Annotated in this window: 50 protein-coding genes (1 of these 50 running past the window's edge); 32 read left to right on the forward strand and 18 right to left on the reverse strand. The window is 61.8% G+C overall.

Annotation, left to right across the window (positions count from 1 at the left end; genetic code table 11):
* Window positions 1-249 carry the beginning of a 2-dehydropantoate 2-reductase gene (locus tag I6F35_RS00755; RefSeq protein WP_225115720.1) on the reverse strand. Its footprint begins 816 nt before the window's first position, so 249 of the gene's 1,065 nt are visible here — the first part of the coding sequence; its start codon is at window positions 247-249; its stop codon lies off the left edge, out of view.
* A gap of 156 nt (window positions 250-405) precedes the next feature.
* A complete protein-coding gene (locus I6F35_RS00760) occupies window positions 406-708 on the reverse strand; it encodes a BA14K family protein (RefSeq protein WP_225115721.1) in 303 nt (100 codons plus the stop codon).
* Window positions 709-1,112: 404 nt separating this feature from the next.
* Here I6F35_RS00760 and I6F35_RS00765 point away from each other — a divergent pair, with 404 nt between their 5' ends.
* Window positions 1,113-1,358 (forward strand): hypothetical protein, encoded by a 246-nt coding sequence (locus I6F35_RS00765; RefSeq protein ID WP_225115722.1) that lies wholly within the window; start codon window positions 1,113-1,115, stop codon window positions 1,356-1,358.
* A 365-nt stretch (window positions 1,359-1,723) separates the two neighbouring features.
* Here the strand turns inward: I6F35_RS00765 and I6F35_RS00770 are convergent, their stop codons facing one another.
* From I6F35_RS00770 to I6F35_RS00780, 3 genes are all read right to left on the reverse strand, one after another.
* Window positions 1,724-1,879 (reverse strand): hypothetical protein, encoded by a 156-nt coding sequence (locus I6F35_RS00770; protein ID WP_225115723.1) that lies wholly within the window; start codon window positions 1,877-1,879, stop codon window positions 1,724-1,726.
* A 167-nt stretch (window positions 1,880-2,046) separates the two neighbouring features.
* The gene (locus I6F35_RS00775) at window positions 2,047-5,160 is read right to left on the reverse strand and encodes an efflux RND transporter permease subunit (protein ID WP_225115724.1); all 3,114 of its coding nucleotides are present in this window, start codon (window positions 5,158-5,160) and stop codon (window positions 2,047-2,049) included.
* Complete coding sequence (locus I6F35_RS00780; protein WP_225115725.1) at window positions 5,157-6,341, reverse strand: efflux RND transporter periplasmic adaptor subunit; 1,185 nt, start codon at window positions 6,339-6,341, stop codon at window positions 5,157-5,159. The genes I6F35_RS00775 and I6F35_RS00780 overlap by 4 nt, the downstream gene beginning before the upstream one ends.
* Before the next feature lie 38 nt (window positions 6,342-6,379).
* Between I6F35_RS00780 and I6F35_RS00785 the strand changes: the two genes are divergently transcribed.
* Window positions 6,380-7,297 (forward strand): hypothetical protein, encoded by a 918-nt coding sequence (locus I6F35_RS00785; protein WP_225115726.1) that lies wholly within the window; start codon window positions 6,380-6,382, stop codon window positions 7,295-7,297.
* Between the two features lie 237 nt (window positions 7,298-7,534).
* Here I6F35_RS00785 and I6F35_RS00790 read toward each other — a convergent pair whose 3' ends face one another.
* On the reverse strand, window positions 7,535-7,792 hold the full coding sequence (locus I6F35_RS00790) for a hypothetical protein (protein WP_225115727.1): 258 nt from the start codon (window positions 7,790-7,792) through the stop codon (window positions 7,535-7,537).
* 163 nt (window positions 7,793-7,955) lie between these two features.
* Window positions 7,956-9,065 (reverse strand): HD domain-containing phosphohydrolase, encoded by a 1,110-nt coding sequence (locus I6F35_RS00795; RefSeq protein ID WP_225115728.1) that lies wholly within the window; start codon window positions 9,063-9,065, stop codon window positions 7,956-7,958.
* A gap of 298 nt (window positions 9,066-9,363) precedes the next feature.
* Here I6F35_RS00795 and I6F35_RS00800 point away from each other — a divergent pair, with 298 nt between their 5' ends.
* The 10 genes from I6F35_RS00800 (at window position 9,364) to I6F35_RS00845 (ending at window position 20,497) form a co-directional block, all read left to right on the forward strand.
* The gene (locus I6F35_RS00800; protein WP_225115729.1) at window positions 9,364-9,681 is read left to right on the forward strand and encodes an STAS domain-containing protein; all 318 of its coding nucleotides are present in this window, start codon (window positions 9,364-9,366) and stop codon (window positions 9,679-9,681) included.
* Window positions 9,681-10,046: a response regulator gene (locus I6F35_RS00805; RefSeq protein WP_225115730.1), complete on the forward strand. Its 366-nt coding sequence runs from the start codon at window positions 9,681-9,683 to the stop codon at window positions 10,044-10,046. Before I6F35_RS00800 ends, I6F35_RS00805 begins: the two co-directional genes overlap by 1 nt.
* Window positions 10,043-12,085: a chemotaxis protein CheA gene (locus I6F35_RS00810; protein WP_225115731.1), complete on the forward strand. Its 2,043-nt coding sequence runs from the start codon at window positions 10,043-10,045 to the stop codon at window positions 12,083-12,085. The genes I6F35_RS00805 and I6F35_RS00810 overlap by 4 nt, the downstream gene beginning before the upstream one ends.
* Complete coding sequence (locus I6F35_RS00815) at window positions 12,086-12,556, forward strand: chemotaxis protein CheW (protein ID WP_225115732.1); 471 nt, start codon at window positions 12,086-12,088, stop codon at window positions 12,554-12,556.
* 34 nt (window positions 12,557-12,590) lie between these two features.
* Window positions 12,591-14,288, forward strand: coding sequence for a methyl-accepting chemotaxis protein (locus I6F35_RS00820; RefSeq protein ID WP_225115733.1), 1,698 nt, complete (start codon window positions 12,591-12,593; stop codon window positions 14,286-14,288).
* A gap of 84 nt (window positions 14,289-14,372) precedes the next feature.
* Entirely contained in the window at window positions 14,373-16,184 is a 1,812-nt protein-coding gene (locus I6F35_RS00825; RefSeq protein WP_225115734.1) for a methyl-accepting chemotaxis protein, read from the forward strand.
* 116 nt (window positions 16,185-16,300) lie between these two features.
* On the forward strand, window positions 16,301-16,786 hold the full coding sequence (locus tag I6F35_RS00830; protein WP_225115735.1) for a chemotaxis protein CheW: 486 nt from the start codon (window positions 16,301-16,303) through the stop codon (window positions 16,784-16,786).
* 16 nt (window positions 16,787-16,802) lie between these two features.
* Entirely contained in the window at window positions 16,803-17,645 is an 843-nt protein-coding gene (locus I6F35_RS00835) for a CheR family methyltransferase (RefSeq protein ID WP_225115736.1), read from the forward strand.
* 19 nt (window positions 17,646-17,664) lie between these two features.
* The gene (locus I6F35_RS00840) at window positions 17,665-18,756 is read left to right on the forward strand and encodes a chemotaxis response regulator protein-glutamate methylesterase (protein ID WP_225115737.1); all 1,092 of its coding nucleotides are present in this window, start codon (window positions 17,665-17,667) and stop codon (window positions 18,754-18,756) included.
* A gap of 4 nt (window positions 18,757-18,760) precedes the next feature.
* The gene (locus I6F35_RS00845; RefSeq protein ID WP_225115738.1) at window positions 18,761-20,497 is read left to right on the forward strand and encodes a chemotaxis protein; all 1,737 of its coding nucleotides are present in this window, start codon (window positions 18,761-18,763) and stop codon (window positions 20,495-20,497) included.
* Window positions 20,498-20,516: 19 nt separating this feature from the next.
* On the opposite strand, the gene I6F35_RS00850 is transcribed toward I6F35_RS00845, so the two are convergent.
* Genes I6F35_RS00850 through I6F35_RS00860 form a run of 3 tightly spaced genes read right to left on the reverse strand, consistent with a single transcriptional unit; the run spans window position 20,517 to window position 23,887 of the window.
* Entirely contained in the window at window positions 20,517-21,980 is a 1,464-nt protein-coding gene (locus tag I6F35_RS00850) for a hypothetical protein (RefSeq protein ID WP_225115739.1), read from the reverse strand.
* Between the two features lie 55 nt (window positions 21,981-22,035).
* On the reverse strand, window positions 22,036-22,677 hold the full coding sequence (locus I6F35_RS00855) for an acetyltransferase (RefSeq protein ID WP_225115740.1): 642 nt from the start codon (window positions 22,675-22,677) through the stop codon (window positions 22,036-22,038).
* Window positions 22,667-23,887, reverse strand: coding sequence for a DegT/DnrJ/EryC1/StrS aminotransferase family protein (locus I6F35_RS00860; protein WP_225115741.1), 1,221 nt, complete (start codon window positions 23,885-23,887; stop codon window positions 22,667-22,669). Before I6F35_RS00860 ends, I6F35_RS00855 begins: the two co-directional genes overlap by 11 nt.
* Window positions 23,888-24,036: 149 nt before the next feature.
* On the opposite strand from I6F35_RS00860, the gene gmd reads away from it, so the two are divergent.
* The 5 genes from gmd to I6F35_RS00885 all read left to right on the forward strand — a co-directional run bounded on the left by gmd (window position 24,037) and on the right by I6F35_RS00885 (window position 31,034).
* Window positions 24,037-25,107: a GDP-mannose 4,6-dehydratase gene (gene gmd, locus I6F35_RS00865; RefSeq protein ID WP_225115742.1), complete on the forward strand. Its 1,071-nt coding sequence runs from the start codon at window positions 24,037-24,039 to the stop codon at window positions 25,105-25,107.
* A gap of 481 nt (window positions 25,108-25,588) precedes the next feature.
* Window positions 25,589-26,326 (forward strand): ABC transporter permease, encoded by a 738-nt coding sequence (locus tag I6F35_RS00870; protein ID WP_346283132.1) that lies wholly within the window; start codon window positions 25,589-25,591, stop codon window positions 26,324-26,326.
* A complete protein-coding gene (locus tag I6F35_RS00875; RefSeq protein ID WP_225116021.1) occupies window positions 26,323-27,072 on the forward strand; it encodes an ABC transporter ATP-binding protein in 750 nt (249 codons plus the stop codon). The genes I6F35_RS00870 and I6F35_RS00875 overlap by 4 nt, the downstream gene beginning before the upstream one ends.
* A 93-nt stretch (window positions 27,073-27,165) precedes the next feature.
* Window positions 27,166-29,376: a glycosyltransferase gene (locus I6F35_RS00880; RefSeq protein WP_225115744.1), complete on the forward strand. Its 2,211-nt coding sequence runs from the start codon at window positions 27,166-27,168 to the stop codon at window positions 29,374-29,376.
* Complete coding sequence (locus I6F35_RS00885) at window positions 29,373-31,034, forward strand: glycosyltransferase (protein ID WP_225115745.1); 1,662 nt, start codon at window positions 29,373-29,375, stop codon at window positions 31,032-31,034. Before I6F35_RS00880 ends, I6F35_RS00885 begins: the two co-directional genes overlap by 4 nt.
* Window positions 31,035-31,088: 54 nt before the next feature.
* On the opposite strand, the gene I6F35_RS00890 is transcribed toward I6F35_RS00885, so the two are convergent.
* From I6F35_RS00890 to I6F35_RS00900, 3 genes are all read right to left on the reverse strand, one after another.
* Window positions 31,089-32,216 carry a glycosyltransferase family 4 protein gene (locus tag I6F35_RS00890; protein WP_225116022.1) on the reverse strand — a complete coding sequence of 376 codons (1,128 nt, stop codon included), beginning with the start codon at window positions 32,214-32,216 and terminating at the stop codon, window positions 31,089-31,091.
* 19 nt (window positions 32,217-32,235) lie between these two features.
* Complete coding sequence (locus I6F35_RS40420) at window positions 32,236-32,748, reverse strand: hypothetical protein (protein WP_346283129.1); 513 nt, start codon at window positions 32,746-32,748, stop codon at window positions 32,236-32,238.
* Between the two features lie 98 nt (window positions 32,749-32,846).
* Window positions 32,847-33,284 (reverse strand): helix-turn-helix domain-containing protein, encoded by a 438-nt coding sequence (locus I6F35_RS00900; RefSeq protein WP_225115746.1) that lies wholly within the window; start codon window positions 33,282-33,284, stop codon window positions 32,847-32,849.
* Between the two features lie 77 nt (window positions 33,285-33,361).
* Between I6F35_RS00900 and I6F35_RS00905 the strand changes: the two genes are divergently transcribed.
* The 6 genes from I6F35_RS00905 to I6F35_RS00930 all read left to right on the forward strand — a co-directional run bounded on the left by I6F35_RS00905 (window position 33,362) and on the right by I6F35_RS00930 (window position 40,545).
* Complete coding sequence (locus tag I6F35_RS00905; RefSeq protein WP_225115747.1) at window positions 33,362-34,234, forward strand: NmrA family NAD(P)-binding protein; 873 nt, start codon at window positions 33,362-33,364, stop codon at window positions 34,232-34,234.
* Between the two features lie 308 nt (window positions 34,235-34,542).
* Window positions 34,543-35,733 carry an HlyD family secretion protein gene (locus tag I6F35_RS00910; protein WP_225115748.1) on the forward strand — a complete coding sequence of 397 codons (1,191 nt, stop codon included), beginning with the start codon at window positions 34,543-34,545 and terminating at the stop codon, window positions 35,731-35,733.
* Window positions 35,730-37,313, forward strand: a complete 1,584-nt coding sequence (locus I6F35_RS00915) for a DHA2 family efflux MFS transporter permease subunit (protein ID WP_225115749.1) — start codon at window positions 35,730-35,732, stop codon at window positions 37,311-37,313. Before I6F35_RS00910 ends, I6F35_RS00915 begins: the two co-directional genes overlap by 4 nt.
* Before the next feature lie 262 nt (window positions 37,314-37,575).
* On the forward strand, window positions 37,576-38,697 hold the full coding sequence (locus I6F35_RS00920) for an ABC transporter permease (protein ID WP_225115750.1): 1,122 nt from the start codon (window positions 37,576-37,578) through the stop codon (window positions 38,695-38,697).
* Window positions 38,698-38,699: 2 nt separating this feature from the next.
* Complete coding sequence (locus I6F35_RS00925; RefSeq protein WP_225115751.1) at window positions 38,700-39,431, forward strand: ATP-binding cassette domain-containing protein; 732 nt, start codon at window positions 38,700-38,702, stop codon at window positions 39,429-39,431.
* Between the two features lie 13 nt (window positions 39,432-39,444).
* Window positions 39,445-40,545, forward strand: a complete 1,101-nt coding sequence (locus I6F35_RS00930; RefSeq protein ID WP_225115752.1) for an MlaD family protein — start codon at window positions 39,445-39,447, stop codon at window positions 40,543-40,545.
* A gap of 30 nt (window positions 40,546-40,575) precedes the next feature.
* On the opposite strand, the gene I6F35_RS00935 is transcribed toward I6F35_RS00930, so the two are convergent.
* Together I6F35_RS00935 and I6F35_RS00940 are read right to left on the reverse strand one after the other, a co-directional pair.
* On the reverse strand, window positions 40,576-41,442 hold the full coding sequence (locus tag I6F35_RS00935; RefSeq protein ID WP_225115753.1) for a hypothetical protein: 867 nt from the start codon (window positions 41,440-41,442) through the stop codon (window positions 40,576-40,578).
* Window positions 41,443-41,507: 65 nt separating this feature from the next.
* Complete coding sequence (locus I6F35_RS00940) at window positions 41,508-42,737, reverse strand: AraC family transcriptional regulator (RefSeq protein WP_225115754.1); 1,230 nt, start codon at window positions 42,735-42,737, stop codon at window positions 41,508-41,510.
* A 46-nt stretch (window positions 42,738-42,783) separates the two neighbouring features.
* On the opposite strand from I6F35_RS00940, the gene I6F35_RS40090 reads away from it, so the two are divergent.
* From I6F35_RS40090 to I6F35_RS00960, 4 genes are all read left to right on the forward strand, one after another.
* Complete coding sequence (locus I6F35_RS40090; protein ID WP_225116023.1) at window positions 42,784-43,170, forward strand: AraC family transcriptional regulator; 387 nt, start codon at window positions 42,784-42,786, stop codon at window positions 43,168-43,170.
* 174 nt (window positions 43,171-43,344) lie between these two features.
* Window positions 43,345-44,013 carry a hypothetical protein gene (locus tag I6F35_RS00950; protein ID WP_225115755.1) on the forward strand — a complete coding sequence of 223 codons (669 nt, stop codon included), beginning with the start codon at window positions 43,345-43,347 and terminating at the stop codon, window positions 44,011-44,013.
* A 150-nt stretch (window positions 44,014-44,163) separates the two neighbouring features.
* A complete protein-coding gene (locus I6F35_RS00955) occupies window positions 44,164-45,594 on the forward strand; it encodes a DUF1254 domain-containing protein (protein WP_225115756.1) in 1,431 nt (476 codons plus the stop codon).
* Window positions 45,595-45,823: 229 nt separating this feature from the next.
* Window positions 45,824-46,834 carry a transporter gene (locus tag I6F35_RS00960; protein WP_225115757.1) on the forward strand — a complete coding sequence of 337 codons (1,011 nt, stop codon included), beginning with the start codon at window positions 45,824-45,826 and terminating at the stop codon, window positions 46,832-46,834.
* A gap of 170 nt (window positions 46,835-47,004) precedes the next feature.
* Here I6F35_RS00960 and I6F35_RS00965 read toward each other — a convergent pair whose 3' ends face one another.
* Window positions 47,005-48,144: a helix-turn-helix transcriptional regulator gene (locus I6F35_RS00965; protein WP_225115758.1), complete on the reverse strand. Its 1,140-nt coding sequence runs from the start codon at window positions 48,142-48,144 to the stop codon at window positions 47,005-47,007.
* A gap of 286 nt (window positions 48,145-48,430) precedes the next feature.
* On the opposite strand from I6F35_RS00965, the gene I6F35_RS00970 reads away from it, so the two are divergent.
* The 4 genes from I6F35_RS00970 to I6F35_RS00985 all read left to right on the forward strand — a co-directional run bounded on the left by I6F35_RS00970 (window position 48,431) and on the right by I6F35_RS00985 (window position 54,491).
* Window positions 48,431-51,250: a cation-translocating P-type ATPase gene (locus I6F35_RS00970; RefSeq protein WP_225115759.1), complete on the forward strand. Its 2,820-nt coding sequence runs from the start codon at window positions 48,431-48,433 to the stop codon at window positions 51,248-51,250.
* 85 nt (window positions 51,251-51,335) lie between these two features.
* Window positions 51,336-52,010 (forward strand): response regulator transcription factor, encoded by a 675-nt coding sequence (locus I6F35_RS00975; RefSeq protein ID WP_225115760.1) that lies wholly within the window; start codon window positions 51,336-51,338, stop codon window positions 52,008-52,010.
* Window positions 52,007-53,392: a HAMP domain-containing sensor histidine kinase gene (locus I6F35_RS00980; protein WP_225115761.1), complete on the forward strand. Its 1,386-nt coding sequence runs from the start codon at window positions 52,007-52,009 to the stop codon at window positions 53,390-53,392. Before I6F35_RS00975 ends, I6F35_RS00980 begins: the two co-directional genes overlap by 4 nt.
* Window positions 53,393-53,813: 421 nt before the next feature.
* A complete protein-coding gene (locus I6F35_RS00985; protein WP_225115762.1) occupies window positions 53,814-54,491 on the forward strand; it encodes a methyltransferase domain-containing protein in 678 nt (225 codons plus the stop codon).
* A gap of 3 nt (window positions 54,492-54,494) precedes the next feature.
* On the opposite strand, the gene I6F35_RS00990 is transcribed toward I6F35_RS00985, so the two are convergent.
* Window positions 54,495-56,171 (reverse strand): methyl-accepting chemotaxis protein, encoded by a 1,677-nt coding sequence (locus I6F35_RS00990; protein WP_225115763.1) that lies wholly within the window; start codon window positions 56,169-56,171, stop codon window positions 54,495-54,497.
* 55 nt (window positions 56,172-56,226) lie between these two features.
* Window positions 56,227-56,493: a hypothetical protein gene (locus I6F35_RS00995; RefSeq protein ID WP_225115764.1), complete on the reverse strand. Its 267-nt coding sequence runs from the start codon at window positions 56,491-56,493 to the stop codon at window positions 56,227-56,229.
* An 856-nt stretch (window positions 56,494-57,349) separates the two neighbouring features.
* Between I6F35_RS00995 and I6F35_RS01000 the strand changes: the two genes are divergently transcribed.
* Window positions 57,350-57,490 carry a hypothetical protein gene (locus I6F35_RS01000; RefSeq protein WP_225115765.1) on the forward strand — a complete coding sequence of 47 codons (141 nt, stop codon included), beginning with the start codon at window positions 57,350-57,352 and terminating at the stop codon, window positions 57,488-57,490.
* The last annotated feature ends 181 nt before the right edge of the window (window positions 57,491-57,671 follow it).

The following is a 57,671-nucleotide window of genomic DNA, read 5'->3' on the forward strand; positions in this document are numbered from 1 at the left end:
CAGATCGTAACGGGAAAGGTCGACGTCCGCGGGCGGTGTCGCGTCCAGGGTCCCGGGCAGATCGCGCGAAAAGATCGCCCGATGCGTCGGCTCGTCACGGAGCTTGATGCGAACTTCGGTGCCGTCGCGATTGATGAGCTCTGCCGTTTTCTTTCGACAAACCAGCGTCACGTTGTGACCGGCCATCAGCAGCTTCGTCGCAAGCAAAGAGCCGTACGAGGCTCCGAGGATCAGAATGTTGCGCGCCATGCTCTCTCTTCTACAGATGTGTGCCAGCGTATCTATCTACCGCCAATTGATAGCCATTACAATCACGCAGCGGCTCCAGCTTTGATCTGCGTGCGGCCCGGCAAGGCGTCAAAGCGTCTCACCGGGCCGCAGAAGAAGTCCATCCTTCAGCTCGCGTCACTCGCAGCGATAGCGGTGACCGTCACGGCCAAGGAATGTGGCAGTCGCGGGATTGTATGAGCGGTGGCGCTGCGCGCAGGTGCCGATGCCGCTGGCCTCTTCGTTATAGGTTTGCAGGACAGACGGCGGCTCTGCTGCCAGCCTGGCTGCGGGCGTGGGCGCGCCGCCGTTCAGGATATCCGCATTGGGATGATAGAACGCGTACAGTCCGGGCTCCTGGATGGCGGCCTGAGCGAATACCGGGGTTGCGGCTGTCGCCGATAGCAGCGCGGCGGCCGCGAGGATCTTGAGTGAGGTCATCGAAATTCTCCATCGATCGATACGAAAGCTCGATCGGCGCGCGACTCCGCACGACGCACCGTCGGGAGGTGCACGCCGTCGAACGCGAGTTTTTCGTGTTGGGGGTGTCCGAATGCTCGGACCTTTCGATTCAAGATCTAAGCGGCCTGCGAGCGCATCCCATTAAATTCTGCTTTACGATTCTCAACTCGAGTTGACGGCGTAGCGCGAGCGAGCGTCAGCAGAATTCGTGGCGTGACACCATCGTCACGAAGCGCAGACATGTGCGGAGCATGCAGAGCGTTTTCGTGCGCCATGCCAGTGGCCGGCGACTCTCTAAACGCGAATTTAGTGGGGTTGGCGAGAAAGCAGCCCACCTTGTTCTTTGTCTAACGTTCCTTGTAAGCACCCGAAAGGATAAAGCCATGAAAGTCTCAATGATAGCGTTGGTCGCTGCGTCCATGCTCTCGAGCACATATGCGTTTGCCAATACGCCGCGACATGAGCCGATGGTCAGGAGCTATTCCATGTACAGGGATGCTGCTCCGCCGGTCGTCTTGCATCCGAACTACGGCAATCCGAATGGAGATCCGGATGGTCCGACCACGCTGAGCGGTACCGGTGATTCCCAGTTCGGCGGCTCGTCGCCGGGCACCAGCGGCTACAACTAAGTGAAAGCCGCATCTGATCGGGCTTTACTTGAAAGTCGTGACACGAATGCAATGTAGCGTCGCACGAATCTCGTGCGACGCTGCATTGCATTGATAGGTTAAACGATTTCCTTTTCCGCTTTCGCGGATACCTTCCACCGTTTGCTTCAAGAGAAACTAGAATAAGCAGCCGTCACGTTCTTGCTGCCCTGGCTTCCGCTGCCATCTCCTCTTTCCTTCAGCTTTGCCGTTCCAAGCGACCGTAAGTGGCCCAAACGCGGACGTGGGCCGCGTGTCACCACCGGCCTGCTTCTTCAGATAGCCCATTGGCATTCGCGGGCGCGCCTGATCGCTCCTCGGGCTCGGCAGCAATCGGCGATCTCACCCTAATCCTTGGCGGACTCAGGGTGAGACGCTATTTCAGCCCGCCGCTCATAACTCTCGGCGAGAACCTTGAGACGATCGGCGATCGCCGGATCACTCATGCTTTGGGCGACCCGGCGCAAGGTCTGCGCTGTGCTCGAATATTCCTTGCTCAGCATTTCTCTGCTCCGCAACTCGTAGTTTCAAACAGCTATGTAGGTGCGCGGCGCACGATCGCGAGTTCACAAGGTCGGGAGCGGACCGTCTGTACTGGAACGATACGCTTTCCGCTTGCTCGGTCGTTCGTTTTGGAACTCGTCGTGCCGACGGGAAATATGCCGTTTCCTCATTCCGCCGGCGTTGCCTGGGGATGGACGGAGGACGTTGCCGCCTCCCTCTCCCCGAACAGCCAGATCTGCAGCCGATCGAGATAGAGATAGACCACTGGCGTCGTGTACAGCGTAAGGATCTGCGACAGCGCGAGGCCGCCGACAATGGCATAGCCGAGCGGCTGCCTGATCTCCGAGCCTGCGCCCGTGCCCACCATCATCGGCACGGCGCCGAGCATTGCCGCCATCGTCGTCATCATGATCGGCCTGAACCGCTTGATGCAGGCCTGATAGATCGCTTCTTCGGTGCTGAGTCCTTCATTCTGTTCGGCATGTATCGCGAAGTCGACCAGCATGATGCCGTTCTTCTTGACGATGCCGATGAGCAGGATGAGACCGACGATTGCGATCACAGTGAGATCGAGATGCGCCGCCATCAGCAAGAGCAGCGCGCCGACACCGGCCGATGGCAGGGTCGAGATGATCGTGATCGGATGGATCGTGCTTTCATAGAGAATGCCGAGGATCAGGTAGATCACGAACAGCGAGGCGAGGATCAGGATCGGCGTGCTTGACAGCGAGGCGCCGAAGGCCTGGGCGTTGCCCTGGAAGCTGGTCTGCAGCGAGAGCGGCGGATGCAGCTCCTTCTCGACCGCCTGGATGGCGCTGACGGCTTGGCCGATCGCGGCACCCGGCGCAAGGTTGAACGAGATCGTCACTGAGGGGAACTGCCCCTGGTGGTTGACGACGAGTGGCGAGACCTTCACGACCGAATCGACCAATGTCGACAACGGCACCTGCTGCCCGCTCGAGGATTTCACATAGATGCCGTTGAGCGCATCAGGCGAATACTGGAACTTCGGGTTGACCTCCATGACCACATGATATTGCTGCAGCGTGGTGTAGATCGTCGAGACGATGCGCTGACCGAAAGCATCGTCGAGCGTGTTGTCGATGGTGAAGGGCAGGATGCCGTAGCTCGAGGCGACTTCGCGCTTGATGGTGATGTCGAGCAGCGGACCGGCATTGAGCTGATCGGTGGTGACATCGGTGATCGACGGGATCGTCCTGATCTTGTCGAGGAACAGCGCCGCCCAGCGGGTCAGCTCGCCCGGATCGGCGTCGTTCATCGTGTACTGAAATTGAGTCTTGTTCAGCCGGGCCCCGACCGTGATGTCCTGGGCAGGTTGCATGTACAGCGTGACGCCCTGGACCCTGGCGAGGCTGGTCCGCAACCGCGCGATCACCTTGTCGATCGGATCACGCTGATCGGCAGGCTTGAGCTGGATGTAGACGCGTCCGTCATTGACGGTGTAGACGCCGCCGCCGGCGCCGACCGCCGCCCCGACTGCGCTGACGGCCGGATCTCGCATGACGACGTCAAGCAGGGCCTGCTGGCGCTGAGCCATCGCCTGGAAGGAAATGTCCTGCGACGCTTCCGATTGACCGAGGATCAGCCCGGTGTCCTGCTCCGGAAAGAAGCCCTTGGGAATGATGACGTAGAGATAGGCGGTCAGTACGATGGTGCCGAGCATCACCATCAGCGTGATGAAGCGGTGACGCAGCACGATCTTGAGACCGGCCTCATAGAGGCCAAGCAAGCCGTCGAAGCCGCGCTCGGACAATCGGTAGAGCCGGCCGTGCGACTTGGCCTCGGGCTTGAGCAGGTAGGCGCACATCATCGGCGTGAGCGTGCGCGAGATCACCAGCGAGAGAACGAGCGCCACGCTCACCGTTATCGCGAACTCGCGGAACAGCAGCCCGACATAGCCGCTCATCAGGAACAGGGGAATGAACACGGCGATCAGTGAGAACGTGATCGCCATGACGGTGAAGCCGATCTCGCCGGATCCCTTCATCGCCGCGTCATAGGGCGAGAGGCCTTCCTCGATATGCCGCGTGATATTCTCGATTTCGACCACGGCGTCGTCCACGACGAACCCGACCGCGATTGACAGGGCCATCAGCGACAAATTGTCGAGGCTGTAGCCCATTTCGTACAGGATCGCGAAAGTGCCGATCAGCGACAGCGGCACAGTGACGGCGGGAATGATGGTCGCCCAGAAGCTGCGCAGGAAGATGAAGATCACCATGACGACGAGCCCGACCGTCAACAGCAGCGTGAACTGCACGTCCGATATCGATGCGCGGATGGTATCGGTGCGGTCGGAAATGACGTTGATCTTGATGCCGGCGGGAATCGAAGCCTGCAGTACCGGCATCATCGCCTTGATGCGTGCGACCGTATCGATGACATTGGCGCCAGGCTGGCGCTGGATCGCCAGGATGATCGCCCGCTGGTTGTTGTACCAGCCGGCGATCAGATCGTTTTCCGGCGCGCTGATCGCCCGTCCGATGTCGCGGATACGGACCGGCGATCCATTGCGATAGGCGACGACGAGGTCGGCATATTGGTCGGGCTTGAACAGTTGATCGTTGGTGTTGAGCGTATAGGTCTGGCGCGGGCTGTTGAGCGTGCCTTTTGCCAGATCGACATTGGCCTGGCCCAGCACGGTTCGAAGATCCTCGAGATTGATGCCGCGTGCGGCCAAGGCCTCAGGGTCGACCTGTATGCGGACGGAAGCCTTCTGCTGGCCGCCGACGCCGACGAGGCCGACGCCGGAAATCTGTGAGATCTTCTGCAGCAGGATGTTCTCGGCATAGGCGTCGACGGTGGTCAGCGGCAGGCTGTCCGAAGTGATGCCGAGCACCAGGATCGGCGTGTCGGCGGGATTGACCTTGCGTATCGTCGGCGGATACGGCAGGCCCGTCGGCAGGTAAGGCGACGCGGCGTTGATGGCCGACAGCGTGTCGCTCACCGCGCCGTCAATCTGACGGCTGAGGTCGAACTGCAGCGTGATCTGGGTGTAGCCCAGCGCGCTCGCCGAGGTCATCTGGGTCAGCCCGGGGATTTCGCCGAACTGCAGCTCGAGCGGCGATGCCACCGAAGACGCCATGGTCTGCGGGTCGGCGCCCGGCAACTGCGCGGTCACCGTCAGCGTGGGATAATTGACGTTCGGCAGCGCCGCCACCGGCATCAGCGGATAGGCGACCAGGCCGCCTACCAGCAACCCCACCATCAGCAGGGCGGTCGCGATCGGCCGTCGGATGAACGGTGCGGAAATATTCATGGGATTGGCGTCTGCATTGCGTCCTGCGCGGCTGCTTCCTCCGCCGCCTTGCCACGCAGCGCGATGACATGCGCACCAGGCTGCAGCTTATACTGGCCGTCGACGACCACGCGCTCATTTGCCGAGAGGCCGGAATCGATCAGCGCCTTTCCGTCGCTTATTTGCGCCACCTTGACCTGGCGGATCGCAACGGTGTTGTCGGGATTGACGACCCACGCATAGGCTCCGTTCGGACCTTGCTGGACGACCGCCGCGGGCACGGTGAGACCGTTGTGCCTGGTGTCGAGCAGCAGCCGCGCGTTAACCAGTTCACCCGGCCAGAGCCTGTTCTCCTTGTTGGAGAAATTGGCCTTGAGCTGGATCGAGCCCGTGGTCTGCAGGATCTCGTTGTTGACGAGGCCAAGCTGGCCCTGACCGAGTTCAATCGTGTCATCCTGGTTATAGGCGATGACAGTCAGCGGCGCCTTGGTGATCTGCTGTTGTTTCTGGATCTGCGGCAGCACCGTCTCCGGAAGCGTGAAGATCAGCGAAATCGGATCGAGCTGGGTGACGACGCAGAGACCGTTCGTGCTCGACGGGCTGATGATGTTGCCGACGTCGATCTGGCGGATTCCGACCACGCCGTCGATCGGTGAGGTGAGGCGCGTAAAACTGAGCTGCACCTTTGCGGCATCGATCAGCGCCTGGTCGGTTCTGATCGCGCCCTGCAACTGCCCGACCTGTGCTTTTTGGGTTTCGATCAGTTGAGGCGTCGCCCAGCCCTTGGCTCCCAACTGGCTGTAGCGAACGAGATTGGCGTTGGCATTGGCGAGCTGCGCCTGATCGCGCTCCAGGGCGCCCTGGTACTGATCGATCAGCGCCTGATAGGGCCGCGGATCGATCTGCGCCAGCAGGTCACCGGCATGCACATGCTGGCCTTCGGTGAAGTTGATGGTGAAGATCTGGCCCTGGATCTGTGCGCGCACCACGTCGGTGTTGTAGGCGATCACGGTGCCGACGCCGGTCAGATAGATCGGCACGTCATGCTGGGTGACCGTACCGGCGACGATCGGCACCGGGGCCGGCGGAGCCGGCGCGGCAGCGGCCGTCTCGAACGGAAAGTCATGCATGGCATAGAGCAGGCCGCCGGTCGCTACGGCGGCGGTCAGCACGACGGCAGCAACAACGACTTTCTTTTTCATGGCTTGGCTTCGCTGAGAGGGTTGGTTAGCAACCCGGAATGACTGCGCTTGAGGTGACAGTGCCCGTCAGGAGGGTTGAGCAGGCGCTGCCTGCCATCGTGGAGGCGGTTGGAGCGGGCATGAGAATCGTCGGCACTGTCGGCAGCGCTGCAGCCGGTCCGACGATGCCCAGGGTGGGCGATACGCCGGGCGTCGGCACCGGCGCTGCCGAGCTGACGCCGAGATTGCTGATCTCGGACGAGTCGAGAGGAATGCCGGTTCGAGCTACACCGCCCGATGTCGTGGGCGAAGTCGATGACGGCGTTGATGATGCGGTAACGCTGGTCGAGCCAGAGCCGCACATCCCAGACGTCCCCGATGTGTCGATGATGCCGGATGCCGTCGCCATGCCGGAGCTCTCGAGCGTGCCTGAAGTTGTCGATACTCCGGATGTCGCTGATATCGCTGATGACATGCCCGGCGTTAGCGCCGTGTTGCCCGCCATTGCCGCGGTCGCAGGCGCGTTCGCCCCGACCGCCATTCCAGCCCCGTCGAACGTGGCGGATGATCCGAACATTTGCGCGGGCGCTGTTCCAACGGTGGAGCAGACCGTGCCGCTGCTTGGAATGGCGATCGTGCCCGTCGCAGGTGCCGCGAGCGGACTGAGGCCTGGAGATGAGAGCTCAGTCGCACCCAGCGGAATTCCCGTGGGTGAGATCGGTGAACCCGTCGCGCTTCCCAGCGGCGAGGTTGCTTCGAGTGTCGGCGTCGGCGTCGCCATGCCCGTCACTTGCGCGACGGCGGCATGGCCCGCGAACAACGCAGGAAGGAGGGCTGTCGCCGAGATCACTGTCCATCGTCTCATCATGACACTTCACTCCGTGAATGAAGCGCCGGCATCGACGGCGCCAGACAGCGAGCCGGCCGAGTTCTCCGACGGATTGAAACGTAGGCGCGTTCGACCGCGCATCCACTAAATTCGTCTTTAGGAATGCAGCCGGATATCACTTTAAATTTGCGCGCAGCCCCTGCGAGGCGCGCAGCAATAGCGCAGCGCTAATCGCTTGAATCGGCGAGACTATGAATAAAGAAAAAGCGGCCGGGACCGCGCAAGCGGTCCGGCCTCTTCAGTTTCAACTGTCAGCGTGAGCGACAGGATACTCGATCCCGGGCCAGTGCTGGCCAACGTTCGACGGTGGCGCAAGGCGACCGGATCAATAAGAGCCGTAGCCGTAATAGCCGTAGCCGGTGCCGGGTTCACAGGGAACGTTGCCGTCGGTCCAGGGCTGCGACGCGAATGCGCCGACGCGCGGGGCAGGAATGCAGCCCGGTCCGCCGACATAGACCTGCTCCGGCGCCGCGACGACGGCAGCGGCGCGCGCGACGTGCCGCGTGTGTTCGCGAGCCATCGCGGGAGTCGCAAGTGTCGCCGCAGCGACCAGCGCGATCGACAGGAATTTGATTTTTGACATTGGTATTCTCCATCAGGAAGCGAAGCCGATGATGGGTGGCTCCCCACGGCAAGTGCGGATCGCAACGCGCGGTTTAAAGAGGGAATCTCCTCACGTTCGCTCAATGGCGCGTGAGCGCATGCGTGAGGATGTTGCGGGCAGGAGATGCTCGCTCGCGGCGATGTTACGTAACCGAGCTTGATTGCAACTGAAACGAGCCGCCCGAAAGTGTGCGCATTTCCGCCTGCCACCGCGCCATTCCATGTTGCGCGGTCGCGATCGCCATGACTTCGTTCCAGCGTGACAGGAAGGCGTCGACGCAGGCCGGGTCGAATTGGCGTGCCTTGTTTTCCTCGAGGTAACGACGCGCGTCCACAAGCGGCATCGGGTCCTTGTACGGGCGCTTCATCGTCAGCGCATCGAAGACGTCGGCGACCGCAACGACGCGCGCCGCGATCGGAATGTCGGTCCCGTTGAGCCCGCTCGGATAGCCGCTGCCGTCCCAGCGCTCGTGATGAGCGGCGGCGATCTCGGCTCCGAGCTGGATCAGCTCGCAATGACTGTCGGCAAGGATGCGTCCGCCGATCGCGGCGTGGGTGCGTATGATCGCGATTTCCTCCGCGTTCAGTCGGCCCGGCTTGAGCAGGATGCTATCCGGTATCGCGACCTTGCCGACATCGTGCAGGGGGGCCGCGAGATAAATGTCGCGGATGAGTCGGGATGGCAGGCCGAGTTCTTCGGCAATGATGCGGCTGTATTTTGCTACCCGAAGCGTGTGCTCTCCGGTGTCGTTGTCCCGATATTCGACCGCGAGCGCCACACGCAGGATGATCTCCTCCTCGCGCTCCTGCAGCTTCTGCGTGGCGCTGGCGACTTCCCTTGCGAGGTCGGCGGCGCGGTCGTTCAATTGCCGAACGGCAATGCCGAGCCGGACGAGATTTCTCAGCCGAACCCTTGTCTCCAGGGTTTGCGGATGCTTCGGCAGGAAATCGGTGGCGCCGGCCTCGAGCGCCTTCATCCGCACCTCGTCGGTCTGGATCGAGGTGATCATCACGACCGGAATGTTGGCGAAGTTCTGCAGCGCGCGAAGCTCGCGGATGAACGCGACCCCGTCCATCCTCGGCATCTCATAGTCCACCAGCACGATGTCATATTGCCGTTGCATTGCCGACGTCATCGCCTGCAGCGGATCGGTGTACGCCGTGACCTGAACGGCGCCATCGGCTTCCAGGAGCCGCGTGAGGAAGTCGAGGACAGAGCGGCTGTCGTCAACGAGAAGCGCTTGTGTAAGCATCGGTGTCCGGGTACGCAACGGTCGGTTGTACGAGAGAATTAGCTACTGCGCCGGCTCTTAACGTCGACCTAAGCGCGACAATCGTCAATTGCGCAGCCCTCTCGATGCGCGCAAAAGCGCGGCGTGAATCGTACCAGACTACCCATCAAATCCTTGGCACCGTATTCGTACGGGCGTCTTGCCTGAAATCGAGATCGTGGTTGATTAACATCTTAATCACCATCTCTGCCGATACTTCAGCCGAAAGAGATTCGCATTCCGCACTAAAGCGAATCACTGGGAATGCGGGGGACGGCGAATGGCTGAAGTGACAGAGCCCAAACGGTGGCTACAATTGCCACCGGACTGCAGCATCGCGTCGATCCGCCAGGTCTATGAAACGATCCGAGAGGCCTTCAGCCGCAATGATCGGCTGGAGATCGACTGCTCCGCCGTCGACAAGGCCGACGTCACCTCGATCCAGCTTCTGCTTTCCACCGCGGAGACCGGCAAGGCGCAGGGCCGGCCGGTGGTGCTGACCGCGTTCTCGCAAAGCCTTCGCAACACCCTTCGCCGCGCCGGCTTCTCCAGCGAGGCGATGATCGACCAGCATTTTCACAAGAAAGACGGCGTGTGATGGCTACAGTCCTGACGGTCGACGATTCCCCCAGCATCCGCCAGATGATCAAGGTCGTGCTCGAGCCGGCCGGTCATAACGTGATCGAGGCCGGTGACGGCGCGCAGGGCCTGGCGAAGGCGCAGGCGGGCAAGCTTGATCTCGTGATCACCGACCTGAACATGCCTGTCATGAACGGCCTCGAACTGATACGGGCGCTACGCAAGCTGCCGTCGCAGGTCGGCCTGCCGATCGTCTTCCTCACCACCGAGTCCAACGACGCGCTGAAGCAGGAAGCCAAGAGCGCCGGCGCCACCGGGTGGATCACCAAGCCTTTCAAGCCCGAGCAATTGCTCGCGGTGGTCAACAAGCTGGTGCGGTCGTGAGCAGCATGGACCCGACGGAGATATTCCGTCAGGAGGCGAGCGAACTCTTCGAAACCCTCGAAGGGGCCTTGCTGGATCTCGGCCTGCGTCCCGATGACCGCGAGCTGGTCGATTCGGCGTTCCGCGCCCTGCACACCATCAAGGGCTCCGGCGCGATGTTCGGCTTCGACAAGGTCGCCGCGTTCACCCACGAGTTCGAGACGGCCTTCGAACTGGTCCGCAAGGGCGAGATCAAGCCGACGCAGGAACTGATCGCGGTCGCGCTGGCCGCAAAGGATTACATCCGCGCCCTGATCGAAGCGCCCGATAGCGCCGACCCGATCATCGGCGACGCCATCCTGGATGATCTGAAGCGCTTCGTTTCACCCCTCGGTCCAGTCCTGCCGGCCGAACCCGGCGTCGAAACACCGGTGGTCAGCGAGAGCCGGCCGGCGGGCTGGCAACTGCGCCTCGAATTTGAGTCGCATATTCTGCGCAACGGCTCCAATCCGCTCGACCTCCTGGATGATCTCTGCAAGCTCGGCCCCTGCTTCGTCGTGCCGCTCACCGATGGCGTGCCGCTGTTGGACGAGCTGGAGCCGGAGGATTGCTACCTGAAATGGGACGTCACGCTGCATAGCGGCTGCGACAAGGCCGCCATCGACGACGTCTTCATGTTCGTGCAGGACGAGATGAAGCTGACGTTGGTGCCGCTGGCGCAGGTCGAGCGCGCAGCGCCGGCGCTTGCAATGCCCGTTGCGGAAGTTGAGCCGGCGGCGCCTCCGGCCCCAGCTCCGGCCGCCGCCGTGAGCCCGGCTGCGGCAGAGCCGTCGACTCCTCCGGAGCGGAAGCGCGAGGAGCCGAAGCGCGCCGAAGAGCGCGGCATCGCCACCGTCCGCGTGCAGGCCGAACGGCTCGACGAGCTGATGGATCGCGTCGGCGAGCTCGTCATTGCCCAGGCACGGCTCAGCCAGTTGGCCGCGGCCGGCTCCGATCTCTCGATCAAGATGATCGCGGAGGAGATCGAGCGTCTGGCGGCGAGCCTGCGCGACACCACCATGGGCGCGCGGATGGTCCCGATCGGCTCGCTGTTCGGGCGCTTCCGAAGGCTGGTGCATGACCTGTCCCGCGACCTTGGCAAGCCGGTCGAGTTCGTCACCTCGGGCGAGGATACCGAGCTCGACAAGACCATGATCGAATGTCTCGCCGATCCGCTCGTGCACCTGATCCGCAACGCGATCGATCACGGCATCGAGGATTCCGAGACGCGCGCGACAGCCGGCAAGACCGAGAAGGGGCGGATCGAACTGCAAGCGATCCATTCCGGCGCACAGGTGCTCGTCACCGTCAGGGACAACGGCGGCGGTCTCAACACCGCGCGCATTCGCGCCAAGGCGGAAGAGCAAGGATTGATCGCGCCCGGCGCGGCGATGTCGGATCACGAGATCCATCAATTCCTGTTCCATCCGGGGTTTTCGACCGCGCAGACCATCTCGGCGCTGTCCGGCCGCGGCGTCGGCATGGATGTGGTCAAGCGCACCATCGAGAACATGCGCGGTTCGATCGATCTGTCGACCAAGGCCGGCGAGGGAACGTGCGTCACACTGCGCCTGCCGCTGACCCTTGCGATCATCGAGGGACTGCTGATCCGGGTCGGCGAGGGGCGCTACATCATTCCGCTGCCGGCGGTCGAGGAATGCGTCGAGCTCACGGCGGAGGACGAACGCTCGCGCGGGCGCAATTTCCTCAACGTGCGCGGCAACCTCGTGCCCTTCCTCAGGCTGCGCGAGATTCTCGACGTATCAGGTTCGCCCGGACAGCATCAGAAGACGATCATCATCTCGACCGGCGAGACGCGGGTCGGGCTGGTTGCCGACCAGATCATCGGCAATCACCAGACCGTCATCAAGTCGCTTTCGAAGCTGCATTCGGACGTCACGATCTTTTCCGGCGCGACCATCCTGGGCGACGGCAGCGCGGCGCTCATTCTCGACGTGGTGCAGCTCGTCGGGTTGGCGCAGTTGCGCGCGGAAAAGCAGCAGATGAACGAGGCGGCATAGATGGCAGCGGATCGGCAGCAAGGCACCGAGACCGTCCAAGACGGCTCGATGCAGGTGGTCATGATCGGGCTCGGCGGCGAAAAATTCGCGCTCGATGCCGGTTTGGTGCGCGAGATCATCGATCCGGTCCCTGCAACGAAAGTGGCGGGCGCGCGGTCGTTCGTGCCGAGCGTCATCAATGTGCGCGGCAACGTCATTCCGCTGGCCGACCTGCGCATCCGTTTCGGAATGCCGCAGACCGAAGACTCCGCGGACACGCGGATCGTGGTGATCGAGGTCGGCATCGACAACGAGCCGGTTCTGCTCGGCGTCACCGCCGACAAGGTCTACGAGGTCACCGAGATCTCGCGGACCGACGTGCAGCAGACGCCGCGCGTGGGCATGCATTGGAAGCCGGAATTCATCCGCTTCATCACCAAGTGGCGTGAAGAGTTCGTCATCGTACCGAACATGGAACGTATCCTGAATTGAGGAAGTCTCGGGGGCGAGACTTGAGGGGCTGAAAATGAGATTCACTGTCAAGGCGAAGTTGGCCAGTGCCTTCGGCGCGATCATCCTGCTGTCCGCGGCGAGCGGCGCCGTGGCCTATATGAAGCTCAACGAGCTGACGGCGACGACGGAGAGTCTGGTGGCCCGCGCCGGCCGGATGGAAAAGGCGGCCGAGCTCGAAAAGAGCATGCTGCTGCAGGTCAGGGCCGAGAAGAACATGATCATGGCGCCCGAGAGCGACATGGAGCGGTTTTCGACCGAGATCGGCAGGATCCGCGAATCCATGCTGAAGACAAAGGACGAGATCCACGCGACAGCCAGCGAGCAAGGCAAGCGGCTGATCGAGAACTTTTCTACCAGCTACGCAAAAGTGAATTCGGTCCAGGACGAGACGCTCAAGCTCGCGAGAACGGACCGGCCAAAGGCCGCCGAGCGGTCGATGACCATCGTCCGCGAGGCGGTCCGCGAAACCATGGAGGCGGCCGACGCCTATATCGCCTACGCGAAGAAAGCGATGACGGAGCAGGTCGAGCAGGCGAGGGAGGACGGCCGCCGCGCCAGCATGATCCTGATCAGCCTGGTTCTCGTCTCGCTCGTTATCGGCGTCGCGGCGGCGCTCTGGATTTCGATCAGCATCAGCCGCTCGCTGGGCCGTGCGGTCGGCCTGGCCGGCGCCGTCGCCGGGGGCGATCTCAGCCAGACCATCAATGTCTCCAGCAACGACGAAATCGGCGATCTCGTGAAGTCGCTGAACGCGATGGTGGAAAAGCTGCGCCAGATCGTGTCGGAAGCGCTGACCGCGGCGCAGAACGTCTCGGCCGGCAGCCAGGAACTCTCCGCCAGCGCCGAGCAGTTGTCGCAAGGCGCCACCGAGCAGGCCTCGGCAGGCGAGGAGGCCTCCTCCTCGATGGAAGAAATGGCGGCCAATGTGAAGCAGAACGCCGAGAACGCCAACCAGACCGAGAAGATCGCGGCGCAATCGGCGAAGGATGCGGAGGCAAGCGGCGCCGCCGTGCGTCGTGCGGTCGAGGCGATGCAGACGATCGCGGAAAAGATCACCATCGTGCAGGAGATCGCGCGTCAGACCGATCTGCTCGCCCTGAACGCCGCGGTCGAGGCCGCGCGCGCCGGCGAGCACGGCAAGGGCTTTGCGGTGGTGGCGTCCGAAGTCCGCAAGCTTGCCGAACGCAGCCAGGCGGCGGCAGCCGAGATCGGCATGCTCTCGGCGGAGACCGCCAAGGTCGCCCAGGAAGCCGGCGGCATGCTCACCAAACTGGTGCCGGACATCAAGAAGACGGCGGACCTGGTCCAGGAAATCACCGCGGCCTGCCGCGAGCAGGACGTCGGCTCGGCGCAGATCAACCAGGCGATCCAGCAACTCGACAAGGTGGGCCAGCAGAACGCCAGCGCGTCCGAGCAGGTTTCCTCGACCTCGGAAGAACTCGCCTCGCAGGCCGAGCAGTTGCAGTCGACGATCGCCTTCTTCCGCATCGACCATGGCCGCAAGGCGGCCACCGCGCCGATCGACAAGGCCGTCAGCCAGTTGCGGGCCAAGGCCGCGACGATGGCGGCTGCCGATCGCGGCGCCAGGAAGCCGCCGGTTGCTGAAACGAAGCCGCAAGCCCGTCGCGCGCTCAAGGTTGCGAATGGCGGCGGTTTCGCCTTCGCATTGGACGAGGATGAGGACGATCGCGACGCTGACTTTCAGCGCTAAAGGGTGAAGCGTGAGTTAGGGGGTTAGCAGGCCGGATCGTTCGCGGTCCGACCGATAATTCGAGCATTTCTTTTGGGGGCTGAAATGAGACTTACCGTCAAAGCAAAGCTGGCCGGCGCCTTTGGCCTTGTCATCCTGTTGTCCATGGTCGCGGGCGCGGTCGGCTACATCAAGCTCGGCGACATGGTCAGCACCGCCGAGACTCTCGTTTCGCGGGCCGGACGCATGGACAAGGCTGCCGAGCTTGAAAAGGGCATCCTGCTTCAGGTGCGGGCGGAGAAGAACGCCATCATCGCTCCGGAAAAGGACTACGATCAGTTCGTCGCCGAGTTGGCGAAGATTCGCGAGCCGCTGTTCAAGACCAGAGACGAGATCTATGCCGGAGCGACCGACAGAGGCAAAAAGCTGATCGATGGCTTTTCGGCCGCCTACGTCAAGATGAATGCCTATCAGGACGAGACGGTTCGCCTCGCCAAGGTCGACAAGCTGGCGGCGACCGACCGTTCGATGAACGATGGCCGCAAGGTCGTGTCTGACGCACTGGCGGCCGCAAATGCTTACATCTCTCTCGTGAAGCAGGCCATGGCCGAGCAGACCGAGCAGGCAAGGCAGGATGGAGCGCGCGCCGAAATGCTGCTGATCATCCTGGTGATCACCTCGTTCGTGATCGCCGTGGCGGCGGCGACCTGGATTGCGCTTAACATCAGCCGCGGGCTCAGCCGAGCCGTGAATCTCGCCGATGCGGTTGCGATCGGCGACCTCAGCCAGAAGATCGACGTCGTCAGCAATGACGAGATCGGCGATCTCGTCAAGGCGCTGAATGCGATGACGGTCAACCTGAACGGAACGGCAGCCATCGCCAACGAGATCGCGCAAGGTAATCTCACCGTCGACGCCAAGCGCCTGTCGGACAAGGACACGCTCGGCATGGCTCTCGAGCGCATGGTCGAGAAGCTGCGCATGATCGTCGCCGAAGCGCTGACGGCGGCGCAGAACGTCTCGGCCGGCAGCCAGGAACTCTCGGCCAGCGCCGAACAGCTCTCGCAAGGCGCCACCGAGCAGGCGTCCTCGGCCGAAGAAGCGTCCTCCTCGATGGAAGAAATGGCGGCCAATGTGAAGCAGAACGCCGAGAACGCCAACCAGACCGAGAAGATCGCGGCGCAGTCGGCCAAGGATGCGGAAGCGAGCGGTGGTGCGGTCGGCCGCGCCGTCCAGGCGATGCAGACGATCGCGGAAAAGATCACCATCGTGCAGGAGATCGCGCGCCAGACCGACCTCCTGGCGCTGAACGCCGCCGTCGAGGCAGCCCGTGCCGGCGAACACGGCAAGGGCTTTGCGGTGGTCGCGTCCGAAGTCCGCAAGCTCGCCGAGCGCAGCCAGGCGGCGGCAGCCGAGATCGGCACGCTTTCGGCGGAGAGCGTGAAGGTGGCGCAGGAAGCCGGCGGCATGCTGGCCAAGCTGGTGCCTGACATCAAGAAGACGGCGGAGCTGGTGGAGGAGATCACCGCGGCCTGCCGCGAACAGGATGTCGGCTCGGCGCAGATCAACCAGGCGATCCAGCAGCTCGACAAGGTCGGCCAGCAGAACGCCAGCGCATCCGAGCAGGTTTCCTCGACCTCGGAAGAGCTCGCCTCCCAGGCCGAGCAGTTGCAGTCGACGATCGCCTATTTCCGTATCGACCAGGCAAAGGACAGGCCCGCAGCGGCGATGCCGATCGACAGGGCCGTCGGCCAGCTCCGCGCCAAAGCCGCGACCATGGCGGCCGTTGACCGCAACGGCAAGAAGCCAGCCGCCAAGCCGGTGCGCGCGCACAAGGCGGCCGCCGCCGGCGGCGGCGGCTTCGCCTTCGCGATGGAAGACGGCGAGGATGATCGCGACGCGGATTTTCAGCGCTAGAGCATGATCCTGAGAAACGGGAACCGGTTTTCCGAAAAGAACATGCTCAGAAACGGAACACGCGGGACCGGTTCTTCAAGGCCGGTCCCTGCGATCTCTGACCGGAAGGACGGAACATGGCCAGCACGGCTCAATATCTGACGCTCGGTCTCGCCGGGGAGACCTTCGGCATCAGCATCTGCAACGTTCGTGAAATCCTCGACATGCGCCCGATTTCGCGTCTGCCGCACGCGCCGCATTTCATGCTCGGCATGATCGACGTGCGTGGGAGTGGCTATCCGATTGTCGACCTCAGGCTGAAGCTCGATCTGCCGAGCGTGCCGGCAACGGAGGCGACCCGCATCATCATCCTGGACGTGCCGATGAAAGACCGCCTGGTCGGCGTCGGCTTCGTGGCGGATTGCGTGTTCGAGGTCACCGACATCGACGAGGATTCGATTGGTCCCGTGCCCTCGGTCGGCGGACGCTGGCAATCCGACTACATCGCGGGCATCGGACGCAAGGGAGAAAAGTTCGTCATCATCTTCGACCTCGCGCGATTGATGGCCGATGCGGAAGTGCCCGCCGAGGAAGTCGGGATCGACGCATCGGCCGCAGCTTAAGCTTGCGAAATCGGCGATGCTGGGGGCCGGGATACATCTATCCGATCGTCAATTCCGCACGATCGCTGAATTGATCGAGGGGCAGGTGGGCATCAAGCTGCCTGCCGGCAAGCGCCTGATGCTGGAAGGGCGGCTGCACAAGCGCGTCCGCGCGCTCAATTATTCCGGGCTCAACGAATATGTGGAGCAACTGTTCGACAAAAACCTGCCTGACAACGAGCTCACACATCTGATTGATGTGGTCACGACCAACAAGACGGATTTCTTCCGCGAGCCGGCGCATTTCACGTTCCTGAAGGAGGTCGCGGTACCGGTGCTCTTGAAGCCTCGCGGCCGCGGATCGCACGGCCTGAAGATATGGAGCGCGGCCTGCTCGACCGGCATGGAAGCCTATACGACCGCAATGGTTCTCGACGACATGACGAGATCCGGCACCAGATTCCAGTTTCGTATCCTCGGCACCGATATCTCGACCGCGGTCCTGCGGCTTGCCAAGACTGCGATCTATACGCGCGACGTTATCGCACCGGTCCCTTCCGAGTTCGTGAAGCGCTACTTCCTGTCGTCGAAAGACCGCTCGCGCAACGAGGTGCGCGTGGTGCCGGAACTGCGGCGACTGACGAATTTCATGCGGATGAATTTGATGGATTCAAGCTATCCCGTGGACCGTGACGTCGACATCATCTTCTGCCGGAACGTCCTGATCTATTTCGACCGGCAGACGCAGCGCAAGGTGGTCGATCAGCTTTGCTCCCATCTGCGGCCGGGAGGCTATCTGATGGTGGGACATTCCGAATCGATGATCCACAATACGGTGCCGGCATTGAAGCAGGTTCAGCCAACCATCTTTAGAGTGTAGCAACGTGGAGCGCACGGCAATGCCCAGGCAGAAACTTCGCGTGCTGATCGTGGACGATTCGGCGTCCGTGCGCCAAATCCTCACGACCATCCTGAGCGAGGATCCCGAGATCGAGGTGATGGCGACCGCATCCGATCCGTTCGCCGCGGCACGCCGGCTGCAGAACGAATTGCCCGACGTGATCATCCTCGACATCGAGATGCCGCGCATGGATGGCATCACGTTCCTCCGCAAGATCATGGCGCAGCGCCCGATCCCGGTGATCATCTGCTCTTCGCTCACCGAAGAGGGCTCCGATCAGATGTTCGAAGCCTTCGAAGCCGGCGCAGTCGATATCGTTCCCAAGCCGCGGATCGATACCCGGCAGGCGCTGCTGGAATGTTCGACCCGGCTGCGCGAAGCCGTGAAATCGGCGGCGCGTGCGCGCGTGCGTCCACGCCTGCAACGGCGCATCGTCGAGAAGAAGCTGACTGCGGATGCCATCATCCCGCCACCGATCCAGGGACGTTCGCGGCCGACCACCGAACGCATCGTCTGCATCGGCGTCTCGACCGGCGGCACCGAAGCGCTGCTCGACGTGCTGGAGGCGCTGCCGCCGAACGGTCCGGGGATCCTGATCGTCCAGCACATGCCGCAGGGCTTCACCGCCGCATTTGCGAGGCGTCTCGACGGCGCGTGCCAGATCGCGGTGAAAGAGGCGGAGGATGGCGAGCCGGTGCAGCCGGGCTGCGCCTATATCGCGCCGGGCGCGCGCCACATGCTGCTGCAGCGGACCGGCCTGCGTTACAGCATCGCGATCAAGGACGGTCCGCCGGTGTCGCGGCATCGGCCCTCGGCCGACGTCCTGTTTCGTTCGGCCGCCCAGTATGCCGGCCGCAATGCGCTCGGGATCATCATGACGGGAATGGGCGACGACGGCGCGAGAGGCCTGTTGGAGATGCGCAAGCTTGGCGCTGCGACGCGCGCGCAGGATGAAGAGAGTTGCGTGGTGTTCGGAATGCCGAAGGAGGCGATCGCGCACGGCGCCGTGGAGAAGGTGGTCTCGCTCAGCCAGATTCCACGAGAAATCATGCTCTGGCACCAGGCCGGACAACCTGCCCTGACGGAATGATGCAATGATCCCCTTAGACGACCAGACCGACACGGTTGCCGCGGCGGTTGCGACCATCGAGGACGTGTCGTCCCGCATCGAGGATAGTTTTGCCAGGGTCGGCAATCATCTCGGTCGCGGCCACGCTCTGTTCAAGGAGCTCGAAGGTGCGCTCACCGAACTCTCGCGCGAAATGTCGGGTGCGGAAATCGAAGGCACGTCGGCAGCACTGCAGGACATTGCCGGCCGGCTGACCGCGCTTGCCGAGGCGCTGCCGGCGGAAAGCGCGCTTCTTGGCCGGATCGGCGAGGATGCCGAGGCGGCATCGGCGCAGATCGCGCCACTGTTCAAACACATCCAGATGATCTCGATCATTGCACGGAGCGCTCGCATCGAGGCGGCTTCGCTGGATGGCGATCGCGACAGTTTCCTTGATTTCACCAAGGAGGCCTTCGAGCTCGGGCAATCGGTCCAGCATTCGATCGAGAGCTGCGCGCGCGATCAGAAGCTGCTGTCGGTGGCGGTCGAAACCGCGCTCAATCGGCAGAAGGAATTCGAGAAGCTCTATCGCGAACAGCTTCTCTCGGCGAGCGCCGGTCTGATCTCGGCCTATACGGGGATGCGCGAGCAGCAGGACAAGAGCGTCCATCTCGTCGAGCTGGCGGGCAGCAGTACCAGGAAGATCGCCGATGCCGTCGGCAGCGCGATCATCTCGCTGCAGTCCGGCGACAGCACGCGGCAACGTCTGGAGCATGTCTGCAGCGGCTTGCGGCGCGTTGCCGGGAGGGCGGCGAGCATCGTTCCAGGTCATGAAGCGGATGCCGGCGCGCAAAGGGCCCAAATCATCCGTCAGCTTCAGGCCGCGCAACTGAAGGATGCGGAGCGCGAATTCGGCGATGACATCGGCGCGATCGTCCGTTCGCTGAATGCCATTCTTGGTGATGCGACCGGCGTGGTCGCGCAAGGGCGCTCAGTCTATGGCGGCCGCGACGGCGAGGCGCAGTCGTTCCTTGCAGTCATCAAGCAAACCTTGGCGCAGGCCTCCGAACTGATCGCGACCTGCGAGAGTTCGGGCAAATCAGTCGATGCCGCCCTCTCTGTCGTCGAAGATACGCTCGGCAAGTTTCGTCTGGCGATCGCGGGGCTTGGCGAGGCCGTCGTCGACATCATCCTGATCGGCATGAACGCCAGCCTCAAGGCCGGCCATCTCGGCGTCAAGGGCAACGCGTTTGTCGTGATCGCCAACGAGCTCAAGGTGACCGCGGATCAGGTCTCCGCCGGCGCTTCCAGGCTGAAGCCGATCCTCGACCGCATCGAACGCGCGGCCGCCGATCTCAAGGAACTGCGCGATCATGGAAATCCCGCGCAATTGACCAGGCTCGAGCCTTCGATCCTGCAGACGCTGCAGGAGAGCGAGGCCGGCAACGCGCGGCTCGGCCGGCTGATGGACCGGCTCGTCCGTGAGGGCGCCGAATTCGAGGCCCTGATGGGCGGTGCACGAGATCTGATGACTGCACTCGGCGAGGCGTCGACGTCGCTTCCGGCTGCTGCCGCGCGCCTCGAGGCATCGAGCGCAATCGCGGTAAAGCTGTCGCTGACATCAAGCGATCAGGCGGTGCTGGACGATCTGTTTGCGCAATACACGATGGAACGGGAGCGGCAGGTGCATCGCGACGTTATGCAGCGCCTCGGCTTGATGTCGAAGTCCGCGCCGCACCGGCCCGAAGCGGAGGTGCTTGACGACGGCGTGCTGCTGTTCTGAGAACGCAGGATGCAGCACGCTATCCGCGAAGAAACTTGAAGAAGCGCACCCACCTCTCGAACACCACAACCCGGCCATCGACGATCGCGTCGCTGACGCCATCGCGGCGGAAGTGAACAGGCCCGCCCTCCATGATGCAATCGGCACGGAAGTCCGCCGATGAGCCACTGGGCCGTTCCGAATAATTGCGGCTCCGGTCTCGCTCGTCAGGACAGACGTACCAGAGAAGGAACAGCAGCATCAGTCCGTTGGTCAGCAGGGCCGTGCTCAAGGGAACGTTGAGCAGCGCCAGCAGGGCAAGTGTGGATGACGTTGCGATCATCAAGGGCGAGAGATGCCGCGAGCAGCTGTTGCCGATGGAGAGCACCAATCCGCACACGAACATCACCAGGGGCAACCAGATCAAGCCGACCGAGGCGATGCCCTCGGTCGCGAACAATGAAGCATTCAGGTTTCCGACGCCGTACTGATTGGCGAAAATGACGCTGAGCTGCTCCGAATAATGGCAGCCGGAGATCATTCTGACGATATTGATCTGGCAGAAGTAAGTCTTCGGATGCGCGGCAAAGAAATCGGCATAATAGTCGATTGCGATCGAAGGGATCGCAAACATTCGCTCGTTCGTGTAGCCGAACACGAAATGGGCGATCGGATTCTCCGCGGGCAGGATCGCGTGAACGAGTAATCCGAACGCGAGCGGGGTGCCGAGGGAGATGACGGCCGCCTGCTTCGGCTCGAAGGATCGAAAGATCAGAAAGACGAAGGGAAGCCATACTGCAGCGAACAGAACTGTCTTGTTCAGTAATGTCGGGTAGAAGCATGGTATCAGCAGCAGGCTGACCGCGGCGAGCAGGCGCGATCCGCGCTGCGCGTAGAAGGCGAATGCAAACGGCAGCACGGCATAAATGACATTGTTGGTCGCATAGTTCAGAAGAGTTGGCCGCGCTATGCCGGCGCGTAGCTGTTCCGCCGCGCGCAATCCTACAAGGGCGAAGCCGTAGCGGAAGTTCAGCAGCAGAATCAGCGCCGCGATGATGAGCAGGATCTTGACGCAGAGATCCATTGTCTTCGCCTTGAGTCTGAACATTCGTGGCGCCGGCCGGCTCTGAAGCAGAGCCGGCATCAGGAATGCCACTAAAGATGCAAGCACCGACCAGCGCGCGATGACGGGGTCATAGCGGGAGGAGGTGAAGTAGCTGAGCCAGACAAAGCCGGTAACCATTCCGAAGAATGCCACGCCCACCGAATATCCGAAGCTGAAGTTCGCGAAGGCGAACAGCGGCAACAGGCATAGCGATATTGCCGTACCAAGCACGGCGGTCCACGACGGGCTGAGAGCGACCCCTGCAGCAAGCTCCACCGCGGTCAACGATGTCACGACGATCACCAGATAGACCGCGAGCAGCGCCAGAGCAGCCAGTTCGCTGGATCCGGTCAGCTCGAAATGCCATCGACGTGGAAAAGACCGGTCAGCATACTGCATGGGAAGCCAAGGATTGGGATGGGGCCGGCTCGGATCTTCGTCCTCAAGTCAAAGCTCAGTAGACGGTGCGGCCGCCTGTCGAGAGAGGTCTTGCCGGGCAGCCGACATAGGTCCCGGGCGCGTTCAAGGATTTGATCACCGCTGCGCCGGCACCGATCGTGATGTTGTCGCCGACGCTGATGCCATCGATCACGGTCGCGCCTGTCCCGAGGAAAACGAAGTTGCCGACACGGCTCCGTCCTGCCACCACTGAATTTACCGAGATGTGCGAAAAATCGCCCACTTCGGATTCGTGCTCGACGATTGCGCCGGTGTTGATGATGCAACCCTGCCCGACTCGCGCCATGGGACCAATATGGGCGTGATGTCCCACAAAGCATCCGGGCGATATCGAGGCGCCCACATCCACTGTTGCATGGCTCGAGATAATTTTTGCCAAATCCCACCCCGCCGATTGCGCGAATTCAACTTGCCGCTTCCGCTTGGCGTTGTCGCCGACCCCGGGGATGCACGACCATCCCGGCGGCATCGTCTCGGGGAGCTCGCGCCTTACCTGAAAGCCGAGGAAGGACTCATCATCTCTTGCATTTTCATCCACGAACAGGAGCGACCGCACGCCATTTGCGATCGCAACTGCGGCGACGCTTCGGGCGTGTCCTCCGAATCCCAGTATCAGGAGCCCGCTGTCACCTTTCATTGGCTCCCGACCGGAAGAAGGAACGAATCACCGTGCAGACCGCAGTGACGCTTTCCAGCGAGAGTTCCGGAAAGCTCGGAAGGTTCAAGCCCCTTGCACTCAAGGACTGCGCCACGGGGTGCGTCCCTTCGGCTTTGCAGTGCGGAAGCGTGTGACACGGATAGAACACAGGGCGCGTTTCGATATTCGCCGCTTTCAGCCAATCCCTGAGCGGTTGCCGAACATCCGGATCGTCAACCACGATCGAACACATCCAATATGAATTGGTGGTGTCGGGGAATTCTCCCAGCAATCTCAGCGGAAGTCCTTCGAGGCCTTGCTGGTACCATGCGGCGATCTGGCGCTTCTTCTCGAGAATCGAGCTCGCATTTTCGAGCTGAGCCAGGCCGATCGCCGCACAGATGTTGGTCATCCGATAGTTGTATCCGACTGCGTCATGCCAGTATTCGCGATCTGGCGACACAGCCTGGGTCTTGAGGTGGTACGCGCGATCCAGGTGATCCTTGTTCTTGGCGACCACCATGCCGCCTTCACCCGTGGTGATGGTCTTGTTTCCGAAAAAGCTGAAGGTCGCGAAATCCCCGAAGGTTCCGACGTGCTGGCCCTTGTAGTAAGTGCCGAAAGCTTCCGCGCAGTCCTCGATCAGCCACAGATCGAATTCTTCACATATGTTAACCAGCGCGTCCATCTCGCACGCTTGTCCGTATAGATGCACAGCCATCACGGCCTTTGTCTGCGGCGTAATTTTGCGACGCACATCGTCCGGATCGATCTGCCAGGTGTCCTCACGTGAATCCACGAAGACCGGCGTCGCGCCCGCCTGAATGATGGTGTTCACGGAGGCCACATAGGTCAACGTCGGTACGATGATTTCATCGCCCGCAGCGAATCCGAGAGTCTCGAGCGCCAGATGAAGTGCAACGGTGCCATTGCAAACGCTGGTGACGTGAGCAGCTCCGGTCAACGAGGCGAATTTCGCCTCGAAGCGCTCAACGAAAGCGCCGCGCGAGGATATCCACGACGAATCCAGGCACTGATTGACGTACTCTTTCTCTTTTCCACAGAGATAAGGTCTGTATAGCGGGATCCACGCGCTAGGCGCGCCTCTCGGCGAGCTGATCGGATTCACATAGGCTACTTGCGACCGCGTTTGCGGGCCTGCTATATTGGCAGGACCTGCACCTTCGTCGGTTCGCAGGGTGTCCCTCATGACGTTCGTCCCATCCTTGCTCGCGCCATATTGGCTATTGCTACAACAATCAATTGAAAATACAAGGGAGCGCCACCGAGGGGAAACTCGTTGTCGCGGCCATTGGCTGCGAGCGCATGGGTGGGAACCAGCCAAAACTATGATTTCTCATGCATGTTGAAAATTCGAAGCGGCGCGTCGCGCTGATCACGGGCGTCACCGGTCAGGACGGCGCCTATCTCGCTGAATATCTGCTCGGGCTTGGCTACACCGTGCACGGCATCAAGCGCCGCTCGTCGTCGTTCAACACGGCGCGCGTCGATCATCTCTATCAGGATCGCCACGTCGGCAACGTGCCGTTCCTGTTGCATTACGGCGACATGACCGACTCGACCAACCTGATCCGGCTGGTGCAGCAGATCAGGCCGACCGAGATCTATAATCTCGCCGCCCAAAGCCATGTCGGGGTCAGCTTCGAGAGCCCAGAATACACCGCCAATGCCGATGCCGTCGGCGTGCTGCGCCTCCTGGAGGCGATCCGCATCCTCGGCATGGAAAAGGAGACGCGGTTCTATCAGGCCTCCACCTCGGAGCTGTACGGCCTGGTGCAGGAGGTGCCGCAGAAGGAGACCACGCCGTTCTATCCGCGCTCGCCCTATGGCGTCGCCAAGCTCTATGGTTACTGGATCACGGTGAACTACCGCGAGGCCTACGGCATGTACGCCTCCAACGGCATCCTGTTCAACCATGAGAGCCCGATCCGCGGCGAGACCTTCGTCACCCGCAAGATCACCCGCGGCGTCGCCCGCATCGAGGTCGGGCTCGAGGAGACGCTCTATCTCGGCAATCTTGAGGCCAAGCGCGACTGGGGTCATGCGCGGGACTACATCGAGGGCATGCACAGGATCCTGCAGGCGGATGCTCCTGATGATTTCGTGCTGGCGACCGGCGAGACGCGCTCGGTTCGCGAATTCGTGGAACTGGCGTTTGCCGAAGTCGGCCGCCGGATTGCATGGCGCGGCGAGGGCATCGACGAGACCGGTGTCGACACAAAATCTGGCAAGACCGTGGTCCGCATCGATCCGACCTATTTCCGCCCCACCGAGGTCGATCTTCTGATCGGCGATGCCAGCAAGGCCCGCGAGAAACTCGGCTGGAAGCCGAAGACCAGCTTTGCCCAGCTCGTGAAGGAAATGGTCGCGAGCGACCTCGCCGAGGCGAAAGCGGAAGCGGCAGGGTAACGGGTCCTTCATGATGAATGAAAACGTGAGGGCTGTGCCGCGATCTGGCGCCAACCGAACGGCGCCCGGAACTCGCCGTGACGAACAAAAGTCTTATTCAGTTCATAGGCACGTCCATGACGTCGCAGGAAGTTACGGTTCCATTGGAACTCGCCGGCTAATATCATGAATAATCAGCCGTTCTGCGGTTCGGGAAAGGTTGTGGGCTGGCATCGCCAGGAGCAAGATCCGGCCTATAATGCGGATGTTTCAGGACTCGCGGGGCGGGTCCACGATCCCTCGCAGGGACGCCTTCTGCGCTCGAGGCGAAAGTCCTTCCGGTATCCGCTCTGAACGAGCTCGATTGGGGTTCAAGATGGCCATAGCGTCGTACAGCTCGGAAGATCGGTTCCACGAGCCCGCCAAGATCACACCGCCGTCTGCATCCGACCTGTCCGGGCTGAACTATATCCGCGGCATCTGGGCGGCACGCCATTTCTGGATGCACCTCTCACTGTCGGACCTTCGCTCCAGATGGCGACGGTCCTTTTTCGGCATCTTTTGGACCATTATCCAGCCGCTGGGGCTGACCCTGCTCCTCTCTTTCGTGTTCGGGAAGATCTTCCACAGCGACATCACCGACTATGCGCCTTTCATATTGTCGGGAATGATCCTGTGGGACTTCGTGATCGCGTCCGCCGTGGGTGGCTCACTCACCTTCGTGCAGGCCGACGCCTACATCAAGCAATGCAGACATCCTCTCGCGATCTATAGCCTGAGGACGGTTCTGACCAACCTGATCGTGTTTCTGTGCGCGAGCACGAGCCTGCTCGTCTGGGTGCTGATCTGGCGACCCCAGAATTTCGGTTGGGCATGGCTCGCGGTGCCAACCGTCGTTCCGCTCCTCGTGCTTATTGCCTGGCCGCTCGCGACCTTGCTCGGCTATATCGGTGCGCGGTTCAGGGATCTGCCGCATGCGCTTGGCCTTGTGCTGCAGGCGCTGTGGTTCATTTCGCCGATCTACCTCGAACCAAAGGTGTTTCGAGGTGGGGGGCTGCACTTGTTGGTGGACGCGAATCCAATCTATCATTTGCTTCAGATCGTTCGCGCTCCGCTGCTGCAAGGCGAGTGGCCGACCTGGCAGAATTACGGCTTCAGCTTCGGCCTGATCGCAGGGCTGATCTTGCTGGCCGTTCTGGTCGGCCGCTCCGCGGAAAAGAAGGTCATCTACTATCTATGAACCGGATATCGCTGAATAACGTCGATCTCCATTATCATTCCGCGGCTTTCAAGGAGCGCTCACTGAAGAGCCTCCTGGCAGGCGTGGTGACGGGAAAGAAGGTCCGGCAGGGACAGATCCACCACATTCATGCGCTGAAAGGTATCAGCGTCGAGATCAAGGCCGGCGAGAGGGTCGGATTGCTCGGACACAACGGCGCCGGCAAGTCAACGTTCCTCAAGATGGTCGCCGGCCTCTATCCGATCTCGGGCGGAGAGCGGATTGTCGAGGGCAGGATCAGATCTCTGTTCGATCTCAGCCTTGGCTTCGAGCCCGATGCATCGGGTCGCGAGAATATCCTCTATCGCGGTCTGCTGCTTGGCATGTCGCCAAAGAAGATGCGCGAGATCGAAGACGAGGTGGTGCGATTCGCCGACCTTGGCGAGTTCATCGACTATCCGATCAAGACCTATTCGGCAGGCATGCAGGTGAGATTGGCTTTCGCAGTGTCGACGGCGGTGGAAGGTGATGTGCTCCTGCTCGATGAGGTCATCGGGGCGGGCGATGCGGCGTTCATCGTGAAGGCTCAAAATCGCATCCGCGCGTTGATCGAAAAATCCGAGATTCTGGTCCTGGCATCTCACGACTTTGCCTCGCTCAAATCGATCTGCGATCGAGGGCTGGTTTTTCATCGGGGCGAGATCGTTTTCGACGGAGGCGTTGAAGCATCGATTGCCCAGTACAAACGTGTCAACGGCTTGGCTTAGAGATCGAAAGCCCGGAGTACGTAAGTGAACGGCCGTCCTCTACGCGCGATGTGGTTGCTCAATCATACGACCGCTCGGAATTTCGAAGTCCCCATGCTGAAGCGCGTCGGGATACAGGAGATATTCCTACCCAAGAAGATTCCGTCAGATCCCTCATTCCGGTCAGGTTCTGTCGACTGGTCGGAAGATGAGAAGCTGACAATTCCGAAGGAAGACCTAGCGATCCTGAATGCAGCCGACTGGTACGATGACCCCGGCGTCGACGCTTGGCGGATCGCAAACAAGCATTTCCATTTGCTCTTTTTTATAGTTCTGAAAGCTCGCTTCTTCCGATCAATGGTGCGCCATTTCGACGGAGCTAAGGTTTGGCGGACATACGGCCTCTTAGGCCGGCAACAAAGCTACGGTCGAATACTATCTATGCTTGAGTGGCGCGAAGGACCAATTTTGTCGCCGCGTGCGGCAAAGTCTGTCTGGTTTGGCCAAGCATACAATCATCTCGCCGAGATCGAGCCACCTTGGCTGGCTGAGCGAGCCATCTATTTGCCGGCTGGCCTACAAGACACGAACATTCGGGACGATTGGACTGGTCGCGACCGTCGAATACTGTTTGTCTGCCCCGATCTCGGACTCAGCGAGTACTATAGAGAGATCTACCGTCGGTTTGAGCAGACATTCGGAGGTCTTCCTTACGCCGTAGCTGGCGCTCAACCGATCCGGATTCAGGATGATCACGTTCTTGGCTATGTCTCGAGCGAGGAGCATCTCCAGAACCTGCGTTCATTTGCTGTAATGTACTATCATAGTTCCGAGCCAAACCACGTCCACTATCACCCCTTTGAAGCCGTTCGAGCTGGGATGCCGCTAGTCTTCATGGGCGGCGGCTTGCTTGATAGGCTGGGCGGCCTCGGATTGCCCGGACGATGCAAGACCTCCGAGGAGGCAAGAAGAAAGATCGAGCGAATACTGGCAGGCGACAAGCAACTGATTGGTCAGATCAGGGCATCGCAAGCGGTCCTGCTTGATACAATGAACGTAGAGCACTGCGCACCGAGGTGGCGCTCGGCGATCGAACTGATCCTGAAGAGGACCGAAGAGCGCTCCACAGCTCCGATAATCCGGAAGAAGAGGATCGCCGTCATCCTTCCCGTCGCCTATCGCGGAGGCAGCCTCAGAGGAGCAAAGTTGCTGGCGAGCGCTGTCGCGATTGGTAGTCAACAGTTCGGCTCGCCGGTGGACGTTATCTTCGGACATTTAGACGATCCGACTTCTTATCCCGACAGGGAATTTGACGATCTGCCCGGCCATATCGAGCGGCGGGCTTATCAGTGGAGAACTCTGTCCCAGGGAGAAGCACTTCGAGCTTGCGCCTATGCAGGCGGGGAGGGGACGCTAACACATGCGACTTATGCTGTTCCCGATGACGGAATTAATCAGTTCTTCGATTGCGATCTATGGATATTTGTCTCCGACCGGTTGCAGTTTCCCGTCCTTCCCGTTCGTCCCCACCTGCTGATGATCTACGACTACCTGCAGCGCTACGTCCCAATCATGGATGAGAAAGCAAATCAGCAGCTCATCGATCGGGCCCACGCTGCCGAAGCTGTCCTAGTTACGACCGAATTCACGGCGAATGACGCACGCCAGTTTGCCGGGCTGCCAGCCAGCAAAGTAAGGAAAGTTCCGCTTCTTGTGCCTACATTCGGCTCGGGGGACAGTTTGACCAGAGGAGGTGGACCTCCATCATCAGCGTACTTCATTTGGACGACTAACCTTGCTCCTCACAAGAATCATCGTAATGCTTTGGAGGCACTCCGGATCTACTACGAAGAATATGACGGTCGATTCGAATGTCATGTGACCGGGGTGGACACGGACAAGCTGTTCGCGCGTAACAGTCCCCACCTAGTGGCGGCACGAGAGGTCTACAGTGCCAGCAGGGCGGTCAAAGCGAACTTGAAGATGGAAGGCGATCTGCCCGATTCCATCTATCGCCGAAAACTCCGTGACGCTGCCTTTCTCTGGCACCCGGGACTAATCGACAATGGTACGTTTTCCGTTGTAGAAGCTGCGTCGTTTGGCGTTCCGGCGCTTTCAAGCAACTATCCAGCGATGAGGGAGATCGACCGCCAATTCGAGTTAGGCCTGATCTGGTCTGAAGCGGTTGACCCGGTAGACATGGCGGGCAAGCTGAAGCAGATGGAAACGGTGCAGCACAGCACGCCGCGTCCGGAAGCTTTCGCGCGGCATTGTCTCGATCGGTCGGCCGGTGCGTACTGGCAAGTCATCCAAGAGTTTGTATGAAGACCTTCGGCATCTATCTTTGTTATCCCCCCAAGGTCGATCTGCGAGGTCAGGGGCTGGGACGCTATCTCGCGGAATTTCTGAAGGAAGCGAAGGTCCGCGCCGATGTGAGATTTGTGATTGCGTGTCCTAGCTGGATGCGGGACTCGCTCAAAGAATGGAGCCGATCTGTCGGCCTACAACCCGACGCTTTCGAAGTGATTGGACCCGAGAAGGTCCCGACATTGCTCCGCTTCTACGAAGCGTATCAGACATACAGAGCGTACCGGCTCCGAAAGAAGAAGGTCCGCGACTACATGTCGAAAGTGAGATCCGTCTGCGGATCACTCGTTGCTTACGTGGCGCGCACCGCCGCGACTACGCGCAGCACAGTCGCGTTGGCATTCATAGGATTGATTGCTTCTCCTGTGCTTCTAATCTATTACGCCGTTCGCTTGATCAATCGGAGTGTGCCTAGCCGGAGAATATATCGAGCTCTTGTTCGACGTTACCGTTCCCAGTTCGCGCCAAACATGGGCAGGCTGGTCGCGCGTCCGCAGGATAATGGGTTCACTCTGCGACTGTATCGCTACATGGAGACGGCGGAAGCCAAGCTGCTCTCCGTCGAGATCGAAAAGCGCAAGGAGATTTCAGCCTGGTTCGCTCCGACTGCCTTCTGGCCCCATTTCAACGACATCAAGGCGCCTCGATTGATCTGCGTGCCGGACGTTGTGCTTGCGGACTTTCCGGTGGCGTTTTCGGCGGTCAACGAGGAGCGATTTCACGAGACATTCAGGTTGGTCGAACAGGCAATCAAGGGCGGAAGTCATTTTGTGACATACAGCCTTGATGTCAAACAACGCACGCTGGTCGAACGCTATGGAGTGCCACCAGAGGCAATAGATGTAATACTGCATGGTGCTAACAGGCTTGACGATCTGATAAGAATTTCAGGCCTCTCGAATGAGAACGATGCGACTAACGCGTTTTGCGCCAATCTGTTCGCTACTGCCTTGCAAAAGGCGGTAAGGACATCAGATCCGTCTAGATTTGCAAACAACGGAATCCAGTTTATTTTTTACGCGAGCCAGTTCCGTCCGAACAAAAACGTTCTTACGCTTCTTCGCGCCTACAATCATCTGCTCAAGCAGCGCTATCTACCTCACAAGTTGATTTTGACCGGACACCCCGACGCCTTGCCCGAAATTGCCAGATTTATTCAGAAGCAGAATCTCAATAATGATGTGCTCTGCTTGCATGGGTTGTCGGATCAGGAACTCGCGGCTTGCTATCGGCTGGCTGCTTTGGCAGTGAATCCAAGTCTGAGTGAGGGTGGTTGCCCATTTACCTTCACGGAAGCTCTATCAGTCGACACGCCAGTCGTGATGGCCCGTATTGCCGTCACGGAGGAGGTGATCAGCGATCCCGAGCTGCGCGATCTGATGCTGTTCGATCCCTACAGCTGGAAGGACATGGCGGGTAAGATCGAGTGGGCGCTTTGCAACAGGGCGGATCTATTGCAAAAGCAGCGGGCGCTTTACGGTCAATTGACGAAACGATCATGGAGCAACGTCGTGGACGAATACATCACCCTGCTCGATCGCATTTCGTCGGATCGGGTCGATTACATTCCTGAATCTGTTTCAAAGCCCACGGCTGTTTCAAAGCCTGCGGCTTAAGGGGCAGGCGACCTTTTCCAATCGTTATCCTGCGTCGGTGGGAGCAGGCCGGCATCAAGTCTGTTCGGAGCGCTTTGCCAGGATCTCTCTGTAGAGCTCCAGATGACGATCCACCATCTGGCTGGCAGTGAAGTGGTTTTCATATCTCTGTTTGGCTCGCTCGCCCATCTGCGCGGCCAATTCGTTGTTCTCGAACAGAGCTTGCATTGCTTCCCTGAGAGCGGTCGGATCGCCGGGCGGAACGACAAGGCCGGTTTCGCCGTGGATGTTGACGTAGCTGGTGCCGGTCCCGACCTCGCTGGAGATGAGCGGCTTGCCATACATCGCGGCTTCCAGGAGCGAGATGCCAAATGCTTCCGAGCGAAGGTGAGAAGGAAAAATCGCCGCATGGCAGAGGTTCAACAATGCGACCTTCTCCCGATCGTTCGGTGCTCCCACGAAATGCACGTTCGTCAGGTTCAGATCGAGGGCATGCTGGCGCAGTTCTCCTTCGATCGGCCCCGCTCCCGCAATGGCGACCGGATAGTCGGTGCCGCGCAGGGCGTCGAGAAGGATGTGGAGCCCTTTGTAGTATCGCAGGACTCCCACGAACAGAAAAAAGCGCTTGCCGGCCAGGCTCGGCCACTTTGCGGCAAGCAACGGGTCGTACTCGGGATAGGTTGAGCGATCCAGGCCGATTGGAATGACGTCGGTCTTCTTGCGGAAATCGGCCAGCGTTGTGCTGGTCTCCAGATAATTTGGAGATGTCGCCACGATCCGGTCGACGCTGCCGAGAAGCCGCCGCATCAAGGGCGCATAGACCTTCAGCAGCAGGCGCTGCCGGATGATATCCGAGTGATACGTCAGTGCGACAGGCTTTGACACGCGCGTCGCAAAGTAGACGACATCGGCGAACGGCCACGGGAAATGAAGATGGATGATGTCGGCCTGCCGGGCGAGCGTTGAGAACTTTGCGAACGCCCTGAACGAGAAGCTCGTCGAGCTGATTTCGAAATCGCGCTTGATGCGGTGGCTGATGTGGTTGTCAAACCGGGCGGTTTCGTCAACGACATCCGGACTCAGGGACAGCACTTCGACGTCGACGCCGCGCTGACTGCTGCCATGAGCGAGTTGAAAGATGAACTGTTCAACGCCTCCATAGGAGTCCGGGACATACGTTTTGAAGAAGTGCAGGACCTTCAAGTTCACTCCCAGATCAAGATCAAGCCAAAGGCGCGATCGCGCATTCTGTTTCACTTCTTGAAGCGACGGCCCCAAGAACGTTGGAAAACCACCTTGTCTGGAACGCCGTGCCATCGAAGGCGAGGTGGGTCAGAACCGCCACGATGGCCGCATCGTCGGCCCGGTAGAAGAAGCTTCGGCGATACGCACTGGTGACCAGTTCGGCGCATCCCTTGCTGTTGCTGTACGGATCATGCCCGCCGACCGGATCCGTCTCGCGATAGCCCTGGATGCGGCCGTCATTCTCGTCTTGTTCGACTTCGCTCGCGACGAACACGCCATCGCGATGTTCCGGAGGCAGCGCGAGGCCGAAGACACGGGCTCCCATGACATGCAGGAGCATGGATGCCCAGGCTCCCTTGAAGCCGGTGTGTCCTGTCAGGAAGATGCGGCGGCCCCGCCAGAATTCCGCCTCGATCACAAAACTCTCCGTATGGCTGCGCCGCTGCTCCATTGAGTCCCCGGGGAACCTGCGGTCGTACAGCGCATCCATGGGGCGCCAGTATCGCTGACGGCGTCGGTCCGCGCCGCTGCTTGCCTCGGATGGCTCACGGCGGGAAGTAGCACCGCAGCCGGTTGTTGACAATGTCCCTAGCTCGGCGAGGTTTCCGCCGCATCGAACGCCGATCTCGCCGTCGCGATCTTCGGTTGGCTGTTCTCCGCCCATGTGACGAGATGGGCCAGCGGTTCGAGCAGGGATTCGCCGAGCTCCGTCAGCCCGTACTCCACGCTCGGCGGCTTGGTCGGAAACACGCGGCGCGTGATCATCCCGTCGCGTTCGAGATCGCGCAGCGTCTGCGTCAGCATGCGCTTGGAGATGTCGGGGATCGCTCGCCCGATCTCGCTGAAGCGATGCGGCCGTTGCGCGAGCACGATCACGATCAGCGTGGTCCATTTGTCGCCGAGGCGATCCAGGATGCCTCGCACCGGGCAAAGCGTGAGGTCGAACTCGCCGCTGCTCCAGGTCTTGAAGCGCTGCGCCAGGCACTCATGGGCTGACGGGAGGTTATTTGCGCGTAACCCTGTCACCAAAAACTGCCTCCTTCCGCGATCATCGCCGGCCTCGTATCTAGGCTTGGTCTACATTCTAGACCAGGAGAAGGAACGTGACAATTTCCGAACGTATCGCCATCACCGGGGCCACCGGCCAATTGGGCCGCCTCGTCATCGCCGAGCTCTTGCGGATCGCCCCTGCCGCCCATCTGATCGGCATCGTCCGCAACGCCTCCGCCGCCAAGGACCTTGCGGAGCGCGGCGTCGAGCTCCGCACCGCCAATTATGACGATCCCGACGCGATCAAGGCCGCACTCGCGGGCGCCGACAAGGTGCTTCTGATTTCCTCGAGCGAGATCGGGCAGCGCGTCCGGCAGCACGGAAATGTCATCGATGCGGCGAAGGCGGCGGCCGTGAAGCTGCTCGCCTACACCAGCATCCTCCATGCCGATACGAGCCCGCTCGCGCTCGCGGAAGAGCACCGCGGGACGGAAGCGCTGATCCGTGCATCCGGCGTGCCCTTCGTGCTGCTGCGTAACGGCTGGTACACCGAGAACTATACGGGCAACGTCGCCGCTGCCATCCAGCACGGCGCCGTGCTGGGTGCCGCAGGCCACGGTCGCATCTCTCTCGCCGCACGTGCCGACTACGCCGCGGCCGCCGCGGCCGTGCTCGCAAGCCGCGAGACCCAGGCGGGCCGAATCTGCGAACTCGCCGGCGACAATGGCTATACGCTCGCCGACTATGCCGCCGAGATCTCCAGGCAGTCTGGCAAGCCCATCGTATACAAGGACCTGCCGGAGGCCGAGTACAAGGCCGCGCTGGAATCGATCGGCCTGCCGGAAGCCTTCGCGGCGCTCCTGGCCGATAGCGACGCCAACGCGGCAAAAGGCGCGCTCTACGACGACTCCAGGCAATTGAGCGGACTCATCGGCCATCCGACGACACCGATGGCGCATTCCGTCGCGGCAGCGCTTGCGCGCTAGAGCGTTTTCGAGCGAAGTGGACACCGGTTCGCGTGAAGAAAACGCGTCAAAACCAAGAATCTAGAGCTTCGGTTCTGATTCAATCAGAACCGAAAACGCTCTAGACCAGCTATTCGAAGTGTTTTCAACGTTCATCAACAGTGATGTCTGCCGCACGCTCCTGCGGCAGATCAGTCCGATAATCTCAATCATGCCAAAGTGCCATAAGCCGCAACTGCATTCGCGAAATACGGCGTGCCCTTTGGAAAGAAGCCGGATCGCCGCTTCGACATGCTTCCCGCAGATTCATTCGATTGCGGGCGGCAAACATGAATGCTCCAGTCAAGATCGACAGCGATCCGGCAAGGGCGGAGAACCAGCCCGTGCCGACGGATCACGTCTCCAGCGCGGCAGCTGCGAGCAGTGCCGTCGTTCATCACGGCTTCAGACTCAGCGCACCCTTGCGCCATGTGGCGTTCTACGTCCTCGTCGTCACCGCGATCAGCGGCGCGGCCTATGTGGGATGGCGATACTGGACGACCTGGCGGTTCGAGGTGTCGACCGACGATGCCTATGTCCAGGCCGATGTCGTCGGCATCGCGCCGCAGGTTTCCGGCGATATCAGCCAGCTCTTCATCACTGACAACCAGGCCGTCAAGGCCGGCCAAGTGATGGCGATCATCGATCAGCGTACCTACAAGGCCGCCGTCGAGCAGGCCAAGGCGGATGTCGAGCAGGCGCGCGCGGTTGTTGCCAGTACGGCTGCGCAGATCGCGCAGCAGAAAGCCGTCATCAACGAGGCCGAGGCGACCATCAACGTCGACAAGGCCGCCGAGACCTATGCCGAGCAGAACAACGCGCGTTACGGCACCCTGGCCAACGAAGGCTACGGCTCGGTCCAGAACGCGCAGCAGGCCGCCTCGGCGATCGCCAGCGCCAAGGCCACGATCGCCAAGGATCAGGCAGCGCTCGACGCCGCCCAGAAGCAGGCGACGACGCTTGCCGCGCAGCTCGAACAGGCCAAGGCCTCGGTCGTCCACAATGAAGCCGTGCTCAAACAGGCGGAGATCAATCTCGGCTACACCACCATCACAGCGCCCGTCGACGGCGTGATCGGCGCCCGCAGCATCCGCCTCGGCGAATATGTCCAGCCCGGCACTGAACTGCTTGCGATCGTGCCGCTGGCGCAGGCCTATGTCGTGGCCAACTTCAAGGAGACGCAGCTCGCCGATGTCCGGCCCGGACAGCCCGTACGGCTCTCCGTCGACACGTTTCCCGGCGTCACGGTCCGGGCCTTCGTCAACAGCCTCGCGCCGGCGAGCGGCCAGGAGTTCGCCCTGCTGCCGCCCGACAACGCGACCGGCAACTTCACCAAGATCGTGCAGCGCATTCCGGTCAAGATCACGCTCGACCATACCGATCCCCTGGCCGGCCTGCTGCGGCCCGGGATGTCGGTCGTCAGCACGATCAACACCAAGGGATCGCGCGGCGACCGGGCGCACGCGGCCGCGAAGCCATGAGCACGAGCGACGCCGTCGTCGCCGGTCCGATCGAGGCGGCAAGCGAAGCCGTCTCGGCCCGAACCTGGGTCGCGGTGATCGGCTGCATGCTCGGTGCGCTGATCGCCGTGCTCGACATCCAGATCGTCAATTCCTCGCTTCCCAACATCGAAGGCGGCATCGGGACGGGCGTCGACAATGGAACGTGGATATCCACTTCCTATCTGATCGGCGAGATCATCATGATCCCGCTGACCGACTATCTCAGCCGAGTGTTCGGCTTCCGCCGCTTCCTGCTCACCAACGTGATGCTGTTCCTGATGTTCTCGGTCGGATGCGCGTTCGCGCGCAATCTCGGCGACATGATCGCGATGCGGGCGCTGCAGGGTTTTTGCGGCGGCGTCATGATCCCGATGGCTTTCACGATGGTGCTGACCAAGCTGCCGCGGCGGCAGCAGCCGATCGGCATCGCCGCTTTTGCCGTCACCGCAACGTTCGGCCCCTCGATCGGGCCGACGATCGGCGGCTACCTCACCGAACATTACGGCTGGCAATACATCTTCTTCGTCAACCTGGTGCCCGGCGTCGTGATGCTGGCGCTGCTCTATCCGACGCTCGATCGCGAGCCGATGCGGCTCGGTCTCCTGAAAGAGGGCGACTGGTACGGCATCGCGACGATGGCGATCGGACTCGCCTGCCTGCAGACGGTGCTGGACGAAGGCAACCAGGACGACTGGTTCGGTTCGCCCTACATCGTGCATCTATCGATCGCTGCGGCCGTGATGCTGGGGGCGTTTGTCGTCATTGAGCTGCGAAGCACGGCGCCCGCGGTACAGCTCCGCCTGCTGGCGGGACGGAATTTCGCGCTCGGCACCGCCGCCAATGCGCTGGTCGGGTTCGCGCTGTTCGGCTCGGTCTACATCCTGCCGGCCTATCTCGACGAGGTGCAGGGCTACAATGCGGAGCAGATCGGGCTGGTGCTGGCGTGGGTGGGCCTGCCGCAGCTCCTGGTCGTTCCGCTGGTACCGGCCCTGCTCAAGCGCTTCGATGCTCGCATTCTGGTCTGCACCGGGCTGGCGATCTTCGCGCTGAGTTGTTTCCTCAACACCACGCTCAGCTTCAACGACGGCGGTGACCAGCTCCGGATGACCAATATCGTCAGGGCGCTCGGCCAGGCGATCATGATCTCGCCACTGGTCGGCATCGCGATGGTCGATATCAAGCCTTCGGAATCCGCCGCCGCCTCCGGCGTCTTCAACATGATGCGCAGCCTCGGCGGCGCGATCGGAACGGCCGCGCTGCAGACCATCATTACCAAACGCGAGCAGTTCCACTCGAACATCATCGGCCAGTCGGTGACGCCCTACAGCACCACCGACCAGTCCTTCCTCACCAACCTGCAGCATTATTTCCTGCAGCACGGGTTTCCGGATCCCGCACGGGCTTATCATCAGGCAGAAATCCTGCTCGGCAATCTCGTCGCGCAGCAATCCCTGATCATGGCGTTTTCCGATACGTTCTACGTGCTGGGCGTCGTCATGATTGTCGCTATCCTGATGGTCATCTCGATGCGCGGCCAGCCGGGAAAGGCTGCGGCATAGAAAGCGGCGGCCGTGAAGCTGCTCGCCTATACGAGCATCCTTCACGCCGACACCAGCCCGTTGGCGCTGGCGGAAGAGCACCGCAAAACGGAAGCGCTGATCCGCGCCTCCGGCGTCCCCTCCGTCCCTGGTTCGGCAGGAAAGGGTCGGATCTCCTACCCACTTCTCAAGGTTCCGGCCAGCAAGGCATTTTATTGCGCTGTGTCAAACGATTGCCCACCCACGCGGCTAGGGTCGCCTCCGGACTTCCGGAGGTATCATCTTGAACAGTGCCCCTGACCTGACCGTGGATGATGGCGAGGTCCGCTCGCTGCATCCGCGCGGCGCGTGGACGGTTGCCAATGTCGAGATTCTGGAGCGGCTGTGCGCCGGCATCCAGCCGCGGCTTGCGCATGGCATGCGCAGGATCGACCTGAGCGGCATCACTGCATTGGACACGGTCGGCGCCTGGCTGATCGAGAAGCTGGCGCGCGGCGGGCCTGCGCAAGCGACGGAGGCCGAGATGACCGGCCTCTCCGCCGACTATTCCGGGCTGATCGGCGAGGTGCGGAAACTGAACCGCAGGCCGCAGGCGGCTCCGCGACGCACCAACGCATTGGCCGACCTGCTCGAGCGGTTCGGACGCGGCATCATCGCCGAGACCATCGTTTTCCTCGATATGCTCGGCAGCATTGGCATTGCGCTGTTCCGCACGCTGCGGCATCCGCGATCGTTTCGTTTCACCTCCACCGTCTATCAGCTCGGCCAGGTCGGCTGGCGCGCGATTCCGATCATGGCGCTGATCACGTTCCTGATCGGCGCCATCATCGCGCAGCAGGGCATTTTTCATTTCCGCAAGTTCGGCGCAGATTCCTATGTCGTCGACATGGTCGGCATCCTGGTGCTGCGCGAGCTCGGCGTCCTGATCGTCGCGATCATGGTGGCCGGACGTTCGGGCAGCGCCTACACCGCCGAGATCGGCTCGATGAAGATGCGCGAGGAGATCGATGCGCTCACGACCATGGGCCTCAATCCCGTCGAGGTCCTGATCCTGCCGCGCGTGCTTGCGCTGGTGATCGCGCTGCCGATCCTCACTTTCCTGGGCTCGATGGCGGCGCTCTATGGCGGAGGACTCGTGGCCTGGCTCTATGGCGGCATGAGTCCGGCCATCTTCATCGCGCGGCTGCGCGAGGCGGTCTCGATCAACAGCTTCGAGGTCGGCATGATCAAGGCGCCGTTCATGGCGCTGGTCATCGGGCTGATCGCGGCCAGCGAAGGGCTTCGCGTCAAGGGCAGCGCGGAGTCGCTGGGGCAGCAGACCACGTCCTCCGTCGTCAAGTCGATCTTCCTGGTCATCGTGCTCGACGGCCTGTTCGCGGTGTTCTTTGCCTCGATCGGAATGTAGCCGTGACCGAAGAACGCATTGCGATTCACGTACAGGACCTCGTCGTCGGCTTCGGTCGCAAGATCGTGCTCGATCATCTCAGCCTCGACGTCCGCGCCGGCGAGATCCTCGGTCTCGTCGGCGCCTCCGGCGGCGGCAAATCCGTGCTGATGCGCACGATCATCGGATTGCTGCCGAAGCGCGGCGGCACCATCGATCTCGCCGACCATGGCGGCCGGAGCGGCGTATTGTTCCAGCAGGGCGCGCTGTTCTCGGCGCTGAACGCGCGGCAGAATGTGCAGTTTCCGCTGCGCGAGGCCGCGCATCTGTCGCCATCGCTGCTCGACGAGATCGCCAATGCGAAGCTCGAGATGGTCGGCCTCACCGTCGACGATGGCGACAAGTTTCCCTCCGAACTCTCCGGCGGCATGGTCAAGCGCGTGGCGCTGGCCCGCGCACTCGCGCTCGATCCCGCGCTTCTGTTCCTGGATGAGCCGACGTCGGGGCTCGACCCGATCGCCGCCGGCGAATTCGATTCCCTGATCAAGACGCTGCAGCGGACGCTCGGCTTCACCGTCTTTATGGTCACCCACGATCTCAACACCCTCTATGCGGTCTGCGATCGCGTGGCGGCGCTGGCCGACGGCAAGATCGCCGCGATCGGTCCGCTGAAATCCGTGCTGGAATCCGAGCATCCTTGGGTGAGAGCCTATTTCCACGGCGCGCGAGCGCAAATGCTTCATCTCAACGCTTAACGGAACCACATCAATGGAAACGCGCGCACCCTTTATCGTTGTCGGCGCCTTCGTCCTGGCGGCGATCGTCGCCGCGTTCGGCTTCGTCTATTGGCTTAACAATTCCGGCGGCATCGGCAAGCGTGAGACCTATCAGGTCGTCTTCAATGGTCCGGTGCCCGGCTTGCTCGTGGGCGCCGCCGTGCTGTTCAACGGCATCCGCGTCGGTGAAGTCACTTCGCTCGAATTCGTCCCGGATCGTCCGCGCGACGTCCATGCCACCATCGCCGTGCTCGAGCACACGCCGGTCCGCGCCGATACCAAGGTCGGCCTCGATTTCCAGGGACTGACCGGCGTGCCGGTGGTGGCGCTGGAAGGCGGCGAGCGGATCGACGCGCCGCGCGTGCAGGGACCGCTGATCGCCGAGAAAGGGGCAGGGCAGAGCATGACCCAGGCCGCTCGCGATGCGCTGCGCAAGGTCGACACGGTGCTCAGCGAAAATTCCGGACCGCTGCATGATGCGATCGGCAACATCGGCACCTTTGCGGAAGGGCTCGCGCGCAACACCCCGCGCCTGGACAATATCATCGCCGGTCTCGATCGGACCATGGGCAGCGGCGCGCCCGCCCGCAAGGCAACTTACGACCTCAGCCCCGCCAGCCGGTTTGATGCGCCGATCCGTCCCATCAAGGGAACGCTTTCAATTGCTGAGCCGACGGCGATCACCGCCCTGCAGACCCAGCGCTTCCTGTTCGCGGGCGATGACGCTCAGGATTTTCCTGACGCGCAATGGAGCGACGCCCTGCCGCAACTGGTGCAGGCGAAACTGCTGCAGAGTTTCGAGAACTACGACATCGCCCATCCGCCGTTCCGGCCCGACGCCGCGCCGGAAGGCTCGTCCCGCCTGTTGCTCGACCTGCGCCAGTTCGAGATCATCACAACCCCGCAGCCGCACGCGGCAATCGCGCTGTCCGCAAAACTCCTGGATAGCGCGGGACATCTGCGCGCCGCACGCGTCTTCCACCAGGAAGCGCCGATCGAAACGCTGGCTCCGGGGCCGGCCGCAAAGGCTTTCAATGCGGCCTTCGATGCGCTGGCGCGAGAGCTCGTCCTGTGGACGGCCGGCAATTCTTAGAGCTTCGGTTCTGATTCCATCAGAGCCACTCTAGTTGCGGACTGCGTACAGAGGCGTTCTGACCGTCAGTTGATAGGCGGGTTTCGGCAGCCACATGATCTCGGCGGTGATGCCAAACAGCCGATTGTCGTTATCGTCCATGCGATCGAGATCAAGCCGCACGATCGGTTGTGTGAAAGGCTGAATGGGCGGAAGGGTTAGAAGACGCGCCCCTTCGAAGGACTGCACGCCCACACGGCCAGTGAATTTCCAATTACTCGACCATTGATAGTAGCCGCCGACATAGGCGATCGTGTTCGGGTTGATCTTCACGAGCGTCGTGCCGACGTCGGTGCGCGTGTCCTGGAACCCGGCGAGCAAGCCTTTGGTCTCATCGGCATCAAGTGCATAGCCGAATTCGAGAATGTTGTTGAAGGAAGTTGTGGTCAGCGGACCATTGGGGATCGATTGTGTGATGGTCGACTGCAGCGTCACGGTGGGAAAGGTCCCGCCGTTCTGCTGGTAGAGATCCGCCTGGAGGCCGATGTTCCAGCTTGTAACCTGAAAGGACGACCAGCCGCTTCCTCCGAACTCTGTCGAATTGCCGGAGACACCGCCGTACAGCGAGACGCTGTCGGTGACGTCCACCGTTAATGGAAAATCCACGTTGAGAGATTTCGCCGCTGGCAGCCCGGTCCGAAACGCCGCGCGGTTCAATGTTGGGAGCGCTTGCAACGCGTTGAATAGAGTTGGATGGCCAAAGCCGAATGCCAGCGATCCCGCCGGCACCTGCGCGTAGATCGTCCTCAGGTCGAGGTAGACGGCCGGTATCGACGCGCCGGTAGCGCCGTCATCATCATTTGCGGCAAAGGCTGTCCCTGCGGAGAGGATCAACGTTGTGCGCAGTCCAGCTTTCAAGACCAGCCTGAAAGCCGAAAATTCTAGGCTGCTACATGGAGGAGCACCCAAGGCGCAAATCTTCTCTAGGGACGATCATCATCAGATTGGGAGGAGGGGCGGTTGATCTCAACTTGTCTGCTCCTCAACCTCTCCCGAAACTCTCGCGGGGTGAATCCGGAAATCCGCCGGAAAGCGCGAGTGAAGTGGGCGGGGTCTGCATAGCCCGATGAGAATGCTACGTCGATGATCTTGTTGTCGGCGTCGCGGAGAAGCTGCATCGCATTGTTGAAGCGGACCTGCTCAAGCAGGCCCGAATATGTCAACCCGGCCAGCGAGAGCTTTCGCTGAAGACTCCTGACGCTCAGTCCGACCATTTCGGCTGCCTGCATGATCGTCGGGCCCCCCTCATCGAGATATGACGGCAAAGTCAGCTTGAGAATGCTGACGACGTCGTTTCTGAAAGGCCGCCGCTCTGCCTCAGGCAAATTCGACCGGACGATATCCGCGCGATTGGGGTAGCTCAAGAACTGCAGCGGCACTTCGATCCACGAGGCCTTCTGACCTGACATGAAGCGTGTGCCCGGCCAATGCGATTGAACGTCCATGTCCGGCGTATATTTTGCTTCAAACGCGATTATCCTTGGAGTCCAGGACGCGCCGGCGAACTGACGGACGATGTGCAGGACGAATATGTTCTGAAGCCATTGGGACATCTCAAGACGGGGGATACCTTCCGTTCCAATGAGCCTGCTGCAAATTTTCACGCTTTCGCCGGATGGCTCCAGCCATAGACGCAAATTTGTATCTTCGACCGGCGCCCACTTGCACATCTGCTGAAGAGCAACCAGCAGAGTTGGCGCATGCCGGATTCGAATTCGCATGGCATCGCTCAAATGGTCGAATGAGAGCCTCTGGGCGGCGCGAAAGGCGATCTCGGACAGCCCCTGCTTGTCCTGGGCCGCCGTCGCAAAGCGAACGGCCGGCAGCAGTGGCACGTAGTGATCCGCTTTCTCTTCCAGGGACGTAGGCAGCCCAAACTTGGCGAGAAGCGCTGCAGTGGGTCCGCCGATCTCTGAATGAATTTCAGCAAATGGCATGACAAATTGACAACGAGTCAATGGAATATCGGTCATTACTACCTGCCCAGGAAGTCCGCCGTGGTCGAAGACTAGCAGGCTGCTGACTTTCTTGCCTTGTCGATTGTCGCGCCGCGCCTGGCGTTGCGCGCGAGGTGCTCGAATATTTCCATTTGACGAGAATTTTGGCGGCTGATGGCCAGATCGGTCCTGAAAATGCGTGTAACCTGGAAGCATCGGTTTTCTCTTGAAGGAACATGGGCTTCACGGCTCACACAAACCGATGAGAGCTGTCCGTTTGCCTTCATCTCGGGCGGTCCGCGCGGCCATTATCGCGTCGCTGCGACACGGTGACGCAACCCTCGATAGCACCGCTCGCGCCTGCAACATCAGCACACGCACATTGCAGCGTCATCTCGGTCGCATGGGCACAAGCCACAGCGCACTGCTGGCGGAGATTCGCGTGAATGTCGCTTGCCGCTTGCTCGTGGACTCGAGCAAGCGCCTGTCCGATATCGCAAAGTGCCTCGGCTATACCAACGCAAGCAGCTTCAGCCGCTCTTTCGCGCGTTTGATGAAAGTTCAACCCGTTGTTTACAGACAGCAGCAACTTGCCCGTAAGCAGGAGCGGGCACGCCATCGTATACGAACTCATGCGATCGACTGCTGAACCAAGCGCCGACGATTGGCGCGAAATGGCAAGACACGCGGTCTGAATTGGCGCGAAATGCTTAGCGAAGCTGCCACCTTTTGAAGGCGCGGAAGACGATGCGCCGTACGATTTTTGAAAGCCACAGGAGCCGGCCGAAAAAGAACCAGTCCTCTTTCAACGGAGAGAATAACCATGACGCTTCGTGCTGCTTTATTCGCATTTTGCGCCGGCGGATTGCTGGTCTGCCCCCAAGAACTTTCTGCTCAAACGGCACCCGAACCCAAGCCGCATATTCCGCTTGAGAAATCCATAGGCCAGGCAAAGCCGGAGGTCGTGCCATCGCTCTTCGTCCTCAATTCGCGCGGTGCGAGCTTGAAGGACGGCAAGCTTGTGCTGACGGGAATTTCGCCGAATGCGATCGTGTTCGCCGATCGACCCGTTCGGGCGGCCGGTCACGATCTCACGACGCGAATCGTTGAGGATTGGGGCAACGGCAGCGACAACTTCGCCAAGGATCCTCCGAACGCCACGATTTCCGGCTTCAAGAAAGATGGATCGTCGGTGCTCGACGCCGTCGTCGTACTGAAATCGCCCAAGCTTGAGGGCGACAAGCTGACTTTCGATGTCGATATTCTCGAAGGCGATCTCGCGGGAGCTGATGGACCGGCATCGGTCTTTATCGACATCATCGGCCGCCCGTTCACTCCGCTGTCGTTTGCGGGCGTCGCCCGCCGAACGGCGTGGCGCGGTGCCTTCTATCGAGGCGCGGCCTTCGCCGGAGCGGCCGCAGTGGCCGGAGCCGCGGCCTATCCGTACTACGCGCCCCGATGCGGCTACTATCCTTATCCGCCTTGCTATTGAGCTGCGCCGACCGGCGGCATCGTAGCTGCCGCCGCGCAATTCGTCCCGACCGCTTCGTCATTTAGTCGGTCGCTATCAGCCTCATGGCATGAGAGCGACATCCGAAATCGTCAGCCGTCGTTTGTATTTGTTTTCAGGCAGGAGATAACGATGAACATTACCCGTCGAGCCCTCGCGTTTGGTGGAATGGGGCTGCTGGCAGGCACGGCCGCAACACGATCGGTCCTTGCCCAGGACTCGTTCCTCGGAGTGGGTCAGGGACTGGAGGATTTCTGGCTCGCGAGCGACGCCTACATTTTCGGCTATCCGTTGGTGACGATGGAGATGACTCGCCGGGTCATCACCAATGTTGCCGAACCCGTCGGAACGCGGGGGCCGATGGGCCATCTCATCAAGCTGCGCCAGTATCCGGACGCCTCGTTCAGAGATGTCACCGCGCCGAACGCGGACACTCTCTACACAACCTCCTTCTTCGACGTCGGGGCAGAACCGTGGATCCTCAGCATCCCGGACATGAAGGGGCGCTATTTCCTGATGCCAATGCTGGACGGCTGGACGACGGTGTTTCAAGTCCCGGGGAAGCGCACCACCGGCACCGGGGCACAGACTTACGCGATCACCGGACCCGGGTGGAAAGGCGCGCTGCCGGCCGGAGTGAAGGAGTACAAATCGCCCACCAATATCGTTTGGCTGCTTGGCCGCATCTATTGCACCGGCACGCCGGAGGATTACGCCGCCGTCCACAAGCTGCAGGACGAGTGCAAGCTCGTGCCGCTCAGTGCTTACGGCAAGTCGTACACGCCACCTCCGGGAAAGGTCGATCCCTCGATCGACATGAAGACCGCGGTCCGCGAACAGGTCAATCGCATGGACGCGGTCTCGTATTTCAAGCTGCTCTGCGAGCTCATGAAAGCCAATCCGCCATACCAAGCAGACGCGCCTCAGCTCGCCAAATTTGCCCAAATCGGCATCGTCCCCGGACGGGATTTTGATGAGAGCAAGCTCAAGGCCGACTTCCTGAAGCGCGTGCCGGAGGTATCGTTCGACAGGATCATGCTTCAGTTCAAGATCAACAAGGCCATCAGGGACGAGAATGGCTTTGCCTTCACAACGAAGACCGGCATCTATGGCACTGATTATCTGATGCGGGCCCTGGTGACCGCGATCGGACTCGGTGCCAATCGGCCGCAGGATGCGGTGTACCCAGTTTCGCAAAAGGATGCGAACGGCCACAAATACAATGGCGCGAACAAGTATGTCATGCGGTTTCCCAAGGGCCACCTGCCTCCGGCGGAGGGATTTTGGTCGCTCACGATGTACGATAGCGCCTACTTCTTCGTGAAGAATCCGATCGACCGCTACTCGATCAGCGCTCGTGAAGATCTGAAGGAAAACGCGGACGGCTCGGTCGATCTCTACATTCAGAAGGACTCCCCGGGCAAAGACAAGGAGTCAAACTGGCTTCCTGCCCCCGAGGGCGATTTCATACTCATGCTGCGCATGTACTGGCCGCAGGAAACGGACCCCTCCATCATCAACGGAACGTGGACTGTTCCTGCCGCCAGGAAGGTCGGGGCTTGAGAACTTGACCTTATGCCGGCCCCAACGGGGCCGGCTTGAGCCGACGTGTTCAGGCTTTGCGCTGTGCCGCCACCAGAAATCACGCGGGCAGCAATGATCGTTGCGCGATACGCATGACGGGCGGGGGTGTGATATGTGGCTTCTTGGTCTTCGGAGAAAGCGACCGTCCAACAGGCGAGACAAGACAAAGCCGGGGGTCCGTTTCTGGTTCAGAAACTCCGTCATCGCCATGGCAATGGCGACATCCATTCCGTACACAACTGTCCACGCCGATGAGGGTGGCGTTTCATATTGGCTTCCCGGCCGCTTCAGCAGCCTTGCAGCCACTCCTCAGGTGCCGGGCTGGTCGATGGCTGAGGTCTACTATCACACCGGCGTAAGCGCCTTCGGCCGTACGGCGGCCGCCAGGGAAATCCAGGCCGGCAGGATTCCCGCTACGGTGAATGTCGATCTGAACCTGCGCCTGAATGCGCAGGCCGATCTCGTGCTGCTCGATCCCACCTACACGTTTGCTACCCCGGTGCTGGGCGGGCAACTTGCCATCGGCGTAATCGGTCTGTTCGGGCGTTCGAGCGCAAATCTTGACGGAACTCTGACGGCGGCAATTGGCCCGTTGGCGATGACGCGCACGGGAAGTATCGCCGATTCGATCACGTCAGTCGGCGATCTTTACCCGCTGGCAACTCTCAAGTGGAACGCCGGGGCGCATAATTTCATGGCCTATGTGACGGGAGATATTCCCGTTGGGGCGTACAGTCCGACCCGGCTCGCCAATCTCGGCATCGGTCATGCCGCCGTTGATGCCGGCGGCGGCTATACCTATTTCAATCCGCAGACGGGGCATGAATTTTCTGCTGTCGCGGGCTTCACCTACAATTTCAAGAATCAGGATACGCAGTATCAGAACGGCATAGACTTCCACGTGGATTGGGGTGCCTCTCAGTTTCTGTCGAAGCAGCTTTTCGTTGGTCTGGTGGGATATGCCTATCAGCAGATCACCGATGATTTCGGCGCGCACCCGGTCCTGGGAGGCTTCCGGTCCCGCGTGTTGGGAGTCGGTCCACAGATCGGCTTTCTATTTCCTGTTGGCGACATGCAGGGATTTTTGAATCTAAAGGGATATGGCGAATTTGCCGCGGAGAATCGCCCGGCCGGCTGGAATACGTGGCTGACGTTCTCGATCTCGCCAATGGCGCCGACCAGCACCGTGAGGCCAGCCCGGCGGATAGTGACAAAATAGAGCGTTTTCGAGCGAAGTGGACACCGGTTCGCGTGAAGAAAACGCGTCAAAACAAGAATCTGGAGCTTCGGTTCTGATTCAATCAGAACCGAAAATGCTCTAGTCGTGGTCACGGCGGTGACACGGGCCGACATCGCCCGATTTGCCGCGGCCTTCCGGATGTACACGACCTAATTCGCGCTGTTGCCACCGGCCATTACCTTGAGCGAGGCGATCAGCGCAGCAAGCTCGACCTGGCCGCGGACTTCGGTCTTGGCGTAGACGTGGCGCAGATGGGTCTTCACCGTGTTCGGCGAGATGTTCAGCCGCATACCGATCTCGCCGACCGAGTGTCCGTGCGACGCCTGCAGCGCCACCCGTGCTTCGGCGAGCGTCAGGCCATAGGCGTCCATGATCCATGCCGTGGGAATCGTGGTTGGCGCGGCCGGGTCGAGTGCGAATACCATCGCGGCGGGATCGCGCAGGTCGATGCTTGCAAACCGGTCACGATCCCGGCTTCGCACCGACGAGACCAGCAGCGTCACGAGGCGGCCGTCGGTCGGATGCGGGATGCCCATGGTGCCGCCGGGCGCGCCGCGGGATGCGGCATCGATCAGTTGCTCCAGCCGCCGTAGGTGGCGGGGAGAAGAGCTGGACAGTTTCTGGTGACGCAAAGTGAGCGCGCCGCCGATCGTCATCGCGCGCAGCGCTTCATTGGCGTAGAGCACGCTGCCGGTGCGATCGAGCAGCGCGACGCCGACGCTGATGCGGTCGAGCGCGCAGAATTCTGCCCGCTGCAGGCTCCTGTAGACGCCGATCTGAAACCCGAAGCGCACGGATCGCATCATGTGCGGTGTGAGCCGTTGCAGAAGGTGCCGCTCGTCGTCGCCATAGGGCCCCTGGCGCGGTCCGCGGTTCAGGCAGAAACCGACGCCGAGATCCGGCTGTTGGGAAAGTCCGATCATCGCGGCGTGGCCGAGGTCCTGCGGCCGCAGGACCTCGTCGAAGAAACTGGTGCGGCGCAGATCCGAGAACGGCAGGAAGCTGTCAGACGTGACGACAGCCCCGGCCGGATATCGGGTCTGCATGTGAAGCGTCCAGGGGTTCACCACATGCCGTTCGCTCAAGGCGCGAAGGCTGCTCGGGTCGGTATTGTAGTGCCGCGCGAAATGCAGCAATCGCGGCTTTTGCGATTGGCCGAGCAGCACGCCGCCGACGCTGTTGGTGAGTTCGGAGATTTCGCGAAAGATCGGCGTCCAGAGCTCATCATCGGTCGCCGCGTCGTAGATCAGGTCCAACAGCCGTTCGGGAAGTTCGCCTGCGCTCCTCATCGGTTCACCCGCGATATCTCAAATGCTTTGCCAATTATCGAATGCCGGACCGCTGCTCGAAATGTGTTCTCTCGCCGGAATGATGGGCGTGCAAGGAATGGGCCGGAGCGCCGCGCTGGCGGCGAGGGTAGCAAATCGCGGCATGTTGCGGCGTCACCTGTTTGGGTGAGGCAGATGGCGGCGGTGTGTCATGGAACCGGCCGCCGGGTTCCACGCTTGAGGTGGATCATGCCGATCGGTGCGATCCTCGATAACAGAAGAGATCACCCAGGCGTATCTTCCCGGCATGGACGAAAAATCCTCCGATCCGACGATGCACGAAGCTCACCGGCAGACGGCGGCGGAGACGGTGGCCGCGCTGCAAACGGACGCCGGGCGCGGCCTGAGTAGCGCGGAGGCGGCGCGGCGCCTGGCGCGTGATGGCAGAAACGAGCTGGATGCCGCGCCGCCGCGTTCCCAATGGCTGAAATTCCTCGATCAGTTCACCGACGTGCTGGTGCTGCTGCTGATCGCGGCGGCGATCATCTCGATCGCGATCTGGCTGAACGAGCGCGACACCGCGCTGCCCTATGAGGCGATTGCGATCCTCGCCATCGTGCTGCTCAACGCGCTGATGGGCTATGTCCAGGAGGCCCGCGCCGAGCGCGCCGCGGCCGCCTTGCGTGAAATGTCCGCCGCGCATGCCAACGTGGTCCGCGATGGCGAGCGGCGCAACATTCCGGCGGCCGACCTGGTGCCGGGCGACATTATCATCATCGCGGAAGGCGACACCATTCCGGCCGACGCCCGGCTGATCGAATCCACCGCGCTGCAGACGGCGGAGGCAGCGCTCACCGGCGAAAGCCTGCCGGTGAGCAAGCAGATCGCCCCGGTGATGCGGGAGGCCGAGCTCGGCGACCGGCACAACATGATCTTCAGCGGCACCACCGCAGTCTATGGGCATGGCCGCGCGGTGGTCACCGCAACCGGGATGCGGACGCAGATGGGCCGGATCGCCGGGATGCTGCGGGAGGCGCCGGGCGAGACCACGCCGCTGCAGCGCGAGCTCGCGCGGGTCGGCAAGGCGCTTGCGATCACGGTCGTGCTGATTGCGGTGACCATGATCGGCACGATCTTTCTCGTCAGCGACATCAAGAGCTTCTCGGAAGTTTTCGCGGTGCTGCTGCTCGGCGTGGCGCTGGCGGTCGCGGCAGTACCGGAAGGTCTGCCGGCGGTGGTCACCGCCGTCTTGTCGATCGGCATGCAGCGGATGGCGAAGAAGAATGCGATCATCCGCCGCCTCGCCGCGGTCGAAGCGCTGGGTTCGGCGACCGTCATCGCATCCGACAAGACCGGCACGTTGACCAGGAACGAGATGACCGTGCGCCAGGTCGTGACGGCCAGCGGCTGCACGCGTCTGTCCGGCACAGGCTATGCGCCGGAGGGAGACGTGGATCTTGTCGGCGATATCTCGGACAAGAGCGCGCTGCAGTTCGAGCTTGAGCGCACCCTGACTGCGGCCGAACGCGCCAACAACGCGATACTGGAAGAACGCGACGGCGGCTGGATCGTGCAGGGCGATCCGACCGAGGGCGCATTGATCGTCGCGGCATGCAAGGCCGGCCTGCGCCCCGACGCGCTCGACGAGCGTTTCGCGCGGATCGGCGAGATTCCGTTCTCGTCCGAGCGCAAGTTGATGAGTACGGTGCATACCGATGCGGAGCGGCGTGACCGTCTGATCGCCGTGACCAAGGGCGCGCCCGATGTGCTGCTCGCGCGCTGCAGCCATGAACTCGTCGGACAAGACGCAGTGGCGCTCACCGGCGCGCGCCGGGCCGAGATCATGGCGAGCAACGAAGCCCTGGCCGCGGAAGCATTGCGGACGCTTGGCGTCGCGTTCCGCTCGCTGCCGGCGGATCGGCAGCCGCGCGATGCATTCGGCGAGGATGTGGAGCACGACCTCGTCTTCCTCGGCCTGATCGGCATGATCGATCCGCCGCGCCGGGAAGCGCGCGATGCGGTCGCCCGTGCACGGGCCGCTGGCATCCGCCCGATCATGATCACCGGCGATCATCCCAAGACCGCGGCGATCATCGCCGCCGAGCTCGGCATCATCACGTCGGGGCAGCGCGCGGTTTCCGGCGCCGAGCTGGAAGCCATGACGGAGCAGGAACTCGAGGGGACCGTGCAGGAGGTCTCGGTCTATGCCCGCGTCAATCCCAGTCACAAGCTCCGGATCGTGAAGGCGCTGCAGCGGGCAGGGGAAACCGTGGCGATGACCGGGGACGGTGTCAACGATGCACCGGCGCTGAAGGCGGCCGACATCGGCGTCGCCATGGGCATCACCGGCACCGACGTCTCCAAGGAGGCGGCCGACATGGTGCTCGCCGACGACAACTTTGCGACCATCGTCGCCGCGGTCGAGGAGGGCCGCGCGATCTTCGCCAATATCCGCAAATTCCTGCGCTATCTGCTGTCGTCGAATATCGGAGAGGTGATGACGATGTTCTTCGGCGTCGTGCTGGCGGACATGATCGGACTTTCCGCAACTGGCGGTGTCGTCGTGCTTCCGCTGCTGGCGACGCAGATCCTCTGGATCAACCTCGTCACCGACGGCGCGCCCGCGCTTGCCGTCGCGGTCGATCCGGCGGACCCGGCCATCATGCAGCGCCCGCCGCGCCCGCGCGATGAGGGCGTCATGACACTGACGATGTGGGGCGGCATTTTCCTCGTCGGGATCATCATGGCATCGGGCACATTGCTGGTGCTGGACGCCTCGCTTCCGGGCGGCCTAATCGAAGGCTCCGGCACGATTGCCTATGGACGAACCATGGCTTTCACGACGCTGGTGCTGTTCCAGCTCTTCAACGTCTTCAATGCGCGTTCCGACCACCTCAGCGCGTTCCGCGGATTCTTAGCCAATGGCTGGCTCTGGGCGGCCGTGGTGCTCTCGCTCCTGCTACACGCACTCGTGATCTATGCGCCCTTCCTGCAGGTCGCGTTCTCGACCGTCAGCCTGAGCGCCGGGGACTGGCTGTTCTGTGCCGCCGTCGCAAGCTCGGTCTTGTGGCTGCGTGAATTGAGCAAGGTCCTGATGCGGGGATCGGCCTTTCGAGCCGCCGTTTGACGCCTCCATAGCCGGCCAACACGCAATGTAGCCGCAATCCAACGGCTCTATGGAACCCAGTCAGCTTGATTTACTGGGTCAGGTAGTGCGAATACTTCTGGTTGAGGACGAAGACGAGATGGCGTCCGCCTTGTCGGCGGTCCTGAAGAGCTACGACATGCTGGCCGACCGGGCGACCTCGCTCATGGAGGCCGCGGAAATCATGCTCGCGGGCGCCTATGATGCGATCCTGCTCGACCGCAACCTTCCCGATGGCGACGGCATCAGCCTGATCCCGAAGCTCCGGGCCAAGGCGATCCCGACCCCTGTCATCGTGCTGACGGCACGGGGCCAATTGTCGGACCGCGTCACCGGCCTCGACACCGGCGCCGATGACTATCTGGCCAAGCCGTTCGCGGTCGAGGAGCTGTTGGCGCGGCTGCGCGCGGTGTGGCGGCGGGCCGCCGATCTGCAGCCCGATATCGTCAGGCTCGGACGGCTGAGCTTCAATCTCAATCACTGCGAGGCCGAGGTCGATGGACAGCTTCTGGAATTGCCGCGCCGCGAACTGCTGGTGCTGCAAACCCTGATGCGGCGGATGGGCCGCACGGTGGTCCGCTCTTCGCTGGAGGCTGCCGTCTATTCGCTCGACGAAGAGGTGCAGTCGAATGCGCTCGATACGCATGTCTCGCGGCTGCGCCGCAAGCTCACCGAGGCCGGTGCCGGCGTCGAGATCCACGGCATCCGCGGCGTCGGCTATCTCCTGCGAGCGGCATCATGACGGCGATGAACACGGCGTCGCTGCGGTCGCGGCTAGTTCGCCGCCTGATCTCGCTGCAGGCGGTGCTGCTCATTGCGCTTGTCGTTCTGGTCATTGGAAGTCTGTGGGCGTCCGGCTGCGTGTATCGGCGCGACGAGGGACGTGGCATCCACGTGCTGCGCGAGGCGGTGGCGCGCAATGCCGACGGAACGCTGTTCCTGCGCGAGACCGCCGCACTCAAGGAACTGCGCGAGGATACGCCGGATCTGTGGTTCGTGATCAACGACAAGGCCGGCCATTCGCTCTCCGAGGGCGATGTGCCGGCCGTGTTTGCCCGTCTTGGCGGAACGCTCGGCGATATCGGTCATGCCAAGTTCGGCTGGGACCGCACCCATGATGAATCGCGTCATCTCAGCGGGCAGATGAAAGTGGTCGAGACCGCGGCCGGCCCGGTGGAGATCATCGCCACCAGCGAGACCAGGATCTCGGACGCGAAATCGCTGCTGCAGATCGCGGTGGCCTTCTTCGGGCTCACGCTGCCCGGCCTTGCGCTGATGGCGCTTGCGACGCTGGTTGCGACCCCGCTCGTGGTGCGCAACGCGCTCGCGGGCCTCGACGAGGCCGCGCATCAGGCCGGCGAGATCGACATCGACAAGCGCGGCGCCAGGCTGCCGGTCAGCGCCGTCCCCACAGAGATCGCGCCGCTGGTGAGCGCCGTCAACGACGCGCTCGGGCGGCTCGACGAAGGTTACGAGCGGCACCGGCGCTTTCTCGCCGATGCCGCACACGAACTGCGGACGCCGATCGCGATCCTCACCACGCGCCTCGAAGGCCTGCCGCAGAGCAGTGAGAAGGCGCGCCTGATCGAGGATGTCTCGCGGCTGTCGACGCTGACAGAACAATTGCTCGATCTGCAGCGGCTCGAGCAGCGGCTGGCGCAATCGTCGGCGATCGATCTTGCCGGTCTCTGCGCGCAGGTGATCGCGGATCTCGCGCCGCTCGCGATCGCGGCCGGCTATGAGATTTCGTTGCAGCATGACGACGATCACATCGAGGTGTGGGGCGATCGCGGCGCGCTCGAACGCGCCGTCGTCAATCTGGTGCAGAATGCGATCCAGCACGGCGGCCATCGCGGCGCCATCGTCGTTGTCGTGAGCGCGCCGGCGACGATCGAGGTCCGCGACCAGGGACCCGGCATTCCCGCTTCCGAGCGCGAGCGCATCTTCGAGCCGTTCCATCGCCTGCAGCCGCAGACCCGCGGCGCCGGCCTTGGCCTCAACCTCGTGCGCGAGATCGTCCATCTGCACCGCGGCCAGGTGAGCGTCACCGAACGGACCGGCCACGGCGCCTGTTTCCGCATCTCGCTTCCCCCGATCGCGCTCCCCGCCTTCGCCGTGGGCTAGAGCGTTTTCGAGCGAAGCGGATACCGGTTCGCGTGAAGAAAACGCGTCAAAACAAGAATCTAGAGCTTCGGTTCTGATTCAATCAGAACCGAAAATGCTCTAGCGAGCCCGTAGCCCGGGCGAAGCGAAGCGCAACCCCGGGACATCTGCATCGACATCGACGACCGTTCCCGTGTGACACTGACGCTCCACCCGGGCTGCGGAAGCTCGCGACAGCAAACTCAAATCCATCCCCTCACCCTGCGGAGCCTGCGAAGGAGGCGTCTCGAAGGGCGAGGCCACGAACGCATCCATCTCTTCACGTCACGCAATGCTCTCGCAATGCCGAGCGTGGATGGTGAGCGCGTCTTGCGTCCGCATCGCATCAGGGGCTTGCGGCGTGGCGCGAGATAATTGCTCACCATTGCAAGGTCATGGACTCATGTCTCACGATGCCACATCGTTTTTTCTTTCCTGGCTGTTCAACCCGCGCCGGGTCGGCGCGGTCGCCCCATCCGGCAACGCGCTGGCCGAGCTGATCACGCGGGAAATCACGCCGTCATCCGGCCCCATCATCGAGCTCGGCGCCGGCACCGGCGTCTTCACCTACAAGCTCCTGCAGAAGGGAATTCGGCAGCAGGATCTCACGATCGTCGAATACGGTTCTGAGTTCGTCCAGATCCTGCAACTGCGCTTTCCGGGCGCGCGCGTGCTGTGGATGGACGCGCAACGGCTCGGCACGGTGAAGCTCGCCGACGACGGATCGGTCGGGGCTGTCGTCAGCGGGTTGCCGTTGCTCACGATGTCGCCGCGCAAGGTGCTATCGATCCTGAGCGGCGCGTTTCGCTACGTGCGTCCGAACGGCGCGTTCTATCAGTTCACCTACGGACCGAGGCCGCCGATCCCGCGGCCGATCCTCGATCGGCTCGGGCTGAAGGCCACGCTGGTCGGGCGCACCATGAACAACCTGCCGCCGGCCTCCGTCTATCGGCTGGTGCGGCGCGCGCCGTCCCGCTTGTCCGCGTGGCGTTCCGGAGTGATCGAGGATCAGCCGCAGCTTGACAATCTCGAGCTGCGACCGCGATTGGTCGACACGCCAACGGTGCTGGAGCCGAGCTAGATTCTATGCCGCGCGGATATTGGCGAGGAAGCCGTCGACCTTGCTTCGCAGCATCGCGGCCTGCTTGTTGAGCTCTTCGGCTGACGCCAGCACCTTGCCCGCTGCCGTGCCGGTCTCGCCCGCGGCGCGGGTGACGCCGCCGATATTGCCGGAGACTTCGCTGGTGCCGTGCGCGGCTTCCTGCACGTTGCGGGCGATCTCCCTGGTGGCCGAGCCCTGCTGCTCGACCGCGGCCGCGATCATCGTGGTGATCTCGTTGATGCCGCCGATCGTGCCGCCGATGCCTTCGATCGCCTGCACAGCCTCCGTCGTCGCGCCCTGCATCGCCGCGACCTGCGCGGAAATCTCCTCGGTCGCCTTCGCGGTCTGGCTCGCCAGCGACTTGACCTCGCTCGCCACCACCGCAAAGCCGCGCCCGGCTTCGCCGGCCCGCGCCGCTTCGATCGTGGCGTTCAGCGCCAAGAGATTGGTCTGGCTCGCGATGTCGCTGATGAGCTTGATGACGTCGCCGATCTTCTGCGCCGCTGCCGAGAGGCCCTGCACCGTCACATTGGTGCGGTTGGCCTCTTCCACCGCCTGCTGCGCGACCCGGGTCGATTCCGCGACCTGGCGTCCGATCTCGGAGACCGAAGACGACAATTCTTCCGTCGCCGCGGCGACAGTCTGCACATTGGCGGACGCCTGTTCGGCAACGGCGGCGACCGTCGTCGCCTGGCGGCTCGCTTCGGAAGCCGCGCCCGACATGCTGTTCGAGGTGGTGCGCAATTCGACCGCGGCGCCCGCCAGCGCGTCGAGCGAGCTGCGGACGCTGTTCTCGAATTCGTCGGCCATCTTGCCGAGCAGGCTGATCCGCTCGGCTTCGGCCTGCTTCTTCAATTCGTCCTGCTCGCCGCGCAGCCGCGCCGCATCGATCATGTTGTTCTTGAATACCTGGACCGATTGCGCCATCGCGCCGACCTCGTCGCGGCGTTCCTGTGCGGGGATCACGGTATCGGTCGCGCCGTCGGCGATTTTGCGCATGGCAGCGGTCATGCCGGTGATCGGGCCGACGATGCTGCGGCCGATCAGGAAGCACATGCCGGCGACGAGCAGCAGCGCGACAGCGAGGATCGAGCCGATCCAGCGCGCCTCCGACCAGAAGATCGCATCGATGTCGTCGAGATAGATGCCGCCGGCGACGGCCCAGCCATAGGGCTTGAATTCGGTCGCATAGGAGATTTTCGGCAGCGGCTCGCCGCCGGCCGCGCGGGAAAAGCGGTACAGCACGAAACCGCCCTGCGGCGCCAGCTCGATCTGCCGGCGGGTGAAGAACACGCCGTCCGAGTCGGGCGTATCCATCAGGTTCTTGCCCTCGACCTTCGGGTTCGGATGCGACTCGACCACGCCTTGTTTGCCGAGCGCATAGAAATAGTCGTCCTTGCCGAAGTGCAGCGTGCGCAGCAGCGCCTTGCTGCGTTCGAGCACTTGCGTGTCGGACAGGCCGGCCTTCTTGGCCGCCTCGTAGTCCCGCTCCACCGTCTGCTTCGCGAGCAGCACCAGATCCTGCAGCTTGGCCTTGCGATCCTCGAGCAGGTTGTTCCTGAGCGCCTGCAGGCCGACAAAGGCGACGGCCACAATGCCGAGCACCGAAAGTCCGACCATGATCATCAGCTTGGAGGAAATCCTGAGATTGCCGAGCATCGCACACCTATTCTGGAGCTTCCGGCGGCTTCGGCCGCCGATGGTTCCGAAAGGATTAATGCGAATTGGTGAAATTGAACCTAACGGGATCCGGACGCAGTTGCTTCCCGATGTGGTCGATCACCTCTTCAGACAGCGCAAATCCGTGTCCAAAAGTCACGCCTTTTGCGGCGAGCACAGCGCGGGCCCGTAGAACGCAACGAGCCGAGAAGGCGATCGCCCAGGCGGCGGCGGCCACCGTCAGCAGCGCCATCGTGTGCTCCGGTTCGACGGATGCGCAAATGCGTGCGAGCGCGGCGGTGACGATCACGGCAGCCAGCACCCATCCGATCGATGCCGAGAGCAGGATCGCGATGCGGCCGGCGATCCAGGAGGCCGGTCATGGCCAGCATGGCTGCTACCCCCCAAGAGGTATGCTCTTGCGCATATTAATCTCCTGGAAACCTTGTTGGGCGTGGGTACGTCGAGCCTTAGCGTTCCGCGGCCGCGCGCGATTTGCGCCAGGACAAGGTTTCGAAGGAATCTGAAGCCGCATCCACGCGGCGGTCGTCCGCGACCACCGCGCAGTACTTCACCGCAATTGCAACGGCCTGTGGCAGGTTTGGAGCTGATGTCGGGGCGTGGACCGAAGAGCCGCTTTGCCTGCGCTCTAAACCTTTGGTTGTGCTATCGTAATTGCACTCGCAGCCCCGGGTTCCATTCCAGCCTCGAAAGCATCCATGCTCAAACAAAAAAAGAGCGGGATGACGATCCAAAGAAACGTCATCCCGCTCTAACGTATCGGGGTCCTTCGCTACTCGCCGGGCTGCTTGACCTCCGGCGCGGCTAGTGTTGGATCCAGTCCAAGCAGCCGGGCGCGCTCCTTCCGCTCCTCGGTCAGAAGGCCCAGTTCGCGCTCCAGCGAACGGGCTACCTCTTCCTGTGCCGATTTGCGATGTTTGCTGCTTTCGTGAAGTCTTGGAGGTTGGGCAGTCACACAAGGTCCCCGTGTCATCAATCCGTCATTGTGGGTGATGGCATGCACGGTTGCGCGATCCCAATCAATTACTTTTTAGTGGCCAAGTTGGGGCGCCGTCCTAATACCGACAAAGTATTCGTGCAGCGGAGCACGCTTGGAAACGAAGATGCGGTTCGAGCCTGGTCGGCATGCACACGCGCTCTCTCGCCGGATGATATGAATGAAGAGCAGAAGCCCAAACGCTGCGTCCTACATCCTGACCGCCCTGGCGATCGCCGCCGCGATCTGGACGGCGCTGGGTTCGCCGCACGCCGAACGGCCGGTCACGAAGCAATTTGCCCGCAGCAGCGTCGTGCCGTGATCAGATCCGGCTGCCAACGGGATCGATTCGCCGCGCAGGAAAGCGCCACGCAATGACGAAGTGATTGCTGGGGGCGCGACAAATCAACCCGACGGGCAAATCAGGCCAAAAGTCTGTCCATCCCTCTCACTAAAAATATTCCGCTTCCGTCGTCGGGCAAATCAGCACTATGACTCCGCGC

Source organism: Bradyrhizobium sp. BRP22, from assembly GCF_020194175.1.
In the GTDB taxonomy this organism is placed as follows: Bacteria; Pseudomonadota; Alphaproteobacteria; order Rhizobiales; family Xanthobacteraceae; genus Bradyrhizobium.

Bases quoted from the DNA above. Each gene is read 5' to 3' on its own strand.
- I6F35_RS00760 (WP_225115721.1), bottom strand. From the start codon at position 708: ATGACCTCACTCAAGATCCTCGCGGCCGCCGCGCTGCTATCGGCGACA.
- I6F35_RS00765 (WP_225115722.1), top strand. From the start codon at position 1,113: ATGAAAGTCTCAATGATAGCGTTGGTCGCTGCGTCCATGCTCTCGAGC.
- I6F35_RS00770 (WP_225115723.1), bottom strand. From the start codon at position 1,879: ATGCTGAGCAAGGAATATTCGAGCACAGCGCAGACCTTGCGCCGGGTC.
- I6F35_RS00775 (WP_225115724.1), bottom strand. From the start codon at position 5,160: ATGAATATTTCCGCACCGTTCATCCGACGGCCGATCGCGACCGCCCTG.
- I6F35_RS00780 (WP_225115725.1), bottom strand. From the start codon at position 6,341: ATGAAAAAGAAAGTCGTTGTTGCTGCCGTCGTGCTGACCGCCGCCGTA.
- I6F35_RS00785 (WP_225115726.1), top strand. From the start codon at position 6,380: ATGACTGCGCTTGAGGTGACAGTGCCCGTCAGGAGGGTTGAGCAGGCG.
- I6F35_RS00790 (WP_225115727.1), bottom strand. From the start codon at position 7,792: ATGTCAAAAATCAAATTCCTGTCGATCGCGCTGGTCGCTGCGGCGACA.
- I6F35_RS00795 (WP_225115728.1), bottom strand. From the start codon at position 9,065: ATGCTTACACAAGCGCTTCTCGTTGACGACAGCCGCTCTGTCCTCGAC.
- I6F35_RS00800 (WP_225115729.1), top strand. From the start codon at position 9,364: ATGGCTGAAGTGACAGAGCCCAAACGGTGGCTACAATTGCCACCGGAC.
- I6F35_RS00805 (WP_225115730.1), top strand. From the start codon at position 9,681: ATGGCTACAGTCCTGACGGTCGACGATTCCCCCAGCATCCGCCAGATG.
- I6F35_RS00815 (WP_225115732.1), top strand. From the start codon at position 12,086: ATGGCAGCGGATCGGCAGCAAGGCACCGAGACCGTCCAAGACGGCTCG.
- I6F35_RS00820 (WP_225115733.1), top strand. From the start codon at position 12,591: ATGAGATTCACTGTCAAGGCGAAGTTGGCCAGTGCCTTCGGCGCGATC.
- I6F35_RS00825 (WP_225115734.1), top strand. From the start codon at position 14,373: ATGAGACTTACCGTCAAAGCAAAGCTGGCCGGCGCCTTTGGCCTTGTC.
- I6F35_RS00830 (WP_225115735.1), top strand. From the start codon at position 16,301: ATGGCCAGCACGGCTCAATATCTGACGCTCGGTCTCGCCGGGGAGACC.
- I6F35_RS00835 (WP_225115736.1), top strand. From the start codon at position 16,803: ATGCTGGGGGCCGGGATACATCTATCCGATCGTCAATTCCGCACGATC.
- I6F35_RS00840 (WP_225115737.1), top strand. From the start codon at position 17,665: ATGCCCAGGCAGAAACTTCGCGTGCTGATCGTGGACGATTCGGCGTCC.
- I6F35_RS00845 (WP_225115738.1), top strand. From the start codon at position 18,761: ATGATCCCCTTAGACGACCAGACCGACACGGTTGCCGCGGCGGTTGCG.
- I6F35_RS00850 (WP_225115739.1), bottom strand. From the start codon at position 21,980: ATGCAGTATGCTGACCGGTCTTTTCCACGTCGATGGCATTTCGAGCTG.
- I6F35_RS00855 (WP_225115740.1), bottom strand. From the start codon at position 22,677: ATGAAAGGTGACAGCGGGCTCCTGATACTGGGATTCGGAGGACACGCC.
- I6F35_RS00860 (WP_225115741.1), bottom strand. From the start codon at position 23,887: ATGAGGGACACCCTGCGAACCGACGAAGGTGCAGGTCCTGCCAATATA.
- gmd (WP_225115742.1), top strand. From the start codon at position 24,037: ATGCATGTTGAAAATTCGAAGCGGCGCGTCGCGCTGATCACGGGCGTC.
- I6F35_RS00870 (WP_346283132.1), top strand. From the start codon at position 25,589: ATGCACCTCTCACTGTCGGACCTTCGCTCCAGATGGCGACGGTCCTTT.
- I6F35_RS00875 (WP_225116021.1), top strand. From the start codon at position 26,323: ATGAACCGGATATCGCTGAATAACGTCGATCTCCATTATCATTCCGCG.
- I6F35_RS00880 (WP_225115744.1), top strand. From the start codon at position 27,166: ATGCTGAAGCGCGTCGGGATACAGGAGATATTCCTACCCAAGAAGATT.
- I6F35_RS00885 (WP_225115745.1), top strand. From the start codon at position 29,373: ATGAAGACCTTCGGCATCTATCTTTGTTATCCCCCCAAGGTCGATCTG.
- I6F35_RS40420 (WP_346283129.1), bottom strand. From the start codon at position 32,748: ATGGATGCGCTGTACGACCGCAGGTTCCCCGGGGACTCAATGGAGCAG.
- I6F35_RS00910 (WP_225115748.1), top strand. From the start codon at position 34,543: ATGAATGCTCCAGTCAAGATCGACAGCGATCCGGCAAGGGCGGAGAAC.
- I6F35_RS00915 (WP_225115749.1), top strand. From the start codon at position 35,730: ATGAGCACGAGCGACGCCGTCGTCGCCGGTCCGATCGAGGCGGCAAGC.
- I6F35_RS00930 (WP_225115752.1), top strand. From the start codon at position 39,445: ATGGAAACGCGCGCACCCTTTATCGTTGTCGGCGCCTTCGTCCTGGCG.
- I6F35_RS00940 (WP_225115754.1), bottom strand. From the start codon at position 42,737: ATGCTTCCAGGTTACACGCATTTTCAGGACCGATCTGGCCATCAGCCG.
- I6F35_RS40090 (WP_225116023.1), top strand. From the start codon at position 42,784: ATGAGAGCTGTCCGTTTGCCTTCATCTCGGGCGGTCCGCGCGGCCATT.
- I6F35_RS00950 (WP_225115755.1), top strand. From the start codon at position 43,345: ATGACGCTTCGTGCTGCTTTATTCGCATTTTGCGCCGGCGGATTGCTG.
- I6F35_RS00955 (WP_225115756.1), top strand. From the start codon at position 44,164: ATGAACATTACCCGTCGAGCCCTCGCGTTTGGTGGAATGGGGCTGCTG.
- I6F35_RS00960 (WP_225115757.1), top strand. From the start codon at position 45,824: ATGGCAATGGCGACATCCATTCCGTACACAACTGTCCACGCCGATGAG.
- I6F35_RS00965 (WP_225115758.1), bottom strand. From the start codon at position 48,144: ATGAGGAGCGCAGGCGAACTTCCCGAACGGCTGTTGGACCTGATCTAC.
- I6F35_RS00970 (WP_225115759.1), top strand. From the start codon at position 48,431: ATGGACGAAAAATCCTCCGATCCGACGATGCACGAAGCTCACCGGCAG.
- I6F35_RS00980 (WP_225115761.1), top strand. From the start codon at position 52,007: ATGACGGCGATGAACACGGCGTCGCTGCGGTCGCGGCTAGTTCGCCGC.
- I6F35_RS00985 (WP_225115762.1), top strand. From the start codon at position 53,814: ATGTCTCACGATGCCACATCGTTTTTTCTTTCCTGGCTGTTCAACCCG.
- I6F35_RS00990 (WP_225115763.1), bottom strand. From the start codon at position 56,171: ATGCTCGGCAATCTCAGGATTTCCTCCAAGCTGATGATCATGGTCGGA.
- I6F35_RS01000 (WP_225115765.1), top strand. From the start codon at position 57,350: ATGAAGAGCAGAAGCCCAAACGCTGCGTCCTACATCCTGACCGCCCTG.